The organism is Nonomuraea sp. NPDC049504, assembly GCF_040676845.1.
Taxonomy (GTDB): Bacteria; Actinomycetota; Actinomycetes; order Streptosporangiales; family Streptosporangiaceae; genus Nonomuraea; species Nonomuraea salmonea.
Map to the genome: position 1 here is coordinate 1 of NZ_JBFAPT010000043.1, position 53,958 is coordinate 53,958.

Consider the following 53,958-nt stretch of genomic DNA (forward strand, 5'->3'; position numbering starts at 1 on the left):
CTCAATGTCCAGGAGCCGAAAGTGCTCACCTGCCAGCGGCCACTATCCACTACGGAGTCTGCCGGATGGCTTACTCCCAGCACTCATTAGGAGCAGGGACTTCTTGAACCGCATGGTCTCTCCTTGTCCTGTTCCCCTGACAGGCACGATGTCCGGGCGACACGCGCCGGCCGGCGTATGCGTGTTCCGAGGACATGTGACAGGGGAGAAGAGGGCTGACACGAGGAGTATCTGCTCCGTCGCACTCCGTGTCCATATGAGACCTGTGTTCGAGTAGTCACGGATCACCGGCTCCGTTCCGCTGATCCCGGTGACGGGCCTATCGCCGCCGGTCGCATCGCCTTGTCCCAGGTGATGGGGAAGCCCCGGAGCCCCCGCGGTCTCCGGGGCTTCGCCCCCCAGGGAATGTCCCGGTTCCCTAGGTCTTCATGCCGCCCTCGGCAGCACCACCTCGGTGCGCAGATCAGGCGGCTCCTCGAGGTCGGGCCGCAGGGCGACCCAGGAGCGGCGGCCGTACAGGCGGTCCAGGCCGGGGGAGGCCGCGCCGGGCGTCACGTCCCTGCGCACGATCTCCACGATGAGGAACTGGCTGCGGGTGCGGTGCCGGTAGACGTTCACGCCCCGGGCCCAGCAGGCCGCGGCGATCTCCTCGGCGTACGCCTCGAACTCCTCGGCGCTGATGCCCGCCCTGACCATGATCAGGGCCTTCTCGCCGGCCGCCGTCGGCGTGATCCACAGCACCAGCGGGATCCGTCCCGCCCGGGTGTGCATGGTCGTCTCCATGCACACCCGGTGCAGGCGGTGGCGGGAGAACACGCACCAGAAGTGCGCGGCGACCCAGCTGCGGCCCCGCCTGGTGGCGGCCGGCACCGACACGGCGCTGGTCAGCAGGACGACCGGCACCCACTGGCCGTCTCTGGTCGCGCCCAGGAGCGCAAACACGAACAGCGTCGCGGCGGCGAGCAGCAGCAGCTCGGCCCTGGCCCGCCACAGTCTGACCAGCGGGCCGCCCCCGCGGGCGGCCGGGAGGTCCTCGTAGGCGGGGTAGATCTGGTTACGCGGGTTCCTCGCCATCAGGACACCTCCTCGGTCACCTTGCGTGGGAGGCGGAGCTGGTCGAAGCGCGGGTCGCGGTAGCGACGGGAGCCGAAGCCCGTCCTGGTGACCGTCCAGCCCATCCGGAACGCGAACTCGTCGGGCTCTACGCAGATCTCGTAATCCGCCGAGGCGACGAGGTCCTGAATCCAGGACTTGATTCGGCTGAGTCCCTTGGTACCTTGTGAGTACATAGAAGACCCCTTTCGCGGCATTTTAGAGGTGGCTTCTTGGCCGGTCCGACGGCTGATGACCGGTTTCGCCGCAGGGTGGCAGCCCTTAATGCGGCGTACTGGTGGTCAGCCTCGGCCCGGCTTTTTTCGTGCTCGAACGAGCGAATGCGCGCTACGCGCTTCAGGCGATGACGAAGTCCTTCCGGCAAGTGGCCTCCCTGGGGAAGATGTTCGTTTCCGGGACGGCGACGTTGCCGGGGATGCGCCCGCCGTGCGAGCGCGTGATCATGAGCGAGAGTCCCGATGCGTACGGCCGTGTCGTCATGTCCGGCCTCCTCACCTCTCGAGAACCCTCCTGGTTCTGATCGTCCCCCTCGCTCGGCGATGCTGCAATACCAGGAGCAAGGGAACATTTAATTTTCTTCGCTGGTTGCCCTGCAACTTGCACGGAAACTGTCGTCGTCGGGGTGCGAGGAGGAAGATCTATGCCCGGCTCCGGCGCACTTGCGAAGGTTGTCCTTGCCCCTACGCTCTCCCCGTGAAAGCCTTCTGGCAAGGCTGTGCGGCACTACACATGCAACTTGCAGTGTAAGATTGGGCGAACGGCCCAAAAAGCCGGGCTCCAAACGGTCCCTTCCGGCTACACCTTCATTCCCGAGAAGGAGTGTGGACGGTGCCATCGCAGCAGGGCAGTCCAACAGTACGGCGACTCCGGTTGGGCCAGGAGCTCCGCCTCCTCCGCGAGCGCCGCAAGCTCACCGGCGCCAGGGCGGCCAGAGACCTCGGCTGGAGCGCCAGCAAGGTCAGCCGCATCGAAGCCGCCAAGACCATGCCCAGCACCGACGACATCAAGGCCCTGGCCAAGCTGTACCGGCTCGAGGGTGACAAAGTTGATGAACTCTTCGGCCTGTTGCGTGATGCGGAGCAGCGAGGGTGGTGGGAAGATTACGAAGACGCCCTCCCTGAGGAGTACACGACATTCCTTGGGCTGGAGGCGGAGGCGACATTCCAGCGCGACTGGGAACCCCAGGTCGTGCCTGGCCTGCTACAGACCGAGGACTACGCCAGAGAAGTGATCCTGGCGACCCGGGGCATCGCCCGCATCACGCACAGCGGTGTCAGGAGCCGGGTCGAGGCCCGGCTCGACAGGCAGGAACGCGTGCTGCACAGGCCCGATCCCTGCGTGCTCACCGTGGTGCTCGACGAGTCGGCCCTGACGCGCCGCTTCGGTGAGCCCTCGGTCATGCGTGAGCAGATGGAGCATCTCCTGGAGATGTCCGTCCTGCCGCACGTGAGCGTCCATGTCCTGCCACTGGATGCACTTCATCCGGTTAACACGGGTGCGTTTATTCACCTGAAGTTTTCCGCTTTCGACGATGTTGTGTATCTGGAACAGTTGTATACTGCTCATTTCGTCGATGACCTCGAACGGGTAGCTGGATACGAAATGGCCTTCGACCACATCAAGTCGGAGGCCTTGGATGAGGACGAGTCGCGTGTTCTCATCCAGCGTAAAGCCATGCTCTGGCGTCGATAGCGACGACGGAAAAGCCTCAGAAAGGGGCAACGGTGCCCCTTTACGCATTTGGGGAGAAAATGTACAACCACCTAAAGACGGCAGCCTGGCGGAAGAGCACCTTCTGCAACGGCGCGGCGACGTGCGTCGAGGTTGCCCCTCTGGCCGACGGGAACGTCGCGCTGCGGGACAGCAAGGAGCAGGACGGTCCCGTCCTGGTCTTCACGCCGGAGGAGTGGGCCGCCTTCACCGCCGGGGTGCGCAGCGGCGAGTTCGACCTTGCCACGCCCGTAGGCAGGGGATAAGCGAACGGCCCTGGCACCCATCGGAGACGCAGGGCCGTTCGTGTGGAGGCATGGCAGTGCCTCCCGGCTTTCCGGCTCTCCCCACAGGTCGAGCAGAGAAGACGTGCTCATCATGGCACACCAGCCGCCAACTTGATCAACCTCCGGCGCGCCGTTTCCTGAACCGGCCCAGCCAGGAGATTCCCGCCACGGCGACCGCCGCCGCAGCAGCCACGAGCAGCGCGGCAGGCCGACCGGATCGGGCGGCGGGAACCACGGCATCGGAGGGCGGCGCGGGCCGTTCCTCCAGGCTCCGGCGGTAGGCCAGATCGAGCGCCGCCACGAACCGCACGGCCCGCCGGCTCTTCGCCACCGCCCGGCGGTGCTCACGAGTGCGCACCCAGAACCGCCGGCCGGTCTCCGTACTGAAGATGTCGGCCTGCGCGTATTTCACGAGGACCGGCTCCGGCATGTCGCCGACGTTGAAAAGCATCTCCCAGTAGGAAAGCACCAGATTGAGATAAAGGTGCGTCGCCGGATCGAGCCCGCTGTCCACCCTGCCCAAAGCATTGTGCAGCGCAGGATTTTCGATCTGCAGCTGCATGAGCTGGAAATGATGCGATCGAGAGGCGTCCTCACGCGCGAATCGCATTTCCCTGGCCTGCAGGAAAAGAGAGACCCCGATGGCCACGAGCGCGAAGGCGGACAACACCGCCGACGCGGCGCCGTACGTCTCGCCGACCGCGCTCAATTCCTGCCAGCGCGGGCTCGCGGGCACCAGGAGGTCCAGCAGGAGCGGTGAGAACAGCGTCGCGGCGGCGCACACCGCCGCGATCGTCAGGAGGAGGGGCATCAGCAGGCTCGGCGTGCGCCGGTTGCGGGGGGTCATGTGCCTCACCGTGCCATGCGAGCGGCCCGCGTCCGTGGAAGGACGCGGGTTCACCCGTCATGAGGGGATCGGCTTGGGGCGGCGTACGAGGAAGAGGGAGCTGAGGCCGGCCAGGACGGCGAGGGCGGCCATGGCGGCGGCCGTGGTCATGGAGGCCGTGGAAGAGGATGCGGTGTCCAGGGAGATGAACAGGGTGCCGATGGCGGCGACTCCGATGACCTGGCCGATCTGCATCACCGTCAGGAGGGCGCCGCTGGCGTCCGCCGCGTAGGCGCCGTCCACCTTTTCTGTGGCCATGTTCGTCACCGCGACCTGTACGCCGAGTCCCGCGCCGACGAGGGCGCCCATCAGGGCGTACAGGAAGCCGCCTCCCGCGGCGAGGCCGAGGCCGATGTACGCGGGGGCGGCCAGGACGTAGCCGAACGGGACCAGCGGGCGCTGCAGGCGCAGCGGCAGGCGAGGCCAGGCGAGGCCGACCAGGCCGAAGGCCAGCGCGCACGGCACCAGCATCATGCCGGAGGCGAGCGGCGTCATGTGCAGGTCGCCTTGCAGGTGCAGGGCGGAGGTGAACAGGAACGCGCCCCAGGTGGCGGGGCCGAACAGCAGGACGGCGAGACCGGGACGCATGCCCGGTGCGCGCAGCACCCTGGCGTCCACCAGCGGGCGCCCGCCGCGACCTGTCACCCAGCGCTCGACGCGGACGAACACCGCGAACATCACCACGCTCAGCCCCATCGAGATCCAGCCCCACAACGGCCAGCCCAGGTCGCGGCCGAGCACCAGCGGCACCACGAACAGCAGCACGGCCGCCGACAACGTCACCAGGCCCAAGGGGTCGAGCCCGCCACGGCCGCCGCCGTGGTCGGCGGGCAGCAGGCGGGCGCCGGCGACCAGCAGCAGCAACGCGATCGGCACCACCGCCAGGAACACGACCCGCCAGCCCAGGCCGAGGCCCAGCAGGATGCCGCCGAGCGCCTGACCGGCCACGATGCCGCCGCTGATCATCAGGGACCACAGGCCGATGGCCCGGCCACGGGCAGCGCCCTGGAAGTTGCGCTGGATCAAGGTCAGCACCTGCGGCATCATCATCGCGGCCCCGGCGCCTTGCAGCAGCCGGGCCGCCACCAGCCAGCCCGTCGTGGGCGCGAGGCCGGCGGCGAGCGTGGTCACGGTGAAGGCCGCCAATCCGCCCAGAAACGCTCGGCGGTAGCCGAACAGGTCGCCGATCCTGGCTCCGGTGATCAACAGGACGGCATAGACAATGGTGTAACCAGCAATGATCATCTGCAGCCCGGCGCCCGACGAGTGCAGGTCGGACTCGATGGTCGGGGTGGCCACGTTGACGATGTTGACGTTCAGGATGGCCAGGAACTGCCCCACGAGGATCGTCGCCAGGAGCAGCCCGCCGGCCTTGGGGCTCTCCTGTGAGGTGGTGCCCACAGGGGAGGGAACAGCGGTGGTTTGGGACATGATGAGAAGTCTGCCGCGTTCCCAGTACCAGTAACGAGAGCCCCTTTATCCTGGTATCAGGAGTAACTGGCTGAGCATCACTTTCGTCACGCATAGTGGATGCATGCAGGTGGTTGAGGCAAGACGTACGGATCTGTCAGCGTTCCTGCGCTCCCGGCGTGCGCGCATCACGCCAGAGATGGTCGATCTCCCGCCGGGACCTCGCAGGCGCACCCCCGGGCTGCGACGAGAAGAGGTCGCCCAGCTCGCCGGGGTCGGCGTCACCTGGTACACGTGGCTTGAGCAGGGGCGGCCGATCAACGCCAGCCCGCAGGTGCTCGACGCCATCGCCCGCACGCTGCGCATGGACGGCGCCGAGCGGCAGCACCTCTACCGGCTGGCCGGCCACGTGGCCGATCCGGTGCCGGCCGCGTCCGGGCAGGTGACGCCCGAGATGCAGATCATCCTCGACCGGCTCGGCGAGCTGCCCGCCGTCATCTCCAACGGCCGGTGCGACGCGCTGGCCTGGAACGACGCGTACGCGCGGCTCTTCCCCGAACTGGTCGCCGCGCCCGAGGGGGAGCGCAACCACCTCTGGCAGCTCTGCGTCGGGCCGCAGCCCTCGATGCTGCTGGTCGACCGCGACCAGGAGGTGGCGCGGCTGGTGGCCGTCTTCCGCGGCGCCTACAGCCGGCACTCCGACGACCCGTGCTGGCAGGACTTCCTGCGCCGGCTCAGCGAGGAGAGCGCCGAGTTCGCGCGGCTGTGGGCCCGGCAGGACGTGGCGGAGCCGGGGTCGCGGGTGAAGGCGTACAAGCACCCGGAGTACGGGCTGCTGCGCTTCAGCTCGACCGGTTTCACCGCGATGCCGGAGATCCGGATGGTCGTCTCCACGCCGATGGACGGCCCGACTCGTACGGCAATGTCCAAGCTCATGGGGTCTGCCCGGTAAACCGCCCTACATGGCATGCTCGATGGCTGAAAGTCAGGTTTCGAGCGGAAGTGGCGGCATATGAGACTCCCCCATGCCCTCCCGGTTCTCGCTGCGCTCGTATCGGTGGCCGCCTGTTCGGCCCTCCCCGGGCAGGAGCCGGAGCGGCAGCCGCAGCGCAAGGAAGTCCAGCGGCAGGCGGCGGAGGAGCCGACGAGCGAGCCCACCAAGAAGCCGAAGCCGAAGCGCCGGCCGTTCACCATCGCGTTCGGCGGCGACGTGCACTTCGAGGGGATCCTGCGCCCGCGCCTCGCCAACCCGCGCACCGCGCTCGACCCGATCGCGAGCGTGCTGCGCAAGGCCGACCTCGCGATGGTGAACCTGGAGACCGCCATCACGACGGGCGGGACGCCGGCGCCCGGCAAGCAGTACACGTTCAGGGCGCCGTCCAGCGCGCTCACCGCGCTCAAGGCGGCCGGGGTGGACGTCGCGTCCATGGCCAACAACCACGGCATGGACTACATGGAGAGCGGGCTCGCCGACTCGCTCAAGGCGGTCAAGCGCGCCAAGTTCCCCGTGGTGGGGATCGGGGCGGACGCGGCGCAGGCGTACCGGCCGTATCGCAGGACGGTGAACGGCAACCGCGTCGCGATCATCGGCGCCACGCAGGTGATGGACGCGGAGTTCATCCAGGCGTGGACGGCAACGTCCGGCAAGGGCGGCCTGGCCTCGGCCAAGAACGAGACCGCGCTGCTCAAGGCCGTCCGGCAGGCGCGCAAGAACTCCGACACCGTGATCGTCCACCTGCACTGGGGCACCGAGCTGCAGAAGTGCCCGAACGAGGCGCAGCGCTCGCTCGCGCCGAAGCTGGTCAAGGCGGGCGCCGACGTGGTGGTCGGCGGGCACGCGCACATCCTGCTCGGCTCGGGCTACCTGGACGACGCCTATGTCAACTACGGCATGGGCAACTTCGTCTTCTACAACTCCGACCCGGCCACCACCGGCAGGACCGGGGTGCTGACGCTGACCGTCAACGGCCGGCGGATCATCAAGGACACCTGGACGCCGGCCACCATCCAGGGGGGAGTGCCGGTGCCGATGACGGGCTCCGCCAGGACCCGCGCGGTGGCCGACTGGAAGGCGCTGCGCTCCTGCACGGGCCTGACCGCCCGGCCCGACCAGGAGTAGCCTGACGCCGCCCGGCGATCTATTGTTCTGGACAGATCGTCCAATAGGAGGCCGGGATGGGTCGGGTGCGGTCAGGTTTCGGTGGACGGCTGGTCGTGGTGACCGGCGCGGGTGCGGGGATCGGGCGGGCGACCGCGCGGGCGTTCGCGGCGCACGGGGGACGGGTCATCTGCGCGGATATCGACATCGGCGCGGCGAAGCAGACGGCCGACGCTATTGCGAAGGATATTCACGGTACGGCTTACGCCATGCGGGTGGACGTGGCGAATAGCGATCAGGTGGAAGACTTCGCGCGAAATATCATCGCCCAATATGCAGTACCGGACATTGTGGTGAACAATGCCGGGATCGCGGTCGTCGGGCCGTTCCTGGATCACACCGTCGCCGACTGGCGCAGGACCCTCGACGTCAATCTGTGGGGCGTCGTGCACGGCTGCCGCCTCTTCGGGGCCGCCATGGCCGATCGCGGTACGGGCGGGCACATCGTGAACGTGGCGTCGCTTGCGGCGTTCGTGCCGACGCGGCTGCTGCCTGCGTACACGGTGTCCAAGGCGGCGGTGAAGGCGCTCAGCGACTGCCTCAGGGCCGAGCTGGCCGGTCGGGGCATCGGGGTCAGCGTGGTCTGCCCCGGGTTCGTCTCGACGGGGATCGCGGGGCACGCCACGTACACCGATGAAGGGCTGCGCGGGGCTGCCGTACGGGCGCTGGCGCGGCGTGGGTACCCGCCCGAGCGGGTGGCGGCGTACATATTGCGGGCCTTCCATCGAAATCAAGCAGTCGTTCCCGTGAACATGGAGGGAAAAATCGGGTATGCCCTCTCGCGGATTTCGCCTCGCGCCCTGCGCGGGTTCGCCCGCTTGAGCGCTCCTTCGGGGATTCCGGAATTCGGCAGGTAACGATCGCCTCAACGGGAGAAGATGAATCCGTGTCTTCGCCGCAGCAAATGGACGACGTGTGCGTCCAGCCGAAAGCTCTCAGGCGGCAGCCCTCGCAGCGCCGCAGCGCCCGACGTGTCGAGCGGATGCTCGACGCGTGTGCCGAACTGCTCGACGAGCTCGGCTACGAAACCCTGTCGACCACCCGCATCGCCGAACGCGCCGGGGTGGCGATCGGATCGGTCTACCAGTTCTTCCCCGACAAGCGCGCCATCACCCAGGAGCTCACCCGGCGCAACGTCGAGGAGTTCGTCCGCCGAGTCGATCGCAGGTTCCTCGAAGAGGACTACCGCGGTTGGTGGGAGGCCGTCGACGCGATCATCGACATCTACGTCGACATGCACAGGACCGTCGCCGGCTTCAAGAGCCTCCACTTCGGCGACGCCGTCGATCTCAACCTGCTCGACTCCGACTCCGACAACAACGCGGTGATCGCCGGGCGGTTGCGCGGGTTGTTCCTCAAGGAGTTCGGGCTGGCCGACAGCCCGTCGCTCGACCTCGCCGTGCTCGTCGCGGTCGAGGCCGGTGACGCGGTGCTGAAGCTCGCCTTCCGCCGCGACCCCCAGGGCTCACCCGAGATCATCGACGCCGCCAAGCACCTCATCAGAGGATTCCTGTCCCGGCAGCTGAGATCCTGGTCGCCCCCGGTGGCGGCCGGTCAATAGCGGATCATCCCCGGGCGGGCAGGCAGGTCGGGCAGCCGGCGCTCGGCCTCCTCCTGCTCGGCCAGCGCCGTCGCGGGCACGTCCTGGAGGCGGGGCGGGGCCGGCGTGCTCTCGCACGCGCCCGGCAGGGCGGCAGGACGGGCCTCTCTGGCCTCGCGGATCTGCAGCCGGGTCTCCAGGGCCCGCAGGTTGCGTTCGGCCGCCTCGATGGACTCCAGACGGGCCGACAGATAGCCGGCCACACCTGGCCCGAGGGCCGACAACACCACGGCACAGGCCAGCGTGAAGGTCATCTGCTTGGACATGCCCATCACGGTCCCTCCGCTCGCGTGGCGGCTGAGTGCCTCCTATATGCCCTGTGACCTGGGCAGATACGCATTGCGTACACGGGATTGGACGAGACGTTACCGAATTTGCACGTGACCGGCGATGCGGATTGACCGGGCAAACAGCCGGGTGGCTCGGTAGTCTCGCGGTGTGGCGCATGTGACCCGTGAGCACCTTGATCGTCTGCTCGAGCAGGCCCTGCTGGCCGACGACCACGATTCGCTGGCCAGTCGGCTCTACGACGTCGCGCTCGACTATTCGTCCGGCGACGTCTCCAGGGCATCCATCCTGGTCCTCGCCGCCGAGGAATGGCGAGCGGCCGGACAGCCCGCCCGTGCGATGGAGTGTTTCCAGCGCGCGGTCGAGGACGGCGGAGACGCGGGCTTCGACGCGCGTGCCGGCATCGCCGACACGCTCTTCGAGCTCGACCGGCCAGACGAGGCCAGGGAGGTCATCGAGACGATACGCGCGGAAGGCAACGTCTCCACGGCGACCGCTCACACGATCGCCGAGACGCTCGTGGCCTACGGCGACCTGCAAGGGGGGCTCGAATGGGCCACCCAGGCCGCCCTCGGCTGCGATGAGAACGATCCGGAGCAGGTGGCGGTGCTGCGCACGCGCTACCGCATCAGGGTCGATCTCGGGCTGCCGGAAGACGAGCTCGACGAGCTCGTCTCCTGACGACCGCGCGTCCAGAGGAGCCCGCCGCACCGGCAGGGCTCCCTGACCCGTGCCCGCATCCGCCCGACTGACGCGCTTCCACATCTTCGCGCCCCTTCGCGTCTTCGCCCCTTCGCGTCTCCGCGTCTCCGCGTCTCCGCGTCTTCGCGCTTCCCCGCCTTCGCGTGGGTCGGGTGGGCCCCATGGGTCAGGTGGGTCGCGTGGCGCGCTGTGGTGTCCGGCTTGTGTGGTGGTGAGGGGCGGCCGGAGGGCCGGGTGGTCCCGGTCCCTCCGGCCTGGAGGCCGGGCGCGGCAGGCACGACCCACGCCCGGACAAGTGGCCCGGCGCTCTCCGCGGCCCCCGGCTTCGGCTCAGCCGCGCCGCCGCGCCGGCGACGCGGCTGAGGGCGCTGAGGGCGCCGAGGGCGCCCAAGGCGCCGGTCAGCTCAGGCCGGTCAGCTCAGGCCGGTCAGCTCAGGCCGGTCAGCTCAGGCCGGTCAGCTCAGGCCGGTCAGCTCAGGCCGGTCAGCTCAGGCCGGTCAGCTCAGGCCGGTCAGCCCAAGGGAAGAGGGAGGCCCTGGGTGAGGCCGGACAGGCTGCTGAAGCCGCTGACGATGGAGCCGCCGCCGGGCGCGAACTTCGTGCCCTGCAGAGCCTCGAACGCCTTCGGCAGCACCTCGCTGATGACCTGCGAGCCGACCTGGCGTACCGGCTCCTGGAGCTTCATCGGCGAGTCGAGGCCGGTGCCGGCGATGGTGCCCTGCGGGGGCGCGTTGCGCGCCTTCTTGTTCACGGGCGGCTTGCCCGCCAGCGGCACCTTGGGCAGCTCGGGCAGCGCCGGCACGCCGCGCATGGTGGTGACGTCCTTCATCGTGAGCGGCTCCGGCACCAGGGGAAGCAGCGCGGGCGAGCCCACCAGGGGCGGCATGCCCCACGTCGCCGCCACTCCGCCGAGGTCGCTCATGCCGAGTGCCTGCTTGCCGGTCGCCAGGCCGGTCAGGCCGAGCCGCCTGGCCGTGTCGCCGGCCGCCATGGCCAGCTTGGCCGTCTCCGACGCCACCACTCGGGTGGCGCCGATGCCGGGGTCGTCGAGCTGGATGCCCGTGTGGCCGCCGCATTGGGCCAGGGCGGGCGTCAGGAGCGCCCCTTCTGTGCGGGCGCACGTCCGGGCCGTCGCGGGAACCGCGCACAGCCAGCTGACGCCCACGGCCACCGCGGCCACCGCGATCGTGCCCCGGATCTTCTGGAATGACACCGCACGTCCCCCTCATCGATGTCGGTGCACTGACGAACGCACAACGTAGTCAGCGATCATGAGCGGGGGAGGCGGCTTGTCCGAAGAGTGGGGCGAACCTTACCGAACGCCGGGCCCGATGACCCTGGCATGACACGCCGAAGCCCGGAGATCTCGCGAGATCTCCGGGCTCGGAACCTCTGGAAGGCCGTCGTGCGCGGGGCCATGCCGGCCTGCTCGGCCTAGGTCAGGCGGCGCGCTGGATGAGGAGCTCGTCGTCGCCCAGCTCGACCTTGACCTCGTCGCCGTCCACGACCTCGCCCGACAGCACGGCCTTGGCGAGCTTGTCGCCGATGGCCGACTGCACCAGGCGGCGCAGCGGGCGGGCGCCGTAGAGCGGGTCGTAGCCGGTCAGGGCCAGCCACTCGCGGGCGGCGGGCGTGACCTCCAGCCGCAGCCGGCGGTCGGCCAGGCGTCGTGCCAGCCGCTCGACCTGGAGGTCGACGATCTGGGCCAGCTCCTCGGAGCCGAGCGCGTCGAACAGGATCACGTCGTCGAGCCGGTTGAGGAACTCCGGCTTGAACGAGCTGCGCACCGCCCCCATGACGGCCTCGCGCTTGGCGCCGTTCTCCAGGCTGGGATCGACCAGGAACTGCGAGCCGATGTTGGAGGTCAGGATGAGGATGGTGTTGCGGAAGTCGACCGTACGGCCCTGGCCGTCGGTCAGCCGCCCGTCGTCGAGCACCTGCAGCAGGATGTCGAACACCTCGGGATGCGCCTTCTCGACCTCGTCGAGCAGCACCACGGTGTACGGGCGCCGCCTGACGGCCTCGGTGAGCTGGCCGCCCTCCTCGTAGCCGACGTAGCCGGGAGGCGCGCCGACGAGCCTGGCCACGCTGTGCTTCTCGGAGTATTCGCTCATGTCGATGCGGGTCATCGCCCGCTCGTCGTCGAACAGGAACTCCGCGAGCGCCTTGGCCAGCTCGGTCTTGCCCACGCCCGTGGGGCCGAGGAACAGGAACGAGCCGGTGGGCCTGTCGGGGTCGGCGATGCCGGCCCTGCTGCGGCGTACGGCGTCGGAGACCGCCTGGACGGCCGGCCGCTGCCCGATGAGCCGCCTGCCCAGCTCCTCCTCCATGCGCAGCAGCTTGGTCGTCTCGGCCTCGAGAAGCCGCCCGGCGGGGATGCCGGTCCACGACGAGATCACTTCGGCGATGTCGTCGGCCCCGACCTCCTCCTTGACCATGGCGTTCTCCGGCGGCGCGGCCTCGGAGGCGGCCTTGAGCGCCTGTTCCAGCCGGGGCACCTCGGCGTACATCAGCCGCGACGCCGCCTCGAAGTCGCCGTCGCGCTGGGCCCGCTCGGCCGCGCCGCGCGCCTCGTCGAGTTGCTTCTTCAGCTCACCGACCTTGTTGAGCCCGGCCTTCTCGTGCTCCCAGCGGCCGACGAGGGCGTTGAGCTCCTCCTGGCGGTCGGCGAGCTCTTGACGCAGGCGTTCGAGCCGCTGGACGGAGGCCTCGTCGGTCTCCTTCGACAGCGCCAGCTCCTCCATCTTCAGCCGGTCGACGCTGCGCTGGAGCTGGTCGATCTCCACGGGACGCGAGTCGATCTCCATGCGCAGCCGCGAGGCGGCCTCGTCGACGAGGTCGATGGCCTTGTCGGGCAGGAAGCGGTTGGTGATGTAGCGGTCGGACAGCGCGGCGGCGGCGACCAGCGCGCTGTCGGCGATCTGGACCTGGTGGTGTGCCTCGTAGCGGCCCTTGAGCCCGCGCAGGATCGCGATGGTGTCCTCGACCGTGGGCTCGCCGACGTAGACCTGCTGGAAGCGGCGCTCCAGCGCCGGGTCCTTCTCGATGCGCTCGCGGTATTCGTCGAGCGTGGTCGCGCCGATCATGCGCAGCTCGCCGCGGGCCAGCATGGGCTTGAGCATGTTGCCGGCGTCCATGGCGCCCTCGCCGGCCCCCGCGCCGACGACGGTGTGCAGCTCGTCGATGAACGTCACGATCTGCCCGTCGCTCTCCTTGATCTCGGAGAGCACGGCCTTGAGCCGCTCCTCGAACTCGCCGCGGTATTTCGCGCCGGCCACCATGGCGCCCAGGTCGAGCGAGATGAGCCGCTTGTTGCGCAGCGACTCGGGCACGTCGCCGGCCACGATGCGCTGGGCCAGGCCCTCGACGACGGCGGTCTTGCCGACGCCGGGCTCGCCGATGAGCACCGGGTTGTTCTTGGTGCGGCGGCTGAGCACCTGGACGACGCGGCGGATCTCGGTGTCGCGGCCGATGACCGGGTCGAGCTTGCCGCCGCGGGCCTGCTCGGTCAGGTCGACGCCGTACTTCTCCAGGGCCTGGTAGGTGTCCTCGGGCGTCTCGCTGGTGACGCGGGCGTGGCCGCGTACCTTCTCGAAGGCGTCGAGCAGCGCCTGCGGGGTCGCGCCCTGCGACTTCAGCAGGTCGGCGGTCTGGCCCCCGTCGGCCGCCAGGCCGACCAGCAGGTGCTCGGTCGAGACGTAGAGGTCTTCGAGCCGGTTGGCGTGCTGGGCGGCGGTGTTCATGACGGTCAGCAGGTGGCGCGAGCTCGACGGCGCCCCCACCGTCGCGCCCTGCGCCTTCGGCAGTGCGGCGAGCTGCTCCTCGGTGCGCGAGCGCAGCACCCGCCAGTCGGCCCCCACGGCCTCCAGCAGCGGCACGGCCGTGCCCCCGGTCTGCGAGAGCAGCGTGCTGAGCAGGTGAGCGGGAGCGATCTCGGGGTTGCCCTCAGCGGCGGCACGCCGCATGGCACCCGAGAGCGCTTCCTGGCTCTTCTGGGTGAGCTTGTAGTCCATGGTTCTTACGCCCCCGGTGGCAGCTGGTAGCGGATCAGCGCCTTGACCATCCGCATCTCGGCGCGCAGGCGGTGCACTTCCTCGCGCAGCCGGAGAGCTTCGTTCTCGAGCTCGAGTATCCGCTTGATGCCCGCGAGGTTGATGCCCTCCTCCTGGGAGAGCCGCTGCACCTCGCGGAGCTGGATGATGTCTCTTGTGGAGTAGAGGCGGCCGCGCCCCGCCGTGCGGCCGGGGCTGACCAGGCCGAGCCGGTCATATTGCCGCAGGGTCTGCGGATGCAGCCCCGACAGCTGCGCGGCCACCGAGATCACGTAGACAGGGGTGTCGTCAGACAGGTCGAAATAGTTGCCGTCCATCCGCTCACTCGCTTCTGGCTCGCTGAATCAGCTCGGCGCGCGGGTCCTCACCCGCGGTCGCGGTGTTGAACTCGGTGAGGAGCTCGCGCGATTTGTCGTCGAGCGTCTTCGGCACGAGCACCTCGACAGTGGCGAGCAGGTCGCCTTTGGTGCCGTCTTTCCTCGTGACACCCCTGCCACGGACGCGGAACGTGCGCCCGTTGGGGGTGCCCGCGGGGATGCGCAGTGTGACCGGCATCCCCTTGAGGATCGGCACCTTGATCTCGGCGCCCAGGGCGGCCTCCGTGAACGTCACCGGCACGGTGATCGTCAGGTTGTCGCCCGACCGGCCGAAGACGGCGTGCGGCTTGACGTGGGTCTGGATGTAGAGGTCGCCCGCCGGGCCGCCGTTCTCGCCCGGCGCGCCCTTGCCCTTGAGCTTGACCCGCTGGCCGTCGGCCACGCCGGCGGGGATGCGCGCCTGGATGGTGCGGGTGCTCTTGGCCCGGCCGCTGCCCTCGCACACGGGGCAGGGGTCGTCGACCAGCAGCCCGCGGCCCTTGCAGTCGCGGCACGGCTCGGAGAAGGCGAAGCTGCCCAGGTTGCGGCTGGCCGCGCCGGTGCCTTCGCAGGTGGGGCAGACCCTGGGGGTCGTGCCCGCCTTGGCGCCGGTGCCGCTGCACGCGGTGCAGGCGGCTGAGCTGGTCAGCCGCAGCGAGACGGTGGTGCCCTCGACGGCTTCGGTGAACGTCAGCGTCACCTCGGACTCGATGTCCTGGCCACGCCGCGCCCTGGTGGTGCCGCCGGTGGTGCGGCCTCCGGCGCCGCCCCGGTTGAACAGCCCGCCGAACAGGTCGCCGAGCCGTTCGCCCGCGCTCCCGCCGGGGCCCTGCTGGCTGGTGCCGCCGAACAGGTCACCGAAGTCGAACGGGAAACCGCCACCGCCGCCGGGACGCTGGGCCCCCACCCCGGATCCGAACAGCGTGCGCGCCTCGTCGTACTCCTTGCGGCGCTTGGCGTCGGACAGGACGTCGTAAGCCTCGGAGACCTCTTTGAACTTGGTCTCTTTGGTGGCGTCGCCCTGGTTGGTGTCGGGGTGGTACTGCCTGGCCAGCTTCCGATACGCCTTTTTGATCTCTTCGGCGGTGGCGGTCTTGGGCACACCAAGGACGGCGTAGTAGTCCTTCTCCAGGTAGTCCTTGGTGCTCATCTACGGCCCTTCGTCCTTGTGGTCAGTTTTCTTCGTCGTCATCGGACGCCGCGGGAGCGTCCTCCGGCTCGGCGACGGCCACCCGCGCGGGGCGCAGCACCCGGTCACCCATCCGGTATCCAGGCTGCAGCACCTCGATCGCGGTCGGCTCGGTCACCTCCGTCGAGTAGCTGTGCATCAGCGCCTCGTGGACGGTCGGGTCGAACGGGTCGCCCTTCTGACCGTAGGCACTGAGGCCCAGCTTCGTCAGCACGGACTCCAGCGACTCGGCGACCTTGGCGAAACCGCCGGTCAGCTCGCCGTGTTCGCGGGCCCTGCCGATGTCGTCGAGGACGGGCAGGAGCTCCGTGAGCGCCCCGGCGACCGCCTGCTCGCGGACCGCCACGCGGTCGCGCTCGACCCTGCGGCGGTAGTTGGTGTACTCCGCCTGGAGACGCTGCAGGTCGGCCGTCCGCTCGGCGAGCTGGGCCGCCAGCTCGCCGTCCTGCGGCTCCAGCACGTCGCCGGGCGCCTCTTGTGGCTGCTCGGCAGGCGGCTGGTCCTTGACCTGGCCCGTCTCAGGGTCGATCTTGCGGTTGTCGCGGATCACCGGCTCTTCGTGCCCGTTGTCACGCGGCGGCATCACTGGTCCTTCTTCGGCTGGTCGTCGTCCACGATCTCGGCTTCGACCACGTCGTCGTCGGCCTTCTGGCCGTCCTGACCGGCCGAGGCGTCCTGCGGGGCGCCCTCGGGACCGGCCTGCTGGCCCTGGCCGGCGGCGTAGATGGCCGAGCCCATCTTCTGGCTCACGGTGGCGAGCTTCTCCGCCGAGGTGCGGATGACGTCGGTGTCGGTGCCCTCCAGAGCCTTCTTCAGCTCGGCGAGGGCGTCGTTGACCTCGGTCTTGATGTCGCCGGGGACCTTGTCGTCGTTCTCGCGGAGGAACTTCTCCGTCTGGTAGGCCAGACCGTCCGCGTTGTTGCGGACCTCGGCCTCCTCGCGGCGCTTCTTGTCCTCCTCGGCGTACGACTCGGCCTCGCGCATCATCCGCTCGATGTCGTCCTTCGGCAGCGCGGAGCCGCCGGTGATCGTCATCGTCTGCTCCTTGCCCGTGCCCAGGTCCTTGGCGGAGACGTTGACGATGCCGTTGGCGTCGATGTCGAAGGTGACCTCGATCTGCGGGATGCCGCGCGGCGCCGGCGCGATGCCGGTCAGCTCGAACGTGGCCAGCTTCTTGTTGTAGGAAGCGATCTCGCGCTCGCCCTGGTAGACCTGGATCTGCACCGACGGCTGGTTGTCCTCGGCCGTGGTGAAGACCTCGGAGCGCTTGGTCGGAATCGTCGTGTTGCGCTCGATGATCTTGGTGAAGATGCCGCCCTTGGTCTCGATGCCCAGCGACAGCGGGGTCACGTCGAGCAGCAGGACGTCCTTGACCTCACCCTTGAGCACGCCGGCCTGGAGCGCGGCGCCGATGGCCACGACCTCGTCGGGGTTGACGCCCTTGTTGGGCTCCTTGCCGCCGGTCAGCTCCTTGACCAGGTCGGAGACGGCGGGCATGCGGGTCGAGCCGCCGACCAGCACCACGTGGGCGATGTCGGAGACCTTGATGCCGGCGTCCTTGATGACCTGGTTGAACGGGCCCTTGGTGCGCTCGAGCAGGTCGGCCGTGAGCCGCTGGAACTCGGAGCGGGTCAGCTTCTCGTCGAGGTGCAGCGGGCCCTCGGAGGAAGCCGTGATGTAGGGCAGGTTGATGTTGGTCTCGGACTGGCTGGACAGCTCGATCTTGGCCTTCTCGGCCGCCTCGCGCAGGCGCTGGAGCGCCATCTTGTCCTTCGCCAGGTCGACGCCGTGGGCGTTCTGGAAGCGCTTGACGAGCTCGTCGACGATGCGCTGGTCCCAGTCGTCACCACCGAGGTGGTTGTCACCGGAGGTGGCCTTGACCTCGACGAAGCCGTGGCCGTCCTCCTGGCCGACGTCGAGCAGCGACACGTCGAAGGTGCCGCCACCGAGGTCGAAGACCAGGATCGTCTGGTCCTGCTCCTTGTCGAGCCCGTAGGCGAGGGCCGCGGCGGTCGGCTCGTTGATGATGCGGAGCACGTTGAGGCCCGCGATGGTGCCGGCCTCCTTGGTGGCCTGCCGCTGGGCGTCGTTGAAGTAGGCGGGGACGGTGATCACCGCGTCGGTGATCTTCTCGCCGAGGTAGGCCTCCGCGTCCTGCTTGAGCTTCTGCAGGACGAAGGCGCTGATCTGCTGCGGCGAGAACTTCTTGCCGTCGATCTCCTGGGACCAGTTGGTGCCCATCTCGCGCTTGACGGAACGGATCGTCCTGTCGACGTTGGTGACGGCCTGCCGCTTGGCGACCTCTCCGACGAGGACCTCGCCGTTCTTGGCGAAGGCGACCACGGACGGGGTGGTCCGCGAGCCCTGCGCGTTCGCGATGACGGTGGGCTCACCGCCCTCGAGGATCGAGACGACGGAGTTGGTCGTCCCAAGGTCGATACCTACCGCACGTGCCATGAGTACGTCCTTGTAGTCAAAGTTGAGTCGTTTGGACTCAACCTATGGATGGGTGTCGCCTTTGTCAAACGACTTGAGCCTACCTGACTCAACCCCCTGAGCGCGGATGCATTCCCCCTGACGAGCACGAACAGCGGAGCAGACGCACACCGGGGCCAACGAGACCGGGCCTGCCCGGGTTCCGGGTTCAGGGGCGACTCAGGGACATCTCAGGGACGAAAGAACGGGGCCCGGCGCGTGCCGGACCCCGTTCGGGAAGGATCTACTTCTTGGCGCCGTCGGCCAAGTCGCGCTTGCCGAGCGGCTTCTTGAGCTTGACCGTCGTGGTCTTCTCGACGGCCATCATGATGCAGGCCGTGTTCTTCGCCTTGGGGGCGGTGCCCTCGTACAGGGTGACGGTGACCTTCTTGGCGGTCTCCTTCACCTTGACCCGGTCGAGCACCGTGCACGGCTCCACCCCCGACCACCACGTGAGCTGGACCTTCCGGCCCTTGTCGACCGGCTTCGCCTTGGTCCAGCGGACCTTGCGCACGTTGATCGCGTCGCCCCGGGGCTTGACCACCTGGGGCTTCTTCGTGGGCGCCGTGGTCACCGGCTCCGACACGACCGGTGGCCTGCCGGGGGTCGTGGCGGCCACCCGCTGCTGCTCCGGCGACGGCGCGGCGGCGCAGCCCGTCGCGAGCGCGAGACATCCGGCCAGGAGAGTCGCTGTCATAGTCCGCATACCCCTAGGACGGATTCCGCTCCCCAGCGGTTCAAGCGGAGCGGTCCGAGTGATTAGTGTGGATCTCGTGCTCCGTCAGGCCATGCTCGCCCTCTCCAAGAGCCGGCGCGCCGAACGGCTCGTCACCACCTCGCCGCTGACCGCGGACGTGGTCGATCGCTATGTCGCGGACGACGTCGCCCGCGTGGTCGGCGCGCTGACCGGCGAGGGCTTGCTGGTCAGCGTCGACCACCTCGGCGAGGAGGTCACCGACGAGGCCGCGGCGGGGCAGGCCGTCGCCCACTACCTCGCGCTGCTCGACCTGCTGCCCGCGGGGGCCGACGTGTCGGTCAAGCTCACCGCGCTCGGGCTGCGGCTGTCGCAGCGGCTCGCGCTCGAACACGCCGGCGCCATCTGCGCCGCCGCCGCGCAGCGCGACCTCACGGTGACGCTCGACGCCGAGGAGCACGACACGATCGCCGGGCTGCACGCCGTGTACGCCGCGCTGCGCCGCGAGCATCCCGACGTGGGTGTGGTGGTGCAGTCGTACCTGCCCGACTCGCTCGACCGGTGCGAGAAGCTCGGCGGCGCCCGCGTACGGCTGTGCAAGGGGGCCTACACCGCGCCCGGCGCCTACACCAGGCCGGCCGACATCGACCGCTCCTACGTACGGTGCCTGAAAGTCCTCATGTCCGGCACCGGCTACCCCATGGTCGCCACCCACGACCCCAGGCTGATCCGCATCGCCGCCACGCTCGCCGAGCTGGCCGGCCGCGACGCGACCGGCTTCGAGTACCAGATGCTGTACGGCGTGCGCCCCGACGAGCAGCGCCGCCTGGCCGGGCTGGGCGCGCGGGTGCGCGTCTACGTGCCGTACGGCTCCGACTGGTACCCCTACCTCATGCGCCGCCTCGCCGAGCGGCCGAGGAACCTGACGTTCTTCCTGCGTTCGCTGCTGTCGCGGCGGTAGCCGATAGGCTGCGAGACCTGGATCCGCGTCCGTTCCGCACGAGGGGCTCCGAAGATGATCGCGATTCTGGGCACGGGCAAGATGGGCGAGGCCCTGCTGTCCGGGTTGTTGCGCGCCGGGTTCAAGCCGGGCGACATCCTGGCGACCACGCGCAGGGAGGAGCGGGCCCAGGCGCTGCGCGAGACGTACGGCGTGCGCGTCGTGTCCAACTCCGAGGCCGCCAAGGCCGCCGACACGCTCATCCTCGCCGTCAAGCCCCAGGACATGGGCACCCTGCTGGCCGAGATCGCCTCCTACGTGCCGGCGCAGACGCTGGTGATCAGCGCCGCGGCCGGCATCACCACGTCGTTCGTGGAGCAGCGGCTGGGGGTGGAGGTGCCGGTGGTGCGGGTGATGTCCAACACGCCGATCAAGTTCGACGAGGCGATGAGCGTGATCTCGGCGGGGGCGCACGCCGGCGAAGAGCACCTCCAGCTCGCCGAGGGGCTGCTGCGGCCGGTCGGCAAGGTGCTGCGCATCCCCGAGTCGCAGCAGGACGCCGCGACGGCGCTGTCCGGCAGCGGGCCCGCCTACTTCTTCTACCTGGTCGAGGCCATGGTCGACGCGGGCATCCTGCTGGGCATGCCGCGCGCGGCGGCCCTCGACATGGTCACCCAGTCGATCGTGGGGGCGGCGGTGATGCTGCGCGACTCGGGCGAGCACCCGGTCATCCTGCGCGAGGCCGTCACCTCGCCGGGCGGCACGACCATCGCGGCCATCGCGGAGCTGGAGCGCCACAGCGTACGCGCGGCCTTCCTCGCCGCCATCGAGGCCGCCCGCGACCGCGGCCGCGAACTCGCCTCCGGCTGACCTCCGGCGATCAGGTCACATCGACGGTCTCGTGCAGGTGCTGGCGGCGGTTGAAGGCGCCGGCGATGCGGGCGACGGCCGTGCGGGGCAGCAGGCGGGCGGGCCAGGTCATCATCCGGTTGACGGGGCGGCCCGGGTAGGAGACCGGGCGGCGCCTGGCGTAGTCGTCCAGCGTGCGGGCCGCGACGGCGGCCGGGGTGTCGGCCCGGGGGTCGATCGTGGCGGAGGTGCCGTCGAAGAAGCCGGTCGCGATCGCGCCGGGGTGCGCGGCCATGACGTGCACGCCGGTGCCGCGCAGCTCCTCGGCCAGTGCCTCGGTGAAGGAGAGCACGAACGCCTTGGTCGCGGCGTAGCTGGCCTGGTAGGGCATGGGCTGGAAGGCGGCGGTGGACGACACGTTGATGACGCCGCCCGAGCCGCGCGCGACCATCTCGGCCCCGATCGCGTGGGTCAGCGCGAGCAGGCCGCCGACGTTGAGGCTGACCGACCGCAGTTGCGGCCCCAGCGGGCGGTCGAGGAACGGGCCCGCGCTGCCGGCGCCGGCGTTGTTGAGCAGGAGGTCGACGGTCAGGCCGCGGTCGTGCAGTTCGCGCAGGATGCGGTCAGGGCCGTCGGGGGCGGCGAGGTCGCCGACGACCACCTCGGTGTCCTGCCTGCCGTGCCGCTCGTGGAGCTGCGCGGCGAGTTCGCGCAGGTCGCCCTCCGATCGCGCCAGCAGGATCACCCGGGCGCCCCGGCGGGCCAGCTCCATCGCGTACGCCCGCCCCAGCCCCTTGGACGCGCCGGTGACCAGCGCGGTGACGCCTCGATAGCCGTCGCTCATTCGCGCCTCCTTTGTTTCGAGTCTCGAAGTAAAGGTAGCACCATTACTTCGAGACTCGAAACGTCATAGGATGGCGGTCATGTCCGCACACGAGCTCACGGCAGTGGTCACGGCGACCTACGAGATCTGGATGCGGACCAACGCGCTGATCATGGATGCGCTGGCCGGGCACCGGTTGACGCCGGCGACGTTCCAGGCGCTGTGGGCCATCGATCCGGCCGAGCCGCCGCCGTCGATGAAGGTGATGGCGGAGCGGCTGCACTGCAACGCTCCCAACCTGACGTTCATCACCAACCAGCTCACCGAGCGAGGGCTGGTCGAGCGCGCCGTCGATCCGTACGATCGGCGCTCGCGCGTCCTGGTCCTGACCGACCGGGGACGTCAGATCCGCGAGGAGCTGCTTGAGACGACGCTGGAGAAGACTCCGCTGAAGGTGCTGACGGACGCGGAGTTGCGGCAGCTCATGGGGCTGCTGAGCCGCGTCGTCGAGGCTTAGGACGACCGGTCCTGCCGCCCCGGCCGGACGCGGGGGCGGCAGGTCACCGCAGGAACGGTGGTTCTACCACTTGCTGGAGCAGACCGAGATGCGCTTGGTCGAGAAGTTGCCGATCCTGAACGACTTGGTCTTCGGCGCGATCCGGCCGTTGGACAGGCGCTCCAGCTTGAAGGTGCCGGGCCGGCCGCGCCAGTAGCCCGTGCCGGTCGACTTGCGGGCGGAGGACGCGACGCCGGGGCCCTTGAGGGTGATCGTCACATCGCCCACCTTCGAGCAGTTCCAGGTCAGCTTCACCAGCGCGTACGGCGGGGTGGCCGAGGCAGAGGCAGGGGCGATGCCGACGGCCGCCATGGCGAGTCCCGTCGCGAGTGCGCCGGTGAGGACGGAACGCCGGAGAATGCGCAGCATAGTGATCCTTTCCCGTTGATCGCGGCCACCATAGCGGCATCGCAACGGGGGTGTCGTCCTGAAAACCGGCTCTGACCTTTTGGTTTTCACCGAAATAAGGCCGCTTACCTGCTCCTGTCGCGCTACGTGAGGATCCGGCGCCCAGCACCCGGAGCCCCAGGTTCGGCGTGCGCCGGTCGCGCCGGCGCGCAGGGCGGGCCGGATGGATCCGGCCGTCACCCTGCGCGCCGAGTGAGAGGTTCTAGGCGTCGCGCCGCCGCATCAGTACGGCCCCCGCCAGCACCGTCACGGCGATCCACCCGAGATAGACGCCGAACCCGCTCCACGCCCCCAGCGACTCGCTGGACTGCCCGAAGACCACCAGGGACCCGGCGTTGGTGGTGAAGTAGTCGGACACGGTCTGGCCCCACGCGCCCGGGAGCATGTTCGTGAGCTGCGGCAGCACCAGCATCAGCGCGACGGCCGACAGCAGCGCACCCGGCGTGTGCCGGACGAGCGTGCCCAGCCCCAGCCCGAACAGCCCGCACGCGGTCAGGTAGAGCGTGCTGCCGAGGCCCGCGCGTACGGCGTCGCCGATCTCCAGCCCGGCGGGCTGCGTGATGGCCACGCCGATGGCGAGCGCGGCGGCCGAGGAGACCGCGCTGACCACGAGCGCCGTCGCGGTGAACACGACCAGCTTGCCGGTCAGCAGCTTGTACCGCTGAGGCACGGCCATCAGCGACGTCCTGATGCCCCCCGTGCGGTATTCGCTGGAGATCACCAGCACGCCCAGCGTGGCCAGGGCGAGCGTGGCGAAGAGCGCACCGGCGAGGCTCATGGACAGCGCCTCCTCGGCCGGGATCGGCCCGCTGCCGCTGGCGGTGGCGGCGACACCCAGCAACGTGCCGAAGCCGGCCATGAGCAGGAAGGTGACGCCGAGCGTCCACATGGTGGAGCGCACCGAGCGGATCTTGGTCCACTCTGATCGCAGGATGTCGGTCATGACGAGTACTCCAGGCTGTCCTTGGTGAGCTCCATGTACGCGGCTTCGAGCGAGGGCTGCACGAACGTCAGCTCCTCCAGCGGCAGCCCCGCCCGCGCGGTGAGCGTGCCGATCTCGAGGGTGGTCATCGCGGTCACCCGCAGGTGGTCGGGGTGCAGCTCGCCCACCTTGACCAGCTCGGCGACCTCGGCCAGGCGGGGCGAGCGGACCCGGACGTAGCCCTGGGAGCTGCGCCCGATGAACTCCGGCACGCTGGTGTCGGCGATGAGCCGCCCCTTGCCGATCACGATGAGGTGGCCGGCGGTCTGCGCCATCTCGCTCATGAGGTGGCTGGAGACGAACACGGTCCGCCCCTCGGCGGCCAGCCGGCGCATGAAGGTGCGGATCCACAGGATGCCGTCGGGGTCGAGCCCGTTGACCGGCTCGTCGAACAGCAGGATCTCGGGATCGCCCAGCAGCGCCGCGGCGATGCCCAGGCGCTGCGCCATGCCGAGGGAGAACCCGCCGACGCGCCGCTTCGCCACGCCGCTCAGCCCGACGATCTCCAGGACCTCGTCGATGCGGCTCGCGGGGATGCCGTTGCTCTGGGCGATGGCCAGCAGGTGGTTGCGCGCGCTGCGCCCGCCGTGCACGGCCTTGGCGTCCAGCAGCGCGCCGACCTTGCGGAGGGGGTGCTTCAGCTCCGCGTACGGCTTGCCGTCCACGAGCACGGAGCCGCCGGAGGGGTGGTCGAGTCCGAGGATCATGCGCATGGTGGTCGACTTGCCCGCCCCGTTGGGGCCGAGGAAGCCGGTCACCCTGCCGGGCTCGACGTCGAACGACAGGTCGTCGACGGCCACGGTGCCGCCGTAACGCTTGCTCAGGTTGGTTGCCCGAATCGCGGTCATGACTCAAGCGTGCCGTCGCGCGCCCCCGATCACCTCCTGCCCGCGAACCGTTCGCACGGCGGCGTTCTGGGACCCTGGTCCTACTCTCCGGGTCGGACGAGACCCGCCTCGTACGCGGCGATCACCGCCTGCGCCCGGTCCCTGACGCCGATCTTGGCGAACAGGCTCGTCACGTGGTTCTTGACGGTCGAGGGGGAGACGGACAGCTCGGCGGCGATCTCGGTGTTGGAGCGGCCGCGGGCGATCAGCACGAGGATCTCCTGCTCGCGCACGGTCAGCCCGGCCAGCTCGGCGGGGGTGGATCGCGGCGGCGTGGTGCGGACGTACGTGCCGATCAGCCGGGTCAGCAGCCGGGGCGCGACGGCCGACTCGCCGCGGTGCACGACGCGGACGCCCTCGATCAGCTCCTCGGGGGAGACGTCCTTGGGCAGGAAGCCGTCGGCGCCCGCGCGCAGCGCCGCCACCACGTTCTCGTCCAGGTCGAACGTGCTCAGCGCGAGCACCCGCACCTGCGGCAGCTCGGCGGTGATCAGCTCGGTGGCGCGCACGCCGTCCATGCCGGGCATGTGCAGGTCCATGAGCACCACGTGGGGCCGCAGCCGCCGGCTCAGCTCCACCGCCTGCTCGCCGTCGGCCGCCTCGCCGACCACGCCGAGGTCGGGCTGGGCGTCCAGCATCAGCTTGAAGCCCCTGCGCACGAGTGCGTGGTCGTCGGCGAGCAGCACCCTGATCGCGGCCGTCATGCGCTCTCCAGCGGGATGCGGGCGTGCACGCGGAATCCTCCTTCTGGCCTGGGCCCCGTCGAGAGCCGGCCGCCGCACAGGGCCACCCGCTCCGCCATGCCGCCGAGCCCGAAGCCCGGCGGCGTGCCGTCGTTCTTGGCCACGCCGTCGTCGAGCACCTCGACCTCCACGGCCTCCGGATCATAGGTCAGCAGCACGCTGGCCCTGGCGCCGACGGCGTGCTTGCGGGTGTTCGTCAGCGCCTCCTGGACGATCCGGTAGACGGCGTGGTCCACGGCGGCGGGCAACTCGACGGGCTCGCCCGTCACGGTCAGGGTGGCCGGCAGGCCCGCCGACCCCGCCTCCTTGATGAGGGCGGGCAACCGGTCCGTGCCGACCCCCGTCGCCGCGTCCGCGCCCTCCCCGCCCTCGGCCCTCAGCACGTCGAGCAGCCGCCGCATCTCCGACATGGCCTGGCGGGCGGTCTGCTCGGCGCTCTCCAGCGCATCCCTGGTGACCAGCTGCTCGGGCGGCAGCGTGGCCCTGGCGCCGCCGACCAGCGCGTTGATCACGGTGATGTGGTGGGCCACCACGTCGTGCAGCTCCCTGGCGATGCGCCTGCGCTCGGCGCGTACGGCGGCGTCGGCGGCCTCGCGGGTGGTGCGCTCCCTCAGCTCGGTCCTGAGCCGGACGAACTGGCCGGTACCCACGAACACGCCGACCAGGAACAGGGCGCTCAGCCAGCTGTTGACGCCTGGCCTGTCCACCTCCATGGCGACGGCGTACACGGCGAAGGCGGCTCCGGTGGCGATCGCGGTCGGACGGCCTCCCGTGTAGCGGCCCAGGCTGTAGAGCGCGACGGCACTGTGCACGTTCGAGCTGGTCACCAGGCCGGTCGCGATCGAGACGGCGTCCACGACGACCACCGCGCCGGTCGTGAGGAGCGGCCGGTTGCGGCGCATGAGCAGGAACGGCGTGCTCACCAGGTACGCGACGGCGCTCGGCAGCATCTCCGTCATGCCCAGCACGCCCGTCACGAGGCTGATCAGTGCGGGCAGGCACAGCACGATCACCAGCGTGCGGTCGTACACCGTGGGCCGCCGGAAGAACCGCACGATGGTCATGAACGTCCGCGCTAAGCGCACGCTAAGACCCTAAATCACAAGATTCCGAGATCGGCGTGATCTTTCCGGCCGCCTGAGGCCGGGCTACAACCAGCGGTCTGCGCTGCGGTAACGTCGGCGCAAGGCGAGGGCACGCGGCAGAGGGGTTGGCATGAGCCGTTCGGCACGGGTGATCTGGGACGACGCTCTGACCACCTACGACTTCGGCCCGAGCCATCCGCTGGCCCCCGTGCGCGTCGAGCTCACCATGGCGCTGGCCCGCGAGATGGGCGTGCTCGACAAGGTCGAGCTGGCCGGCTGCGTCCCGGCGAGCGACGACGAGCTGGCGCTGGTCCACCACCGCGGCTACATCGAGGCCGTCAAGCGCGTCTCCGCCTCCGGCCTGCCCGACATGAGCGCCGGGCTCGGCACCACCGACAACCCGGCCTTCGCGGGCGTCCACGAGGCCAGCGCGCTCATCGCCGGCGCCTCGCTGGCCGCCGCCCGCTCGGTCTGGGAGGGCACCGCCGAGCACGCCGTCAACGTCGCGGGCGGGCTGCACCACGCGATGCCGGCCCTGGCGAGCGGCTTCTGCGTCTACAACGACCCCGCGCTGGCGATCGCGTGGCTGCTGGAGCAGGGAGTGGGGCGCGTCGCGTACGTGGACGTCGACGTCCATCACGGCGACGGCGTACAGACGGTCTTCTACGACGACCCCAGGGTGCTGACGATCAGCCTGCACGAGAGCCCGCGCACGCTGTTCCCCGGCACCGGCTTCCCGCACGAGACCGGCGCCGACGGCACGGCGGTCAACGTCGCGCTGCCCGCCGGCACCGGCGACGCGGGCTGGCTGCGGGCCTTCCACGCGGTGGTGCCGCCGCTGCTGCACGAGTTCGGGCCGGAGATCCTGGTGACCCAGCACGGCTGCGACAGCCACGCGCTCGACCCCCTCGCCAACCTGATGCTGAGCGTCGACGGCCAGCGGGCCGCCTACGAGGCCCTGCACCGCCTGGCCCACGAGACGGCGGGCGGGCGCTGGATCGCGACCGGCGGTGGCGGCTACGAGCTGGTGCAGGTGGTGCCGCGGGTGTGGACGCACCTGATGGCCGAGCTGGCCGGGCATCCGATCGATCCGGCCACGCCGACGCCCGAGGAGTGGCGCAGGTTCGTCCGCGAGCGTACGGGGGAGACACCACCCCTCACCATGACAGACGGCCGCCATCCGGAATTCAGCGACCTATCTGGTGGTTATGATCCTGCGGACCCCATTGACCGTGCGGTCATGGCGACCCGGCAAGCGGTGTTCCCCCTGCACGGCCTCGATCCGATGCCCTGACGAGGAATGAAGCAGTGCTGAGCCGCGACGAACTTAGAGATCACCTTGTTCACAGCCGCATCGCCGGCGATGTCGCGACCTCTCGCGAGAACAACCTCGACCACTACAGCTCGCTGGCCAACGGCGACCCCTACTACGCGCTCGGCCTGACCTTCGACCAGCCGTGGTCCTACCGCGACATCCTGGCCCTCATGGCCAAGTCCGCGGGCGTCGTCGCCGACCCCGACCACCGCTACGGCCAGGACACCATCGACCCTGACCTGACCATCGACGCGCTCGACGCGATGGCCGAGCGCATCGCCGCCGTGCTGGCGCGGCCCGAGCCCCGCATCCTGTTCGCCACCGGACACCCCACGGGCCTGCTCGCCGTGCACCTGCCGCTGGCCGCCTTCTGCGTGGCCCACGGCGCGCGGCTGCTGACCCCCGGGGAGGGCTGGTCGTACGCGGGCTCCGGCTTCGGCCGGCCGCGCAGGATCCGCTACCTCCAGGACGTCGCGATGCTCGACGACAGGGGCGCGCTGGTGCACACCCACGACGCGATCCCGATGCGCCACATGCTGGACGAGCTGGGCGGCGACCTGCCCGACCTGGTGATCGCCGACCACGGCTGGGCCGGAGCGGCGGGCGAGGCGGGCGTGCCGACGGTGGCCTTCGCCGACTGCAACGACCCCGGGCTGTTCCTCGGGGAGGCGGAGGGCAAGCTTGAGGTGGTCGTGCCACTTGACGACAACGTGCTACCCCGCTATTACTCTCCGTTGACGGAGCGGCTAGTCACAGAAGTCTCACGAGCCCTTTGAGTCGATAACGGCCCTCCCCATACCGTCTTTTCGCGCCTGCATTCCAAGGGGCTCGCTGTCCCTTTGCCAACTTTTGGCAGGGCTCCGGCGACTCTTATGTGTGGCAGCTTGGACAGCTCCAGCGTCCAGGCGAGGTGCTTGGCCAGGCGGTTGGCCAGCGATTTCGCTGGTTCGGCTGACAGGTGGCTCCGTCGGCTGGAAAAATAGGGGGTTTGCGCACTCGGAGTCCCGACTTACGCTGACGGCAGTACACGTGCGTGAGCAATGGCACCAGTGGGGATAACCCGGAAACACGTGCGGAAGAGGCGTCCGATGGGTGCAGGCGAAAGACCTCTCAGCGAGGTGAAGTTCCTGACCGTGGCAGAAGTGGCGACGGTCATGAGGGTGTCCAAGATGACGGTGTACCGGCTCGTCCACTCCGGCGAGCTGCCGGCCATCCGAGTCGGCCGCTCGTTCAGGGTGCCTGAGCAGGCGGTACACGATTATCTCCGGGAGGCCTACATCGAGGCAGGATGACGTAGCGACACGCCCGAACGTGTCGTGAGTGTGTCGCGGGAGAGGCCCGGCCGCCCGCTGGTACGGCCGGGCGCTCACCCCCCGAGGGGCGATCTACCGTGGATCGCCGGTAGTCTGTGAGCCGGTGTGCGCTCGCACTCCGATTCAAACGTGCTATCAGTACCTGGGGGTCCCGTGGGCTCTGTGATCAAGAAGCGCCGCAAGCGGATGGCTAAGAAGAAGCACCGTAAGCTGCTCAAGAAGACGCGCATCCAGCGGCGCAACAAGAAGTAACCGACGCAGCTGCGAGGCGCTGATGACCCACACCGTGCTTGTCACCGGGGTCTCGCGCCACATCGGCGCCCGGGTGGCGAGCGTTCTGGCGGCGGACCCGGACATCAGCCGTGTCATCGGAGTGGACACCGTGCCGCCCCCCTCGCTCACGCGAGACGGCGGCATCTCACTCGGCCGGACCGAGTTCGTCCGGGTGGATCTGCGCAGCCCCGACATCGCCCAGGTGATCGCGGCCGCGGACATCGACACCGTTGTGCACATGAGCCTGGTCAGCGCTCCCTCACGCAATGGGGGCAGGGCTGCCATGAAAGAGCACAACGTCATCGGCACCATGCAGTTGCTCGGTGCCTGCCAGCGGTCGGCGACCGTGCGGCGCGTGGTGGTGCGATCCACCACCGCCGTCTACGGCTCGTCTCCCCGCGATCCGGCGGTGTTCACCGAGGACCTGGAGCCGCATGACGGCCCCGTCCACGGCTATGCCAAGGACGCGGCCGAGGTCGAGGGCTACGTTCGCGGTTTCGCGCGGCGGCGTCCCGACGTCACCGTGTCGCTGCTGCGCTTCGCCAACTTCATGGGCCCAGGCGTCGACTCGCCGCTGACGCGTTACTTCACCCAGCCGGTGCTGCCGAGCGTGCTCGGCTTCGACCCGCGGCTGCAGTTCGTCCACGAGGACGACGCGGTCGAGGTGCTGCGCCGGATGGCGACCGAGGATCACCCCGGCACGTACAACGTGGCCGGGGCAGGCGTGTTGCTGCTGTCGCAGTGCGCGCGCCGGGCGGGGCGGCCCTCGCTGCCGCTGATCTCGCCCGCCTTCACCGTGCTCGGCGGTGCCGCGCGCCGGCTCGGCCTGGTCGAATACTCGCCCGAGCAGCTGCGGCTGATGAGCCACGGCCGCGCGGTCGACATCGCCCACCTGGAGGCCGAGCTGGGCTGGAAGCCCAAGTTCAGCACCGGTGCGGCGTTCGACGACTTCCTGCGCTCGCGCGGGCTGCGTCCGCTGGGAAGTTTCCGCGCATGAGCGTTCCGCGCCCAGCGCCAGATGAGGAAGGCCGGGTGATCCCCATCACCGCGGCGCCGTCGTACGACGAGCCCGACCCCGTGGCCAAGGCGCTCGCCTTCATCAGGCGGCGGGTCACCGGCGACTACGAGGTCGACGAGTTCGGCTACGACGCCGAGCTGACCGACAAGGTCGTGCTCGAGCTGCTCAGGCCGCTCTACCGCCACTGGTTCAGGGTCGAGACGCTCGAGCTGAAGAACATCCCCGACGACAGCGGCGCGCTCATCGTGGCCAACCACTCGGGCACGCTGCCCGTTGACGCGCTGATGCTGCAGGTGGCGCTGCACGACGAGGCGGCCAGGCCGCTGCGGCTGCTCGGCGCCGACCTGGTCTACCAGCTTCCGCTGCTCAGCCATCTGGCCCGCAAGACCGGCCACACGCTGGCCTGCCGCGAGGACGCCGACCGGCTGCTGCGCAAGGGCGAGCTGGTCGGGGTGTTCCCCGAGGGCTTCAAGGGCGTCGGCAAGCCCTTCTCCGAGCGCTACAAGTTGCAGCGCTTCGGCCGCGGCGGCTTCGTGGCCTCCGCGATCCGCGCGGGCGTGCCGATCGTGCCCACCGCGATCGTCGGCGCCGAGGAGATCTACCCCAAGATCGGCGACCTCAAGTCGCTGGCCCGGCTGCTGGGGCTGCCCTATCTGCCGATCACCCCGTTCTTCCCGCTGCTCGGGCCGCTCGGCCTGGTGCCGCTGCCGTCGAAGTGGATGATCGAGTTCGGGGAGCCGATCCGCACCGACGAGTACGACCCGTCGGCCGCCGACGACCCCATGCTGGTCTTCAACATCACCGACCACGTGCGCGAGGTCATCCAGCAGCTGCTCAACGAGCTGCGCCTGCGCAGGGGACACGCCTTTCCCCCGCTCCTCTGACGCCGCCGGCGCGACGATCCCTGAACCCTGACGGCGGGTTGTGGCAAGACATCCGTGACCCATTCCCCGCAGAAGGGCGGAGATGATCACGCAACCCGCCGTCAGGGGTGCGGACGCCGAACTCGTGAGCGCCTCGCTGACAGAACCCGAGGTGTTCGCCGAGCTCTTCGACCGCTACTCCGCGATGCTCTTCAGATACGCCTCCAGACGCCTCGGCCCCGAACCCGCCGAGGACCTCGTCGGCGAGACGTTCCTGGTCGCCTTCTCCCGCAGGAAGAGCTACGACCTGGCCTACCCGGACGCCAGGCCGTGGCTCTTCGGCATCCTCACCAAGCTCATCTCCCGCCACCACCGCACGGAGGCGGCCCGCTACCGTGCGCTCCTGCGCGCCCCCGTCGACCACGAGGTGGAGTCGCCCGCCGACCGGGTGGCGGCCGGGGTGTCCGCCCGTGCCGTCCGCGCGGAGCTGGCCGGCGCCCTGGCCGCGCTGCCCGCCAGGGACCGCGACGTGCTGCTGCTGATCGCCTGGGGCGACCTCACGTACGAGGAGGCCGCGCGAGCGCTCGGCATCCCTGTCGGAACCGTGCGCTCCCGCCTCAACAGGGGCAGGCGGAAGGTACGCACGGCGCTCGGCGACACCAACCCCCTGGAGGAGGAGTGACGATGGACGACCTGAAGCTGCTCCGCGACCTCGGGGCCGAGCTGGAGCACCAGCCACCCGCCACCCTGGTCCGCCACCGCACGGGCTTCCTGCGCGGCCGTCCCCGGCGCAGGTGGCCGACGGCCGCGCTGGTCGCCGCGGGCACGGCCGCCGTCGTGGCGGTGACGACGGCGTTCATCACCGGCTTCCCCGTGGCCGCGCCGTCCGCGGGCGGGCGGGTGGACATGAGCGGCGCCATGAACGTGCTGCTGATCGGCTCCGACACCCGGGACGGTCCTGGCAACGCGAAGTACGGGCCGCAGTCGCGGGGCTCGGGCCAGCGCTCCGACACCATCATCATCGTCCACCTGCCGGCCGACAGGGGCAGGGCCACCGTGGTCAGCGTCCCGCGCGACTCGATGGTGCGGGTTCCGTGCGGGTCGGCGCCGGATCGGGTCACCATGATCAATTCCGCGTACGACGACGGTGGCGCCACGTGCCTCAGGTCGACGCTGGAGAAGCTGACGGGGCTGCGCCTGGACCACACGGTCGAGGTGGACTTCGCCGGCTTCGAGACCATGGTGGACGCGCTCGGCGGCGTGCGGATCAAGGTGCCGAGGCCCGTGGACGACCGCGCCTCGAAGCTCAGGCTGCCCGCGGGCGAGCAACTGCTCGACGGCGAGAAGGCGCTCGGCTACGCCCGGCTGCGTCACTACGGCGACGGCTCGGACGTCGCGCGGATCAAGCGGCAGCAGGGGCTCGCGCGGGCCATGCTGGACAAGGCCCAGCGGCAGCTCGTCTCCGATCCCGCCGAGCTCAGAGTTTTCCTGTCGGCGGTGCGCGGGGCGGTGAAGACGGATCTCGGCGTCGAGGAGATGTACGAGCTGGCCACCCAGCTCGCCAGGACCACGATGACCACGGTGTCGGTGCCCTCGGAGCCCTATCCGCAGGACCCGAACCGGCTCCGGTGGAAGCAGCCGGAGGCGGCCAGGCTGTTCGGCACGCTGCAGTGAGTCAGCTGCAGTGAGTCAGCCTGGAGTGAGTCAGCCTGGAGTGAGTCGGCTGCGGTGATTCAGGGGCGGCCGCGGTAGAGGCGGCGCAGGGCGATGCCCGCCGCGACGCCGCCCGCGACCGCGCCCACGCCGGCCGCGAACGGCAGCGCCGTCATCGTGGCCTTGCGCCCGGTGCGGAAGTCCTTGACCGGCCAGTCGTGCTTGCGCGCGTATTCGCGCAGCTCGCTGTCGGGGTTGATGGCCACCGCGTTGCCGACCAGCGACAACATCGGCAGGTCGTTGGCCGAGTCGCTGTAGGCGGTGCAGAGGCTGAGGTCGAGGCCCTCCCTGCGGGCCAGGGCGCGCACCGCCTCGGCCTTGGCCGGGCCGTGGAGCAGGTCGCCGACCAGCCGGCCGGTGTAGACGCCGTTGCTGGTCTCGGCGACCGTGCCGAGCGCGCCGGTCAGGCCGAGCCGCTGGGCGATGACCCTGGCCAGCTCGATGGGGGTGGCGGTGACCAGCCAGACGCGCTGGCCGGCGTCGAGGTGGCTCTGGGCGAGCGCGCGGGTGCCGCCCCAGATGCGGTCTGCCATGACCTCGTCGTAGATCTCCTCGCCGAGGCGTACGACGTCGTCGACCTTGGCGCCCGCGACGAACGCCAGCGCGGTCTCCCTGGCCACCGCGATGTGCTCGGGGTTCTCGTTGCCGCGCAGCCGGAAGACGGCCTGCCCGACGGCGAACTTGACCAGGTCGGAGGTGGTGAACAGGCCGCGCGTGGCCAGTCCGCGGGCGAAGTGGTAGATCGACGCGCCGCGCATCATGGTGTTGTCGACGTCGAAGAAGGCCGCGGACTCGAGATCGGGCTGGGCAGGCGCGACGGTCACCGCCGCCTGTGCGGCCACCTCACCTGCGACCTCCGGCCGCACTTCCTGTCGTCGTCGCTTGAGCCGCCACATGGGCTTCAGCTTAGCTACCTACTCGGGGGCGGCCAGACCTTCGATGTAGCTGAGGTACCCCTCCGCCTGGGCCAGTTGATCCTCGTCGAGCTGCTGAAGCATCGGCTTGACGGCCTCCTTCTGGTCCCGCGCGAATTTCTTGATCTTCGGCGAGCGCGGCTCCGCGCGTTCGAGCCGGCTGATGCCCGCGCGGGTGGACTCCTCCATGTCCTTGAGCGTCTCGTCCACGAGCGGGCCGTCGACCGACGAGCCGAGGAGGGTGGCGACCTCCTTGGCGCGCGCCTTGGCCGAGTCGAGCTCGCGCGCGGCGCGTTCCGCGTCGTCGGACGTGAGGCGGACGAGCGTGGTCTCCGCGGCGCGCTTGAGGGGGTAGAGCGAGTCGCCGGGCACCGCGCGGTAGGTGGCGAAGGAGGACACCATGAGCGCGGCCACCAGGCCCACGGTGGCGAGCTGGGACAGCAGGGGCCGCCCTCTGGACCGGCGGCGGCGTCCGCGCCGGCCCAGGAGGCCGCCCAGGAGCGGCTGCGGCCTCCGGGTGGCCCGCTTCTCGGGCGCGTCGGGTTCGGCGGCGGTCAGGGCGCCCGACATCAGCTCGGCGCGCAGCCGTTCCTTGAACGCGGGCTCGGGCAGGCCGCCGAGCGGCAGCTCGCTCAGCTCGGTGAGGTGCACGAGCACGCGTACCCGCCGCTCGCGCGCGCCCCTCATGACGGCTCTCCCACCGACACGGTCATGACACCTGGTCTAACGAGGGGCCGATGACGGAGGTTACGCCAGGTCGTGCTTGAGAGCCCTGGCCAGCGCGCGGACGGCACGGAACTGCAGCGCTTTGATCGCTCCACTCTTCTTCCCCATGATCAGCGCGGTTTCCGCGAGCGAGAGGCCGTGCAGGAAGCGCAGGACGACGCATTCCTGTTGTTCGGGATTGAGATCTCGTACGGCACGCAGCACCCGATCGTTGATGATGGCCGTGACCACGGCGTTCTCGGGAATGTGGGAGCCGTCGAGCGGAACGTCGATCACCTCGCCCGTGGGGATCTCCAGCCGGTAGCGCCCCGACTTGAAATGGTCGGTCACCAGGTTTCTCGCGATCGTCACGAGCCAGGCTCCGAAGTCGCGCCCCTGCCAGGTGAAGTCGCCGATCCTGCGCAGCGCGCGCAGGAAGGTCTCGCTGGTGAGGTCCTCCGCCAGCGGGTGCGAGCCCACCCGGAAGTAGATGTAGCGGTAGACCAGGTCGACATAACGGTCGTAGAGCGTGCCAAAGGATTGCGTGCATCCGTTCTTGGCGTGCATCACCAGCGTACGGAGGTCGTCGGGCACGTCTTCGCGCACGGCGAGCTCGCCCGTCCGGGCAGGGCCGGCCACAGCTGGCGCCAGCAGCCCGGCGAACGGCGACGAGTCAGGCATCCGGTATCCCTAGGGGTAAGGGGTGCGGCGTGCTCGAACACTCTAGAAATCAACCGGAAAATCCACAATCCACGGAAGTCATGCATGACTAGGCGTAATCGGCCTATACCGTGGTGGACCGACCCGTTCCCTCTTCGGCTACCGGCTGGGAGGCATCGTCCGGCAGCATTGGAGTCACCATGGAGATCCTCGTTGCTGTCATAGCTCTCGCCGGTGCGATCCTGTCCGCGATCGCCGCGGCCGCCCTGATCCAACGCCTGCGCGACGAGCCTGAGGGATGGTTGGTCGCCTGGACCGTTGCAGTCGCCGGGCTCTGCCTGTCACTCGCCGTGATCGCACTCGGGTCCTTCATGGGCTTCGGCTCCGTCACGTTCCGGATCTACCAGGTGACGGGATCGATGCTGGCGCCCCTGTGGCTGGCCGTCGGGCTCGTGCAGCTGCTGGCCGAGAAGGTGCCGCCGAGGTTCCTCGCGTGGCTGCTCGGCATCGCCCTGACCGTCGTCGCCACCGTCATCATGGTCTGGGACCCGCTGAAGACCGACGACATGGGCAAGTCGCTGCCCACCGCCGCGGCCCACTGGAACATCGTCCCCGGCTACCTGCTCACCGGCGTGCACGCCGTCGCCGTGCTGATCATGCTGGCGATGCTGGTCGTGGCCGGGCTGCGCTGGCGCAACGGTGACGAGTACGACACCGACAACCTCCACGCCACCGTGGTCATCGTGCCGTCGGGGCTGGCGCTGGTGGGCGCGATGCGCTTCTCCGTGCCGGCCCTGTTCACCACCGCGCTGCTCGCCGTCGCGGGGGCGGCGGTCTGGTACACCGTGCTGCGGCCGCTGGCGCCGTACGAGGACGACGACGAGGACGACTTCGACGACCACGACGACCGCGACGAGCGGGCGGCGCGCCGCGACGAGCGGGCCCAGCGCCGCGAGGAGTTCGCCGCGCGCCGCGCCGATCGCGCGCTGGCCGGAGAGGACGGTCCCGACGAGCGCCCGATGTTCCGCGACGAGGTGCCGGGGCACCACGGCATGCCGGAGCCGGTGCCGGCCGCCGACCTGCCGCCGCAGCCGCCGCGCAGGTCGTCGGGGCTCGGCGACCTGGTGGCCGAATATCGTGCGGGCGACCGCGAGGTCGACTACGCCTCCCGCATGGCGCCGCCGTCGCCCGACGACGGCCCCTCCACCGGCTACATCATGAACGGCGCACCGCCCCAGCGCCCCGACTACAACCTGGCGCCGCCGGCGCCCGCCACCGGCGCGGTCTTCCCCGGCGCCGACCTGTTCTCGCCCGCCCAGCAGCAGGGCGGCTCGGGCAAGCTCTCGCCGACGATCTACGGCATGCTCACCGTCTTCACGCTCATGGACGGCGCGGGCGACGCCTTCGACCGGCTGGCCGAGGCCACGGTCGAGGCCGTGCGCAGGGGCGAGCCCGACACGCTCGTCTACGCCTGCCACTCCGTGAAGTCGGCCCCGCTGCAGCGCATCGTCTACGAGCTCTATCGCGACGAGGTGGCCTACCGCGACCACCTGCGCCAGCCGCACGTCGAGCGGTTCGTCAACGACCGTCAGGCGATGGTGCTGGCCACCAACGTGATCGAGCTCGACGTCAACGCCGCCAAGGTGGTGCCGCTGCCCACCGTCATGTACTGAGCCGTCACGTGCTGAGCCGTCACGTGCTGAGCCGTCACGTGCTGAGCCGTCACGTGCTGAGGGCCGCGCGCAGCCTCGCCTCATCGACCCGCCAGAAGTCGTGCTGCACGCCGTCGATCAGCGTGACCGGGATCATCTCCCAGTATTTCTCCTTGAGCTCGTCGGAGGAGTCGATGCTGACCTCCTCCCACGGGACGCCGAGCTCGCCCGCGACCCTGGCGATGATCTCGCGGGCGTCGTCACAGAGGTGACAGCCGGGTTTGCCGAGCAAGGTGATGCGGTGCATGACGCAACCGTACCCCTGCTGACTTTGTGCATCGGTTCACAAAGGGATTAACCTGAAAGACGGTCCCATTCCGATCACGCGGTCCCCAAGCCGCCCGTTCCCTGGAGCACCGGCACGTGAAGAGCCCGTCCCAGCCCCGTGACCGCGGCATCCCCGAGGCGACGGTCGCCAGGCTGCCGCTTTACCTCAGGGCGCTGCACGGGATGGCCGAGCGGGGCATCGCCACCGTCAGCTCGGAAGACCTGGCGGGCGCGGCAGGGGTCAACTCCGCCAAGCTCCGCAAGGACCTCTCGCACCTCGGCTCCTACGGCACCCGCGGCGTAGGCTATGAGGTCGAATACCTCGTCTATCAGATCTCCCGTGAGCTCGGTCTGACCCAAGACTGGGCCGTCGCGATCGTCGGAGTCGGCAACCTCGGGCGCGCGCTCGCCAACTACGGCGGTTTCGTCTCCCGGGGCTTCCGGGTCGCGGCGCTCATCGACGCCGACCCCGAAATCGTGGGCGACACCATCGCGGGGTTGAATGTTGAACACATCGACGAACTGGAAGCCGTGATCAAACGGCGTGGAGTCTCGATCGTGGTACTGGCGATACCGGCGGCAGCGGCGCAGCAGGTGTGCGATCGCGTGGTCGCCGTGGGCGTGACCAGCATCCTCAATTTCGCGCCGGTCGTACTCTCTGTGCCGGAAAGCGTCGATGTCCGTAAAGTCGACCTATCAATCGAACTGCAGATTCTCGCGTTCCACGAGCAACGCAAGGCTGGGGGGCCACTCATGGCGGTGGACGGTCAATGAGTGTTCTGGCTGTCGGGCTCAGCCACCGGACCGCACCGGTGGGCCTGCTCGAGCGCGTCTCCGTCAGCGGTGACGCCCTCGTCAAGCTCCTGCACGACGTTCAGCACGATCCGTGCGTGGCGGAGGCCATGGTGGTCTCGACCTGCAACAGGGTCGAGGTCTACGTCACGGTCGACCGCTTCCACGCGGCCGTCACGTCGATCAGCGAGCTGCTCGGCGTGCACTCGGGCGTCCCGGTGGACGAGCTCATCCCGCACCTCTACGTCCACTACGAGGAGCGGGCGGTCGAGCACCTGTTCTCCGTGGTGTGCGGCCTCGACTCCATGGTCGTCGGCGAGCAGCAGATACTCGGGCAGGTCCGTCAGGCGCTCAAGCTGGCCCAGCGCCAGGGCACGGTCGGCGCCACGCTCAACGACCTGGTGCAGCAGGCGCTGCGGGTGGGCAAGCGCGCCCACCACGACACCGGCATCGACAAGCACGGCGCCTCCCTCGTCACCGCCGGGCTCGCGCTGGCGGGCGAGCTGCCGGGGCGGCGGGCGCTGGTGATCGGCGCCGGCTCCATGAGCTCGCTGGCCGCCGCGACGCTGGCGCGCGCCGGGGTCACCGACATCGTCGTGGCCAACCGCACGTACGAGCGGGGCGCCAGGCTCGCCGCCACCGTCGGCGGCCGGGCGGTCGGATTCGCCGCCGTGCCGGAAGAGGTGGCCGCGGCCGACATCGTGATCACCTGCACCGGCGCGGGCCGGCACATCGTCACGCCGGATATGCTGGGCAAACCGGTGTTCCTGCTGGACCTGGCGCTGCCGCACGACATCGACCCGGCCGTGCGCGGAGTGCCGGGTGTCACGCTGGTCGACCTGGAGACCATCCAGGAGTCCGGCATCGGCTCCCGCGAGGGCGACGCGGTGCCCACCGTGCGCCGTCTGGTGGCCGAGGAGCTGCGCGCCTACCTCGACGCCGAGCGGGCCTCCAGGGTCACGCCGACCGTGGTGGCGCTGCGCAGCAAGGCGGCCGGCGTCGTCGAGTCGGAGCTGGGCCGCCTGCTGATGCGGGTGCCCGACCTCGACGAGCGGGCGCGCGACGAGGTCGCCATGACCGTCCAGCGGGTGGTGGACAAACTGCTCCACGAGCCGACTGTGCGTGTCAAGCAGCTCGCCACCTGCCCAGGAGGCGATCATTATGCGGAAGCCCTGCGCGAATTGTTCAACCTGGATCCGAAGATGCCCGAGGCCGTGAGGGAGGTGGAGCTGTGACGAGGCCCGCTCTGCGGCTCGGCACCCGGCGCAGCCTTCTCGCGACCACGCAGTCCCAGATGGTGGCCGACGCCTACACCGCGCGCACCGGAGGGCCCGTCGAGCTGGTCGGCATCACCACGTACGGCGACGTCACCAAGGCCCATCTGGCGCAGCTCGGCGGCACCGGCGTGTTCGTCAGCGCGCTGCGCGACGAGCTGCTCGACGGCGAGATCGACTTCGCCGTCCACTCGCTGAAGGACCTGCCGACCGCCCAGGACCCGCGCTTCACGCTGGCCGCGCTGCCGGCCCGCCACGACCACCGCGACGCCCTCGTCGGCCCGCACAAGTTCGCCGACCTCGCGCCCGGCGCCAGGGTCGGCACCGGCTCGCCGCGCCGCGTCGCCATGCTCAGCGCCCTGCGCCCCGACCTCGAATACGTGCCGATCCGCGGCAACGCCGACACGCGCATCGGCAAGGTCACCTCGGGCGAGCTCGACGCGATCGTGCTCGCCGCCGCCGGCCTCGGCAGGATCGGCAGGGACGCCGAGATCGCGCAGATCTTCGAGACCGACGAGCTGCTGCCCGCCCCGGGCCAGGGCGCGCTGGCCGTGGAGTGCCGCACCGACAGGACCGACATCGTCGAGGCCCTGTCCGTGCTCGACGACCCCGCCACCCGCTCGGCCGTGACCGCGGAACGCGCCCTGCTCAACGCCCTCGAAGCCGGATGCTCGGCTCCGGTGGGTGCTTTCGCGTTCGATGACGGGCACACTCTGAACCTGACCGCTGTTGTCGTCTCCATCGACGGCCGCGAAGCGGTCCGCAAGTCCGCCGCCGGCTCTCCTTCGGAGGCAGCGAACCTGGGCCGCCTCCTCGCGGCCGAGATGATCGCCGAAGGGGCCGACAGATTGATGGGGGAGCATTCCCATTGAGCTCCGATAGTCCAACCTCCGGTTTCGTCGCGTTCGTGGGCGCGGGTCCCGGCGATCCCAACCTGCTCACGCTCCGCGCCGCCGAGCTGCTCGGCAAGGCCGACGCGGTGGTGCTCGACGCCGAGACCCAGACCCCGCTGCTGCACCACTGCCGCGAGGGCGTCGAGGTCGCCGAGGGCGACTTCGTGCAGCGCGCCGCGCGCGGCCAGCTCGTGGTGCGCCTGTGCGCGGGCGACCCCATGCTGTTCTCCTCGATCAGCGAGGAGGTCGCGGCCTGTGTCGCCGCGGAGGTGGACTTCGAGATCGTGCCAGGCGTGCCGCCCGCGACCGCCGTGCTCACCTACGCCGGCATCCCGCCGGCGAGCGCCGTGCCCGAGTTCAGGGTCGTCGACGCCGCCCAGGAGCAGGACTGGTCCGTGCACGCCGGCTGCAAGGGCACGCTGGTCATCTACAACGGCGTCGCCGACGCGGTGCCCATCGGCAAGGCGCTGATCTCCGGCGGCAAGCCCGACACCACGCCCGTCGCGGTCAGCAGCGGCGGCACCACCACCGAGCAGTACACCGTGGTGTCCACGCTGGGCCAGCTGCAGGCCGACCTCAAGCACGCCGGGTTCACCGAGCCCGCGCTGATCGTGGTCGGCGAGGCCGTCGCGCAGCGCGACAAGCTGTCGTGGTTCGAGACCAAGCCGCTGTTCGGCTGGCGGGTGCTCGTCCCGCGCACGAAGGAGCAGTCGCGCAGCCTGTCCGAGCAGCTCGTGTCCTACGGCGCGGTGCCCGAGGAGGTGCCGACCATCTCGGTCGAGCCGCCGCGCACCCCGCAGCAGATGGACCGCGCGATCAAGGGCCTGGTCACGGGCCGCTACGAGTGGGTGGCCTTCACCAGCGCCAACGCCGTCAAGGCGGTGCGCGAGAAGTTCGAGGAGTACGGACTCGACGCCCGCGCCTTCGCCGGCCTCAAGGTCGCGGCGGTGGGCGAGGCGACCTCGCAGGCGCTGGTCGAGTTCGGGGTCAAGCCCGACCTGCTGCCGTCGGGCGAGCAGTCGTCGGAGGGGCTGGTGGCCGAGTGGCCGCCCTACGACTCCATGCTCGACCCGATCAACCGGGTGCTGCTGCCCAGGGCCGACATCTCCACCGACACGCTGGTGGCCGGGCTCACCGAGCTGGGCTGGGAGTGCGACGACGTCACCGCCTACCGCACGGTGCGCGCCGCGCCGCCGCCCGCGCCGATCCGCGAGGCCATCAAGGGCGGCGGCTTCGACGCCGTGCTCTTCACCTCGTCCTCGACCGTGCGCAACCTCGTGGGCATCGCCGGCAAGCCCCACAACGTCACCGTGATCGCGGTCATCGGGCCGCAGACGGCCAAGACGGCCGAGGAGTTCGGGCTCCGGGTCGACGTCATGGCCGACAAGCCATCCGCCTCCGCCTTGGCCGCCGCGGTGGCCGAGTTCGGGGCCAAGCAGCGCCAGGCGGCGCTGGCGGCCGGCGACACGCCGCGCCGTCCCTCACAGAACCGCCGTGGCGCGAGGAGGAGAGCCAGATGAGCGCGCAGTTCCCCGTCGCCCGCCCGCGCAGGCTCCGCAACAGCGCGGCGATGCGCCGGATGGTGTCGGGCACCAGGCTCGACCCGGCGGAGCTGATCCTGCCGATGTTCGCCAAGGAGGGCATCTCGGAGCCGCAGCCGGTGGCCTCGATGCCGGGCGTCTTCCAGCACACCCGCGACTCGCTGCGCAAGGCCGCCCGCGAGGCCGCCGAGGCCGGCGTGGGCGGCGTCATCCTGTTCGGCATCCCTGCGGTGAAGGACGCGCGCGGCTCGGCCGCCGACGACCCCGACGGCGTGCTCCAGGTGGCGCTGCGCGACGTGGTGTCGGAGGTCGGCGACGCGCTCGTGGTGATGGCCGACACCTGCCTCGACGAGTTCACCGACCACGGCCACTGCGGCATACTCACGCCGTCGGGCGAGGTCGACAACGACGCCACCCTTGAGCGGTACGCCTCCGTCGCCGTCGCCCAGGTCGAGGCCGGCTCCCAGATGGTGGCGCCGAGCGGCATGATGGACGGCCAGGTGGGCGCCATCAGGAGCGCGCTCGACCAGGCGGGCCACGCCGGCGTGCCGATCCTCTCCTACTCCGTCAAATACGCCTCCGCCTTCTACGGCCCGTTCCGTGACGCCGCCGAGTGCGCGCCGCAGTTCGGCGACCGCAGCACCCACCAGCAGGACCCCGCGGGGCCGCTGGAGGAGGCGCTGCGCGAGGTCAGGCTCGACCTGGCCGAGGGCGCCGACGCCGTCATGGTCAAGCCCGCGGGGGCCTACCTCGACGTCATCGGCCGCGTCCGCGCCGAGGTGGACGTGCCGGTGGCCGCCTACCAGGTCAGCGGCGAATACGCGATGATCGAGGCCGCCGCGGCCAACGGCTGGATCGACCGCGAGCGGACGATCAACGAGTCGCTGGTCGCGATCAAGCGCGCGGGGGCCGACATGATCCTCACGTACTGGGCGACGGAAGTGGCGCGCATGCTCTAACCAAGGGGTTTCCCGTCAACTGCTGGGACCTGTGGGTTAGAGTTGCATGAAAGTGCTGGTGTGTCCCGCGTGTGATGCAGGCGCAAGACCTTTGCTGCCCTGCGGGAGGCCGCCGACAGCGGCCCGCCTACCACCCGGATCCGGGACCTCCTCAGGCGCTGTGACTCGACGGGAGACACCATGGTGGGGGTACCACTGGCTCGGCGTACCAAAAAGCGGTCCCGGCCGACGCGCATCGAGACCGTGCTCGAATACGCCGCCCTGGGCTGGCCCGTGGTGCCCGGCGCCTTCCCGCTGCGTCAGGGGCCGCGTGCGTGCTCCTGTGACCGGCTCGGCTGTCCCGACCCCGGCGCCCATCCGCTCTCGCCCGCCTGGCACATGCAGGCCACGACCGACGCGGCCCAGCTCACGCGCTGGTGGCAGGCCGAGCCCGAGGCCAATGTGATCCTGCCCACGGGCCGCGTGTTCGACGTCTTCGACGTACCGCTCGCCGCCGGCCTGTCCGCGCTCACCCGCATCGACGCCGCCGGGGCACACCCGGGCCCGGTCGCCGCCAACGGCGACCGGGTCTTGTTTTATGTCGCCACCCGCGGCAACCCCGAGGACGAGGACGAGTGGTGGTCCTGCCACCTCGACTGCGACCCGGCCACCATCGACGACACGCCGGGGCTGCGCTGGCACTGCCGCGACAGCTACGTCCTCGCGCCGCCCTCGGCGATGCCGGGCGGGCAGGCCGTCTCCTGGCTGCGCCCGCCCGACGGCAGGCCGCTGCCCGACCCGCTGCGCATCCTGGAGTGGCTGGCCGACTGAGCCGCGTGCCCGCCCGGGGAACCGGCCGCACCTGCGGCTAACCTGGGTCGGGTGAGCCGTACACGTAACTCCGAAGACCTGTTCGCCCGCGCCCGCGACGTCGTCCCGGGAGGCGTCAACTCCCCGGTGCGCGCGTTCGGAGCGGTGGGTGGCACCCCGCGCTTCATGGTCTCCGGGCAGGGCCCCTACATCACCGACGCCGACGGCAACCGCTACGTCGACCTCATCTGCTCCTGGGGGCCGATGATCCTGGGCCACCGCCACCCGGCCGTCGTCGAGGCCGTCTCCGGCGCGGTGGCGGGCGGCTTCTCCTACGGCACGGCCACGCCGGGCGAGGTCGAGCTGGCCGAGGAGATCGTGGCGCGCATCGCGCCGGTCGAGAAGGTACGCCTGGTCAGCTCAGGCACCGAGGCGACGATGAGCGCCGTACGCCTGGCCAGGGGCTTCACCGGCCGGTCCAAGGTGATCAAGTTCGCCGGCTGCTACCACGGCCACGTCGACGCGCTGCTGGCCTCGGCGGGGTCGGGGGTGGCGACGTTCGGGCTGCCCGACACGCCGGGCGTCACGGGGGCGTCGGCGGCCGACACGATCGTGCTGCCGTACAACGACGTCGAGGCCGTCGAGGCGGCGTTCGCGGCGGCCGAGATCGCGTGTGTGATCACCGAGGCGTGCCCGGCGAACATGGGGGTCGTCCCGCCGCGCGACGGCTTCAACGCGCGCCTGCGCGAGCTGTGCACGGCCAACGGCGCGCTGCTCATCGTGGACGAGGTGCTGACCGGCTTCCGCGTCTCGCGCGCCGGCTGGTACGGCATCGACCCGGTCGACGCCGACCTGATGACCTTCGGCAAGGTCATGGGCGGCGGGCTGCCGGCGGCGGCGTTCGGCGGCCGGGCCGACGTCATGGCCCACCTGGCGCCCGAGGGGCCCGTCTACCAGGCGGGCACGCTGTCGGGCAACCCGCTGGCCTGCGCCGCGGGCCTGGCCACGCTGCGGAATCTGGACGACGAGGCGTACCGCCGGCTGGACGCCGCGGCCGCTCTGGTGGGCGACGCCGCCTCTGAGGCGTTGCGCGCGGCGGGGGTGCCGCACCGGCTGCAGCGGGCGGGCAGCCTGTTCTCGGTCTTCTTCACCGACGCCGAGGTGACGAACTTCGACGAGGCGCGGGGTCAGAACACCGCCGCGTACACGGCGTTCTTCCACAGCATGCTCGACCAGGGGGTCTATCTGCCGCCTTCGGCGTACGAGGCGTGGTTCCTGTCGGCCTCCCACGACGACGAGGCGCTGGGCCGCGTCACGGAGGCGCTCCCAGCGGCCGCGAAGGCGGCCGCCGCGATGCTGTGACGGGGGAGTAGGAGCGGATGGGGCGGTCCGGGTGGCCGCCCCTCGTCACGCGCGGGCTCAGCGGCTCGGCTTCTGGTAGCGGATGCGCTGGTCGCGGGCCTGCTCGGCGAGCACCTTGAGGTACGACACGGAGCCGGTCTGCTGCTTCTTCTGCTTCAGGATTCTCATGTAACTATTTTCATCCGCTACACAATGAACCACAAGCGAGACTTTCTACGCTAAACGGTTTAGAGTGGCTTACATGTTGGACCTGAACCGGCTCAAAGCCCTTCACGCCGTCCATGTCTACGGTTCGGTCGGAGCGGCGGCCGACGCCCTCATGGTCACCCCCTCGGCGGTCAGCCAGCAGATCGCCAAGCTGGAGCGCGAGACCGGCGCCAGGCTCATGGAGCGCTACGGCCGCGGCGTGCGGCTCACGGACGCGGCGGGGCTGCTCGCCGAGCACGCGGAGCGCATCCTCGCCCTGGTCGAGACCGCGGAGGCAGACTTCGAGGCGCTGCGCGGCGAGGTCGTCGGCCGGCTCAACGTCGGCGCCTTCCCCACCGCCTCCCGCGGCCTCATGCCCCACGCGCTCGTCTCGCTCAAGGGCCGCCATCCCGACCTGTGGGTGCAGCTCAGCGAGCGCGAGCCGGAGCGGGTGGCCCGCGAGGTGGCGAGGGGCGAGCTGGACCTCGGCGTCGTCCAGGACTGGCTGACCCGCCCGATGGCGCTGCCCGACGGCCTGTCCAAGGCCACGCTGCTCGACGACGTGGCCGACGTGGCCGTGCCCGCCGGCCATCCGCTGGCCGGCGAGCGCGAGATCGAGCTGGCCGCGCTGCACGGCGAGCAGTGGATCAGCGGGTCGCCGGGCACGGTCTGCCACGACTGGCTGGTGTTCACGCTGCGCAGCGCGTCGCTGGAGCCGGTGATCGCGTGCTGGGCCGACGAATACCCGACCCAGCTCGCGCTCGTGGCCGCCGGGCTCGGTTGCGCGATCGTGCCCAGGCTCGGGCGCGACTGCGTGCCGGACAGCGTACGGCTGGTGCCGCTGCTCCCGCGCCAGTCGCGGCGCATCTACGCGATCTGGCGCGCCGACGCCGCCCGCCGTCCCGCGATCAGGGCCATGGTGGACGCGCTGACGGAGACGAGCAAGACCCAGGAGAACGCCTGGGCCGTGCAGTGATCCGGCGTGGCCGTGTCGCAGCGGGCCCTCGCCTGGGCTTCGCGGGCGAGCGGATAGGCTGGGCGCACCATGGCTGAAACCACCGTCGTCCACCTGCTGCGCCACGGTGAGGTGCACAACCCCCAAGGCGTCCTCTACGGCAGGCTGCCCGGCTACCACCTGTCGGAGACGGGCCGGCTCATGGCCGAGACGGTCGCCAAGGCCGTCGGCGGCCGCGACATCGTCGCCCTCTACAGCTCGCCGCTGGAGCGCGCCATCGAGACGGCGACCCCGCTGGCGGACAAGCTGGGCCTGGAGATCGTCCAGGACGAGCGCCTGATCGAGGCGGGCAACCTGCTGGAGGGCCGCATGGTCGGGCAGGGCCTCGGCGTGCTGCGCAACCCGCGCAACTACCGCTATTTCTGGAACCCGCTGCGGCCGTCCTGGGGCGAGCCCTACCCGGTCATCGTCACGCGGATGAAGTCGATCATCGATGACGCCAGGGCGGCGGCGCGGGGCCACGAGGCGGTGCTGGTCAGCCACCAGCTGCCGATCTGGGCCATCCGCTCGGCCGCCGAGGGCCGCAGGCTCTGGCACGACCCGCGCCGCCGCCAGTGCGCGCTGGCCAGCCTCACCACCCTCACCTTCGACGGCGATCGGCTCGTCAGCATCGGCTACAGCGAGCCCGCCGGGTCGCTGCAGACGGGGCCGTCGATCCCCGGGGCCTGATGTCCGGGCCGCACGGGCACCCCGGTAGAGTTGCAAGCTCTACCGGTTGTAGTACAAGGAGATCTTCCTCCGTGCGCGCCAACTCCATCTCCCTCCTTCTCCTGGTCGCGCTGGTCGCGGGCTGCGCCGGCAACCAGGGCGGCCAGCCGCAGGCCGGCGACACCCGTTTCGTCGCGGGCGACGGGAAGATGCAGGTGTTCGAGGCGGGCGAGCGCAAACCCGCGCCGGCCGTCGAAGGCCCGACCCTCGACGGTGCCACCGCGTCCCTGGCCGCGCACAAGGGCAAGGTCGTCGTGCTCAACTTCTGGGCCTCGTGGTGTGGCCCCTGCCGGGCCGAGGCGCCCGTGCTCAAGGAGGTCTGGGCCAAGACCAAGGACTCCGGCGTGCAGTTCCTCGGCGTCGACTTCAAGGACCGCCAGGCCGACGCCAAGGCGTTCGAGCGCACCGAGCAGACCGGCTACCCGCACATCTTCGACCAGCCCGGCAAGGTCGCGCTGGCCTTCCAGGGCACCGTGCCGCCCGCCGCCATCCCGTCCACGCTGGTCATCGACAAGCAGGGCCGCATCGCGGCCAGGGCGCTCGGCGCGGTCAAGTACACCGACCTGATGAACACGGTGACCAAGGTGCGCGATGAGTGACGTCGTCGCCTCTGGCTCGCTGCTGCTGGCCGTGCCGATCGCGGTGCTGGCGGGGGTGGTGTCGTTCCTGTCGCCGTGCGTGCTGCCGCTGGTGCCCGGCTACCTGTCCTACGTGACGGGCATGAGCGCCGACCCCAAGCGGGGGCGGCTGGTGCTCGGCACCGCGCTGTTCGTGGCCGGGTTCGGGCTGGTGTTCGTGCTCAGCGGGGCGCTGTTCGGCGGCATCGGCTCGGTCGTGCTGGGCAACGCCGAGATCATCACGCGGGTGCTCGGCGTGCTCACCATCGTGCTCGGGCTGGCCTTCCTCGGCCTGCTGCCCGGCCTCATGCGCGACGTGCGCATCCACCGCATGCCGGCCGCGGGGCTCGCCGGCGCGCCGCTGCTCGGCGTGGTGTTCGGGCTGGGCTGGACCCCGTGCATAGGGCCCACGCTGGCCGTCGTGCTGACGCTCGGGCTCAACGAGGGCAGCGCGGGGCGTGGCGCGCTGCTGGCCGTTGCCTACGCGCTCGGCCTCGGCCTGCCCTTCATCGGCGCCGCGCTGGCCTACAGCCGCGCGCTGCGCACGTTCCGCGCCATCCGCAAGCACTCGCGCCTGATCACCCGGGTCGGCGGCGGCATGATGGTGGCCGTCGGCGTGCTGCTCGTGACCGGGCTCTGGGGAGAGATGATCGCGGCCATGCAAGGACTGATCGGCGCGTTCGAGCCGGTGATCTGATGAGCGTCAAGGAGCTGGAGAAGGAGCAGGCGCCCGAGCAGGCATCGTTCGGGCTGGTGGCCTGGCTGCGCTGGGCGTGGCGCACGCTCACCTCGATGCGGACGGCGCTGATCCTGCTCTTCCTGCTCGCGCTCGGCTCGGTGCCTGGCTCGCTGGTGCCGCAGCGCGGCGTCGAGCCCGACAAGGTCGCCAGACTGTACGAGCAGAGCCCCGCCCTCGCCGAGTGGTACGACAGGTTCCAGCTCTTCGAGGTCTTCACCTCCACCTGGTTCGCGGCCATCTACCTGCTGCTGTTCACCTCGCTGATCGGCTGCATCATCCCGCGCACCACGGTCTACCTGCGCGAGCTGCGCCGCAAGCCGCCCGCCGCGCCGAAGAACCTGTCCCGCCTGCCTCATCACGCCGTCTTCGAGAGCGACCTGGGCGTCGAGCGGGCCGCGGCCCGGCTGCGCAGGCAGCGCTTCCGCGTGGTCACCGGCGACGGCTGGGTGTCGGCGGAGAAGGGCTACCTGCGCGAGACGGGCAACCTGTTCTTCCACATCGCGCTGGTCGGCATCCTGCTCGCCATCGGCGCGGGCTCCCTGTACGGCTACCGCGGCAACGTGCTGGTCGTCGAGGGCGACGGGTTCGCCAACACCGTGGCCGCCTACGACCGGTTCATCCCCGGCAGCAGGGTCTCCGCCGAGTCGCTGGAGCCGTTCAGCTTCCAGCTCACCGACTTCAACGTGGCCTACCAGGTGACCGGCGACAAGCGCGGCCAGGCGCTCGACTACTCCGCGCACCTCAAGGTCAACGAGTCGCCGGCGGCGCCGCCCCGCGACTACGAGCTCAAGGTCAACGAGCCGCTGGAGATCGACGGCACGCAGACCTACCTCATCGGCAACGGCTACGCCCCCGTCTTCAGGGTCACCGACGGCAAGGGCCAGGTGGCCTTCGAGGGGCCTGTGCCCTGCCTGATCGAGGACAAGGGGTCCATGACCTCGGGCTGCGTGGTCAAGGCGCCCGACGCGCAGCCGTCGCAGCTGGGGTTCCTGCTGCGCTTCCTGCCCACCAGCGTGCCGCTGACCGACGGCACCCACGCCTCGGCCTTCCCCGGTGAGCTCAACCCCGAGGTGCAGATACTCGGCGCCTTCTCCGGCGACCTCGGCCTGCGCTCCGGTAAGCCGCAGTCGGTCTACGAGCTGGCGGAGCCCGAGGTGATGCGCAAGCTCAAGCCGGTGCTCATGGGCACCGACGCGCCCAAGCCGCTGGCCGTGGGGCAGTCGGTCGATCTGCCCGGCGGGCTCGGCAAGATCGAGTTCACCGGCGTCAAGCAGTGGATCACGCTGCAGATGGCGTACGACCCGGGGCGCTTCCCCGCGCTGCTGGCCGCCGCCACGGCGGTGGTCGCCATCGCGCTCTCGCTCATGATGCGCCGCCGCCGGGTGTTCGTCCGCGTCGCGCAGGGGCGGGTCGAGGTGGGCGGGCTGACCCGCACAGAGGGCTCCGCGGCGGGCTTCGCCGAGGAGTTCGCCGACATCGTGAAGGTTCTATCAGCAGGAGAGAAAGATGTCCGCTGAGCAACTCGCCGAGCTGAGCGACCTTTTCGTCGTCGCAGCCGTGCTGCTCTACGTCGTCGCCATGCTCGGCTTCGCCATCGAGCTGGCCTTCGGCCGGGCTCGGGGCGGGAAGGCCGCCGAGCGGCGGCAGGCCGAGGTCAGGCAGCCGGTCGCCGTGGGGGCGGGCGCCGCCGGCGCGGTCTCCGAGACCATCGGGAGCGACGCCGAGGCGGCCGTTTCCGGCGCTGAGACGCCCGCTGCGGGCGCGACGGCCGACGTCGCGGCACCCGTACCGGCCTCGCCCGCCGCCGCCCGTGCCGGGACGGTGGCGCTCGTGCTCGCCTGGATCGGCTGGGCCGCCAACCTCGCCGCCATCGTCACCCGCGGCCTGGCCGTCGACCGGTGGCCGTGGGGCAACATGTACGAGTTCGTGGTGGCCATCTGCTTCGCCGCCGTGACCGCGTTCCTCGTCACCCAGCTCCGCCACAACGTGCGCTTCATGGGCGCGTTCGTCATGGTCACCGCCGCGCTCGGGCTCGGGCTCGCGGTCAAGGTGTTCTACACCGCGGCCGGTCCCGTGGTGCCGGCGCTCGACTCGTACTGGATCGCGATCCACGTCACGGCCGCGATCATCGCGAGCGGCCTGTTCACGCTGGCCGGGGTCTCGGGCGTGCTCTACCTGCTGCGCGGCGACGGGGTGTCGCGCCTGCCCTCGCGCGAGGTGCTGGAGAAGGCGGCGCACCGGGCGATCATCTTCGCCTTCCCGGTGTGGACGTTCGCCGTCATCGCGGGCGCCCTGTGGGCGGACCGGGCGTGGGGCCGCTATTGGGGCTGGGACCCCAAGGAGGTCTGGTCGTTCATCACGTGGGTGGCCTACGCCGCCTACCTGCATGCCAAGGCGACGGCCGGCTGGCGGGGCAGGGCAGCGATGATCGTGCAGCTCGTGGCGTTCGGCTGCCTGCTGTTCAACCTGATCGGGGTCAACATCTTCATCGACGGGCTGCACAGCTACGCCGACGTGGACTGACCCCGAGCCTGAGCAGAGGGGCTCGCCGATCAGGCCACGTCGTCGCCGCGCATCCGCCGTTCGAGGTCGCGCAGGAACTCGGGGTCGTCGTCGGGCCCCTTCGGCGCGCCCGGGCCGGGGGTGACGGGACGGGCCGCGCGCGGCGCGCGCGGACGGCCGCGCGCCATCCACACCAGCCCGCCGAGCAGCGGGATGAGCACCACGACGAGGATCCAGAGTGCTTTTGGTACGTTCCTGACCTCGTCTTCCGGCGTGGTGACGACGTCGAACAGTGAGAAGAGCCAGAAGGCCAGCAGCGCCAGGCCGATAACAACACCTGCCATGCCCCGAACTGTAAGCCATGTTGAGACGTGATCGTGCTGCCTGATGTCCCATTTCGGGTGACTAGCGGAAGATCCGCGTCGTACCGTGGAAGCCGATGCGGCGGTGTCCACGGGGCTCCGAGGGGCGTTGATGAGAGGTGCGATGGCCTTTTCTCACGACAAGAGTCCCGGCGACCGAGGCCGGCATCGGCGCGGACGTTGGTGGCGGCGCGGGTCCTATCTGTTCTCCCGGCGCAGCGAGGCGCCTCCCGACGCCGACCGGTCGATCTGGCGTAACGCCCGCGAGCGGGCCCAGGACAGGCGCGCGCGGCGCAAGGAGCTGAAGGGTGCCGAGCGCGGCCGCGAGGCCCGTGGCGGCGAGCTGAGATCCGAGCGGCAGTCCTGGCCGGGCGCCGACGCCCCGCACGGCACGGCCTCCTGGGACGCCTTCGCGGTACGCGAACACGGCGAGCGGCTGCCCGCGGCCGTCGTCGTCGACCGCCCCCGCTACACCTGGTACGACTTCGAGCTGCCCGACCAGCCGCTCAGAGCCCGCCCCAACCGCCCCGACCAGCCCTCGCTGGGCGACGGCCTGCGGCACTGCGGCGCGCTGGAGAAGATCCTGCACCGCCAGTGGGACTCCAGGTACGGCCCGCCACCGGCCGAGGTGATCCGCGCGGTCGAGAGCCTGGCCAGACTGCCCGACCGGCTCAAGGAGCTGCTCGCCGAGGGCCTGGAGGGCATCTACGTCGGGCCGGGCGGCGTCCCCGACCTCGACGACATGGGCTACTTACGCGGGGCCCCGCTGCCGTCGGGGCGCGCGACCTGGGACATCTGTGCGGGCGCGTACGGCGACAAGAAGATCGTCGTCGGTGACCGGCCCTCGCCCACTCCCGATGTGATGATGCACGAGGTGGGCCACGCGATCGACGACGTGGACTCCGCGTACGGCGAATGGGTCTCCGACTCGGCGGAGTTCGTCCGGCTCTACGAGGCCGCGTCGCCGCTGCTGACCTCGACCTTCCACCGGCAGGGAGGCGGGCTCGGCCGCAAGGAGTTCTTCGCCGACGCCTTCGCCGCCATCGCCTCCCGCCAGCGTCCCGCCCTCGTGGACATGCTCGGTGGCGACACGCGGATGGCGCTCGACATCATGCTGTTCTTCAACCGGCGCTACGGAATCTAGGTGATCGGCGATGTACGTCATCCGGCTCGCGGACGGGACGTTGCGCGTACCGCAGAGCCTGACCAGTCCTGACGGGCGTCTGATCGGCAACGCGTACGTGGAGGTTCAGCCCGGTGATCCCGGCTACGAGCAGTGGCTGCCGGAGTCGCTGACCGAGGAGGAGGCGGAGCTGCGCCGCCGGCGCTGGGAGGAGGAGAACGACGACCTGGAGCGCGAGTTCCTGGCTTTCAAGGCGCGGCAGGAGGACGCCTGAGCACACCGCGGCGAAGGGGCGCCCGCGGGGGGTACGGACAGGCGCCAGCCACGGTCAGCGGTTGGCGCCGCCCCAGTGCTTCCCCAAACGGAAGTGTCGGCAGGAAAGCACGCGAACAGTGGGCTCCGCCAGCGGTGATCCTGGCGGGATGGACCACTTGTGTAGCGGTCCATCGTGCAGGATCACCGACTTGACGGAACGTCAGACGCGCGGGGACTCACCTGCTGGCCTGTCGGCCGTGAGAACGTCCTCGCCTCGGAGAAGGGCGTGGACTTCCGACTCGCGGAAGCGCCGGTGCCCTCCGGGGGTGCGGATACTGCTGATGCGGCCTGCCGCTGCCCAGCGTGTAACCGTCTTTGGGTCTACCCGGAAGAGGGCGGCAACCTCTCCTGGGGTCAGCAGACGCTCGCTGCTACTCTCCACCAATCTCTCCCCCTCGCATCCCGCTTCCTGCCAGCGGGCGGACAGGTAACCAGTGTGTCGAGCGAAGCCTGATTTATCCGTGGTTTTCTACAAAGATCACGGGTTGTTATCAGCTGACTGCCCGATTGTTATATGATAGAGCCTCTTTGGGGCTCTCGTGGGTGTTTCTTTACGAAACTCCCTAACTGGGAACAGTAGCAGTGCTCGCGTCCCGTGCGAAGAGCGAGCGCCGCACAGGTCCGAGTAACCTCGAAGCCGTGCATCCCGTTCTCGTTTACACCGCGTCGCGGATCGGCCTGTTTGCCGTGACCTTGCTTGTGCTCTGGCTGCTCGGCCTGACAAACCCGCTCGCGCTGATCATCGCCTCATTCGTGATCAGCGGCATAGCGAGCTACGTGCTGCTGTCGAAGCAGCGCGATGCCATGAGCGAACGCCTGAGCGCGAAGATCGACCACCCGAAGCCGCAGGACGACTAGGGCTGGGGGAACATGCCAATCCGGGCATGGTACTCCCGTCCGAGTCTCGTTGTGTCGCTACCCACAAGTAGTCCGGTGCTGTGGGCGTAAAACGCCTTCACACCGATGCCGCGCTCCCGCGTCGGATTCCAACTCAGGGCCTTTCCGGTACGCGGATGAATGGCCCCGATCCCCGGTCGTGACACCGCTCCAGGGCCGGCCGAGTCGCGGCCCCGCGGATTGTCCAGCCAGCGCTGGTGCCCGCCCACATAGACGGCGGCGCCGGTCACCGCGACCGAGTACAGCGAATCGCCGCCCGTGGCGTTGACCCAGGTGGGCTTGACGGCCGAGCCCTTCGCGTACGTCTCGAAGCGCGCTGCTGTGTCACATATCCCGCCCTTTGGCCCGCCTGTGGTGACGATCACGAAATAGCGGCCGTCGGGGGAGAAGTCGAGACCCCGTACATACGAGGGAAAGGCGGTGGCGCAGCGGCGCGCGTACGTGTCGGTGCGCCAGGCGGCGACCCGGGCGGCGGGGCGGCTGATGTCGATCAGCCCGACCTGGGGCCGCGCATGGCCGTCGAGCGTGGTGAACGTGCCGTCCACCAGCAGCCTGTCGCGGGTGACGGCCAGCGCGTGCACCTTCACCCGCGCCGTCAGCGGGTTGTCCGGCGTGATCGCGAAGCCCGGGTCGGCCGCGCCGGTGGCGGCGTCGAGCCTGGCCAGGGCGGTGCGCGGGCTGACGAAGTCGCCGCCCACATAGAGCTGGGAGCCCTGCCTGGCCAGCGTGCTCACCATGCCGCCGCCGATGCGCGGCTCGAAGCCGGGCACCAGGGCGCCGTCGGCGACCCGCAGCTTCGCCAGGCCACGGGCGCGCTGGTGGTCGACGCCGTGGAACTCGCCGCCGACGTAGACGGTGCCGCCGTCGCCGGGCGCGAGGCCGTACACGGGGCCCGCCACGCTGGGCGCGAAGTCCCGCAGGATCCGGCCGGTGTGCAG

60 protein-coding genes and 1 pseudogene (1 of these 61 only partly in view) are annotated in these 53,958 nt (G+C 70.2%); 35 read left to right on the forward strand and 26 right to left on the reverse strand.

The genetic code is table 11. From position 1 onward, the window contains the following. Positions 1–426: 426 nt before the first annotated feature. From AB0K28_RS46860 to AB0K28_RS46870, 3 genes are all read right to left on the reverse strand, one after another. Positions 427–1,074, reverse strand: coding sequence for a hypothetical protein (locus AB0K28_RS46860; protein WP_364383829.1), 648 nt, complete (start codon positions 1,072–1,074; stop codon positions 427–429). Next, positions 1,074–1,289: a hypothetical protein gene (locus AB0K28_RS46865; protein ID WP_345394216.1), complete on the reverse strand. Its 216-nt coding sequence runs from the start codon at positions 1,287–1,289 to the stop codon at positions 1,074–1,076. The genes AB0K28_RS46860 and AB0K28_RS46865 overlap by 1 nt, the downstream gene beginning before the upstream one ends. Before the next feature lie 160 nt (positions 1,290–1,449). Continuing rightward, positions 1,450–1,593, reverse strand: a complete 144-nt coding sequence (locus AB0K28_RS46870; protein WP_345394219.1) for a hypothetical protein — start codon at positions 1,591–1,593, stop codon at positions 1,450–1,452. A 348-nt stretch (positions 1,594–1,941) separates the two neighbouring features. Between AB0K28_RS46870 and AB0K28_RS46875 the strand changes: the two genes are divergently transcribed. Further along, entirely contained in the window at positions 1,942–2,805 is an 864-nt protein-coding gene (locus AB0K28_RS46875) for a helix-turn-helix transcriptional regulator (protein WP_364383833.1), read from the forward strand. A gap of 59 nt (positions 2,806–2,864) precedes the next feature. Continuing rightward, positions 2,865–3,089: a DUF397 domain-containing protein gene (locus AB0K28_RS46880; RefSeq protein ID WP_345394225.1), complete on the forward strand. Its 225-nt coding sequence runs from the start codon at positions 2,865–2,867 to the stop codon at positions 3,087–3,089. A gap of 136 nt (positions 3,090–3,225) precedes the next feature. Here AB0K28_RS46880 and AB0K28_RS46885 read toward each other — a convergent pair whose 3' ends face one another. Next, positions 3,226–3,957: a DUF6082 family protein gene (locus AB0K28_RS46885; protein ID WP_364383835.1), complete on the reverse strand. Its 732-nt coding sequence runs from the start codon at positions 3,955–3,957 to the stop codon at positions 3,226–3,228. A 57-nt stretch (positions 3,958–4,014) separates the two neighbouring features. After that, positions 4,015–5,427 (reverse strand): MFS transporter, encoded by a 1,413-nt coding sequence (locus AB0K28_RS46890; protein ID WP_364383838.1) that lies wholly within the window; start codon positions 5,425–5,427, stop codon positions 4,015–4,017. Between the two features lie 103 nt (positions 5,428–5,530). On the opposite strand from AB0K28_RS46890, the gene AB0K28_RS46895 reads away from it, so the two are divergent. The 4 genes from AB0K28_RS46895 (at position 5,531) to AB0K28_RS46910 (ending at position 9,125) form a co-directional block, all read left to right on the forward strand. Beyond that, positions 5,531–6,358: a helix-turn-helix transcriptional regulator gene (locus AB0K28_RS46895; RefSeq protein ID WP_364383841.1), complete on the forward strand. Its 828-nt coding sequence runs from the start codon at positions 5,531–5,533 to the stop codon at positions 6,356–6,358. Between the two features lie 105 nt (positions 6,359–6,463). Next, positions 6,464–7,525: a CapA family protein gene (locus AB0K28_RS46900; protein ID WP_364383844.1), complete on the forward strand. Its 1,062-nt coding sequence runs from the start codon at positions 6,464–6,466 to the stop codon at positions 7,523–7,525. A gap of 56 nt (positions 7,526–7,581) precedes the next feature. Then, positions 7,582–8,421: an SDR family NAD(P)-dependent oxidoreductase gene (locus AB0K28_RS46905; RefSeq protein WP_364383847.1), complete on the forward strand. Its 840-nt coding sequence runs from the start codon at positions 7,582–7,584 to the stop codon at positions 8,419–8,421. 125 nt (positions 8,422–8,546) lie between these two features. Beyond that, complete coding sequence (locus AB0K28_RS46910) at positions 8,547–9,125, forward strand: TetR/AcrR family transcriptional regulator (RefSeq protein ID WP_355415448.1); 579 nt, start codon at positions 8,547–8,549, stop codon at positions 9,123–9,125. Here AB0K28_RS46910 and AB0K28_RS46915 read toward each other — a convergent pair. Continuing rightward, positions 9,119–9,430, reverse strand: a complete 312-nt coding sequence (locus tag AB0K28_RS46915; RefSeq protein WP_364383850.1) for a hypothetical protein — start codon at positions 9,428–9,430, stop codon at positions 9,119–9,121. The two genes, AB0K28_RS46910 and AB0K28_RS46915, sit on opposite strands and share 7 nt — an antisense overlap. Positions 9,431–9,602: 172 nt before the next feature. Here AB0K28_RS46915 and AB0K28_RS46920 point away from each other — a divergent pair, with 172 nt between their 5' ends. Next, complete coding sequence (locus AB0K28_RS46920) at positions 9,603–10,133, forward strand: tetratricopeptide repeat protein (RefSeq protein ID WP_355415452.1); 531 nt, start codon at positions 9,603–9,605, stop codon at positions 10,131–10,133. Positions 10,134–10,665: 532 nt separating this feature from the next. On the opposite strand, the gene AB0K28_RS46925 is transcribed toward AB0K28_RS46920, so the two are convergent. From AB0K28_RS46925 to AB0K28_RS46955, 7 genes and pseudogenes are all read right to left on the reverse strand, one after another. Beyond that, positions 10,666–11,367, reverse strand: a complete 702-nt coding sequence (locus AB0K28_RS46925) for a hypothetical protein (protein ID WP_364383854.1) — start codon at positions 11,365–11,367, stop codon at positions 10,666–10,668. Positions 11,368–11,593: 226 nt separating this feature from the next. After that, the gene (clpB, locus tag AB0K28_RS46930; RefSeq protein WP_364383857.1) at positions 11,594–14,167 is read right to left on the reverse strand and encodes an ATP-dependent chaperone ClpB; all 2,574 of its coding nucleotides are present in this window, start codon (positions 14,165–14,167) and stop codon (positions 11,594–11,596) included. Positions 14,168–14,241: 74 nt separating this feature from the next. Then, positions 14,242–14,523: pseudogene (locus AB0K28_RS46935) on the reverse strand (helix-turn-helix transcriptional regulator); the annotation flags it as partial. Between the two features lie 4 nt (positions 14,524–14,527). Then, a complete protein-coding gene (gene dnaJ, locus AB0K28_RS46940) occupies positions 14,528–15,712 on the reverse strand; it encodes a molecular chaperone DnaJ (protein ID WP_364383860.1) in 1,185 nt (394 codons plus the stop codon). A 22-nt stretch (positions 15,713–15,734) separates the two neighbouring features. Continuing rightward, positions 15,735–16,334, reverse strand: a complete 600-nt coding sequence (gene grpE / locus AB0K28_RS46945) for a nucleotide exchange factor GrpE (RefSeq protein ID WP_364383863.1) — start codon at positions 16,332–16,334, stop codon at positions 15,735–15,737. Continuing rightward, on the reverse strand, positions 16,334–18,208 hold the full coding sequence (dnaK, locus tag AB0K28_RS46950) for a molecular chaperone DnaK (protein ID WP_345394253.1): 1,875 nt from the start codon (positions 18,206–18,208) through the stop codon (positions 16,334–16,336). Before dnaK ends, grpE begins: the two co-directional genes overlap by 1 nt. A gap of 262 nt (positions 18,209–18,470) precedes the next feature. Continuing rightward, positions 18,471–18,923: a hypothetical protein gene (locus AB0K28_RS46955; RefSeq protein WP_364383866.1), complete on the reverse strand. Its 453-nt coding sequence runs from the start codon at positions 18,921–18,923 to the stop codon at positions 18,471–18,473. A gap of 76 nt (positions 18,924–18,999) precedes the next feature. Here AB0K28_RS46955 and AB0K28_RS46960 point away from each other — a divergent pair, with 76 nt between their 5' ends. Further along, positions 19,000–19,881 (forward strand): proline dehydrogenase family protein, encoded by an 882-nt coding sequence (locus tag AB0K28_RS46960; protein ID WP_364383869.1) that lies wholly within the window; start codon positions 19,000–19,002, stop codon positions 19,879–19,881. 54 nt (positions 19,882–19,935) lie between these two features. Next, positions 19,936–20,730: a pyrroline-5-carboxylate reductase gene (gene proC / locus AB0K28_RS46965; RefSeq protein WP_364383872.1), complete on the forward strand. Its 795-nt coding sequence runs from the start codon at positions 19,936–19,938 to the stop codon at positions 20,728–20,730. 10 nt (positions 20,731–20,740) lie between these two features. Here the strand turns inward: proC and AB0K28_RS46970 are convergent, their stop codons facing one another. Beyond that, positions 20,741–21,553 carry an SDR family oxidoreductase gene (locus AB0K28_RS46970; RefSeq protein WP_364383875.1) on the reverse strand — a complete coding sequence of 271 codons (813 nt, stop codon included), beginning with the start codon at positions 21,551–21,553 and terminating at the stop codon, positions 20,741–20,743. A gap of 79 nt (positions 21,554–21,632) precedes the next feature. Between AB0K28_RS46970 and AB0K28_RS46975 the strand changes: the two genes are divergently transcribed. After that, positions 21,633–22,049 (forward strand): MarR family transcriptional regulator, encoded by a 417-nt coding sequence (locus AB0K28_RS46975; protein ID WP_364383878.1) that lies wholly within the window; start codon positions 21,633–21,635, stop codon positions 22,047–22,049. Between the two features lie 63 nt (positions 22,050–22,112). Here the strand turns inward: AB0K28_RS46975 and AB0K28_RS46980 are convergent, their stop codons facing one another. From AB0K28_RS46980 to AB0K28_RS47000, 5 genes are all read right to left on the reverse strand, one after another. Further along, positions 22,113–22,457 carry a hypothetical protein gene (locus AB0K28_RS46980; protein ID WP_345394271.1) on the reverse strand — a complete coding sequence of 115 codons (345 nt, stop codon included), beginning with the start codon at positions 22,455–22,457 and terminating at the stop codon, positions 22,113–22,115. 241 nt (positions 22,458–22,698) lie between these two features. Beyond that, the gene (locus AB0K28_RS46985; RefSeq protein ID WP_364383881.1) at positions 22,699–23,439 is read right to left on the reverse strand and encodes an ABC transporter permease subunit; all 741 of its coding nucleotides are present in this window, start codon (positions 23,437–23,439) and stop codon (positions 22,699–22,701) included. After that, positions 23,436–24,326, reverse strand: a complete 891-nt coding sequence (locus AB0K28_RS46990) for an ABC transporter ATP-binding protein (RefSeq protein ID WP_364383884.1) — start codon at positions 24,324–24,326, stop codon at positions 23,436–23,438. The genes AB0K28_RS46985 and AB0K28_RS46990 overlap by 4 nt, the downstream gene beginning before the upstream one ends. An 80-nt stretch (positions 24,327–24,406) precedes the next feature. Beyond that, positions 24,407–25,069 (reverse strand): response regulator transcription factor, encoded by a 663-nt coding sequence (locus AB0K28_RS46995; protein ID WP_355415472.1) that lies wholly within the window; start codon positions 25,067–25,069, stop codon positions 24,407–24,409. Beyond that, the gene (locus AB0K28_RS47000; RefSeq protein WP_364383888.1) at positions 25,066–26,193 is read right to left on the reverse strand and encodes a histidine kinase; all 1,128 of its coding nucleotides are present in this window, start codon (positions 26,191–26,193) and stop codon (positions 25,066–25,068) included. Before AB0K28_RS47000 ends, AB0K28_RS46995 begins: the two co-directional genes overlap by 4 nt. A 130-nt stretch (positions 26,194–26,323) precedes the next feature. On the opposite strand from AB0K28_RS47000, the gene AB0K28_RS47005 reads away from it, so the two are divergent. The 8 genes from AB0K28_RS47005 (at position 26,324) to AB0K28_RS47040 (ending at position 32,649) form a co-directional block, all read left to right on the forward strand. After that, complete coding sequence (locus AB0K28_RS47005; protein ID WP_364383891.1) at positions 26,324–27,487, forward strand: acetoin utilization protein AcuC; 1,164 nt, start codon at positions 26,324–26,326, stop codon at positions 27,485–27,487. Between the two features lie 14 nt (positions 27,488–27,501). After that, the gene (locus tag AB0K28_RS47010) at positions 27,502–28,284 is read left to right on the forward strand and encodes a phosphatase (RefSeq protein WP_345394283.1); all 783 of its coding nucleotides are present in this window, start codon (positions 27,502–27,504) and stop codon (positions 28,282–28,284) included. Positions 28,285–28,596: 312 nt separating this feature from the next. Then, complete coding sequence (locus tag AB0K28_RS47015) at positions 28,597–28,800, forward strand: helix-turn-helix domain-containing protein (RefSeq protein ID WP_026214222.1); 204 nt, start codon at positions 28,597–28,599, stop codon at positions 28,798–28,800. 174 nt (positions 28,801–28,974) lie between these two features. After that, positions 28,975–29,073 carry an AURKAIP1/COX24 domain-containing protein gene (locus AB0K28_RS47020; RefSeq protein WP_018654693.1) on the forward strand — a complete coding sequence of 33 codons (99 nt, stop codon included), beginning with the start codon at positions 28,975–28,977 and terminating at the stop codon, positions 29,071–29,073. 22 nt (positions 29,074–29,095) lie between these two features. Continuing rightward, positions 29,096–30,091, forward strand: coding sequence for an NAD-dependent epimerase/dehydratase family protein (locus tag AB0K28_RS47025; RefSeq protein ID WP_364383894.1), 996 nt, complete (start codon positions 29,096–29,098; stop codon positions 30,089–30,091). A gap of 35 nt (positions 30,092–30,126) precedes the next feature. Next, positions 30,127–30,996 carry a lysophospholipid acyltransferase family protein gene (locus AB0K28_RS47030; RefSeq protein WP_345394289.1) on the forward strand — a complete coding sequence of 290 codons (870 nt, stop codon included), beginning with the start codon at positions 30,127–30,129 and terminating at the stop codon, positions 30,994–30,996. An 82-nt stretch (positions 30,997–31,078) separates the two neighbouring features. Continuing rightward, complete coding sequence (locus tag AB0K28_RS47035) at positions 31,079–31,657, forward strand: RNA polymerase sigma factor (RefSeq protein WP_364383897.1); 579 nt, start codon at positions 31,079–31,081, stop codon at positions 31,655–31,657. Between the two features lie 2 nt (positions 31,658–31,659). Next, positions 31,660–32,649 carry an LCP family protein gene (locus tag AB0K28_RS47040; protein WP_364383900.1) on the forward strand — a complete coding sequence of 330 codons (990 nt, stop codon included), beginning with the start codon at positions 31,660–31,662 and terminating at the stop codon, positions 32,647–32,649. 59 nt (positions 32,650–32,708) lie between these two features. Here the strand turns inward: AB0K28_RS47040 and AB0K28_RS47045 are convergent, their stop codons facing one another. Genes AB0K28_RS47045 through AB0K28_RS47055 form a run of 3 tightly spaced genes read right to left on the reverse strand, consistent with a single transcriptional unit; the run spans position 32,709 to position 34,988 of the window. Continuing rightward, the gene (locus tag AB0K28_RS47045; protein WP_364383903.1) at positions 32,709–33,584 is read right to left on the reverse strand and encodes an HAD-IB family hydrolase; all 876 of its coding nucleotides are present in this window, start codon (positions 33,582–33,584) and stop codon (positions 32,709–32,711) included. An 18-nt stretch (positions 33,585–33,602) separates the two neighbouring features. After that, positions 33,603–34,289 (reverse strand): DUF5667 domain-containing protein, encoded by a 687-nt coding sequence (locus AB0K28_RS47050; RefSeq protein ID WP_345394292.1) that lies wholly within the window; start codon positions 34,287–34,289, stop codon positions 33,603–33,605. 60 nt (positions 34,290–34,349) lie between these two features. Next, a complete protein-coding gene (locus AB0K28_RS47055; RefSeq protein ID WP_355415491.1) occupies positions 34,350–34,988 on the reverse strand; it encodes a sigma-70 family RNA polymerase sigma factor in 639 nt (212 codons plus the stop codon). A gap of 179 nt (positions 34,989–35,167) precedes the next feature. On the opposite strand from AB0K28_RS47055, the gene AB0K28_RS47060 reads away from it, so the two are divergent. Beyond that, positions 35,168–36,640, forward strand: coding sequence for an antibiotic biosynthesis monooxygenase (locus AB0K28_RS47060; protein ID WP_364383908.1), 1,473 nt, complete (start codon positions 35,168–35,170; stop codon positions 36,638–36,640). A gap of 49 nt (positions 36,641–36,689) precedes the next feature. On the opposite strand, the gene AB0K28_RS47065 is transcribed toward AB0K28_RS47060, so the two are convergent. Beyond that, positions 36,690–36,926 (reverse strand): glutaredoxin family protein, encoded by a 237-nt coding sequence (locus tag AB0K28_RS47065; RefSeq protein ID WP_345394304.1) that lies wholly within the window; start codon positions 36,924–36,926, stop codon positions 36,690–36,692. 116 nt (positions 36,927–37,042) lie between these two features. Between AB0K28_RS47065 and AB0K28_RS47070 the strand changes: the two genes are divergently transcribed. From AB0K28_RS47070 to ccsB, 13 genes are all read left to right on the forward strand, one after another. Next, positions 37,043–37,720: a redox-sensing transcriptional repressor Rex gene (locus tag AB0K28_RS47070; RefSeq protein WP_355415497.1), complete on the forward strand. Its 678-nt coding sequence runs from the start codon at positions 37,043–37,045 to the stop codon at positions 37,718–37,720. Beyond that, the gene (locus tag AB0K28_RS47075) at positions 37,717–38,973 is read left to right on the forward strand and encodes a glutamyl-tRNA reductase (RefSeq protein ID WP_345394310.1); all 1,257 of its coding nucleotides are present in this window, start codon (positions 37,717–37,719) and stop codon (positions 38,971–38,973) included. The genes AB0K28_RS47070 and AB0K28_RS47075 overlap by 4 nt, the downstream gene beginning before the upstream one ends. Further along, entirely contained in the window at positions 38,970–39,884 is a 915-nt protein-coding gene (gene hemC / locus AB0K28_RS47080; RefSeq protein ID WP_345394313.1) for a hydroxymethylbilane synthase, read from the forward strand. The genes AB0K28_RS47075 and hemC overlap by 4 nt, the downstream gene beginning before the upstream one ends. Positions 39,885–39,919: 35 nt before the next feature. Continuing rightward, positions 39,920–41,425 carry a bifunctional uroporphyrinogen-III C-methyltransferase/uroporphyrinogen-III synthase gene (locus tag AB0K28_RS47085; RefSeq protein WP_364383913.1) on the forward strand — a complete coding sequence of 502 codons (1,506 nt, stop codon included), beginning with the start codon at positions 39,920–39,922 and terminating at the stop codon, positions 41,423–41,425. Further along, on the forward strand, positions 41,422–42,405 hold the full coding sequence (gene hemB, locus AB0K28_RS47090; protein WP_364383916.1) for a porphobilinogen synthase: 984 nt from the start codon (positions 41,422–41,424) through the stop codon (positions 42,403–42,405). Before AB0K28_RS47085 ends, hemB begins: the two co-directional genes overlap by 4 nt. Before the next feature lie 180 nt (positions 42,406–42,585). Further along, a complete protein-coding gene (locus AB0K28_RS47095) occupies positions 42,586–43,215 on the forward strand; it encodes a bifunctional DNA primase/polymerase (protein WP_364383919.1) in 630 nt (209 codons plus the stop codon). A 51-nt stretch (positions 43,216–43,266) separates the two neighbouring features. Then, on the forward strand, positions 43,267–44,556 hold the full coding sequence (hemL, locus tag AB0K28_RS47100) for a glutamate-1-semialdehyde 2,1-aminomutase (protein WP_364383922.1): 1,290 nt from the start codon (positions 43,267–43,269) through the stop codon (positions 44,554–44,556). 241 nt (positions 44,557–44,797) lie between these two features. Further along, on the forward strand, positions 44,798–45,718 hold the full coding sequence (locus AB0K28_RS47105; protein ID WP_364383925.1) for a LysR family transcriptional regulator: 921 nt from the start codon (positions 44,798–44,800) through the stop codon (positions 45,716–45,718). Between the two features lie 69 nt (positions 45,719–45,787). Further along, positions 45,788–46,426, forward strand: a complete 639-nt coding sequence (locus tag AB0K28_RS47110) for a histidine phosphatase family protein (RefSeq protein ID WP_345394322.1) — start codon at positions 45,788–45,790, stop codon at positions 46,424–46,426. 71 nt (positions 46,427–46,497) lie between these two features. Beyond that, complete coding sequence (locus tag AB0K28_RS47115; RefSeq protein ID WP_345394325.1) at positions 46,498–47,064, forward strand: TlpA disulfide reductase family protein; 567 nt, start codon at positions 46,498–46,500, stop codon at positions 47,062–47,064. Then, positions 47,057–47,779, forward strand: coding sequence for a cytochrome c biogenesis protein CcdA (locus AB0K28_RS47120; protein WP_355415516.1), 723 nt, complete (start codon positions 47,057–47,059; stop codon positions 47,777–47,779). Before AB0K28_RS47115 ends, AB0K28_RS47120 begins: the two co-directional genes overlap by 8 nt. Continuing rightward, a complete protein-coding gene (locus tag AB0K28_RS47125) occupies positions 47,779–49,338 on the forward strand; it encodes a cytochrome c biogenesis protein ResB (RefSeq protein ID WP_364383930.1) in 1,560 nt (519 codons plus the stop codon). The genes AB0K28_RS47120 and AB0K28_RS47125 overlap by 1 nt, the downstream gene beginning before the upstream one ends. Beyond that, positions 49,328–50,344: a c-type cytochrome biogenesis protein CcsB gene (gene ccsB / locus AB0K28_RS47130; RefSeq protein WP_364383933.1), complete on the forward strand. Its 1,017-nt coding sequence runs from the start codon at positions 49,328–49,330 to the stop codon at positions 50,342–50,344. Before AB0K28_RS47125 ends, ccsB begins: the two co-directional genes overlap by 11 nt. Before the next feature lie 29 nt (positions 50,345–50,373). On the opposite strand, the gene AB0K28_RS47135 is transcribed toward ccsB, so the two are convergent. Continuing rightward, positions 50,374–50,667, reverse strand: coding sequence for a PLD nuclease N-terminal domain-containing protein (locus tag AB0K28_RS47135; RefSeq protein WP_345394334.1), 294 nt, complete (start codon positions 50,665–50,667; stop codon positions 50,374–50,376). Between the two features lie 142 nt (positions 50,668–50,809). Here AB0K28_RS47135 and AB0K28_RS47140 point away from each other — a divergent pair, with 142 nt between their 5' ends. Both AB0K28_RS47140 and AB0K28_RS47145 read left to right on the forward strand, forming a co-directional pair. Next, complete coding sequence (locus AB0K28_RS47140) at positions 50,810–51,829, forward strand: hypothetical protein (protein WP_364383936.1); 1,020 nt, start codon at positions 50,810–50,812, stop codon at positions 51,827–51,829. 10 nt (positions 51,830–51,839) lie between these two features. Next, on the forward strand, positions 51,840–52,082 hold the full coding sequence (locus tag AB0K28_RS47145) for a hypothetical protein (protein WP_364383939.1): 243 nt from the start codon (positions 51,840–51,842) through the stop codon (positions 52,080–52,082). A 201-nt stretch (positions 52,083–52,283) separates the two neighbouring features. On the opposite strand, the gene AB0K28_RS47150 is transcribed toward AB0K28_RS47145, so the two are convergent. After that, positions 52,284–52,505: a BldC family transcriptional regulator gene (locus tag AB0K28_RS47150; RefSeq protein ID WP_026214226.1), complete on the reverse strand. Its 222-nt coding sequence runs from the start codon at positions 52,503–52,505 to the stop codon at positions 52,284–52,286. A 257-nt stretch (positions 52,506–52,762) separates the two neighbouring features. Between AB0K28_RS47150 and AB0K28_RS47155 the strand changes: the two genes are divergently transcribed. Beyond that, on the forward strand, positions 52,763–52,981 hold the full coding sequence (locus tag AB0K28_RS47155; protein ID WP_345394343.1) for a DUF4229 domain-containing protein: 219 nt from the start codon (positions 52,763–52,765) through the stop codon (positions 52,979–52,981). Here AB0K28_RS47155 and AB0K28_RS47160 read toward each other — a convergent pair. Further along, positions 52,978–53,958, reverse strand: partial view of a hypothetical protein gene (locus AB0K28_RS47160; protein ID WP_364383942.1) — the 3' portion only. 225 nt of this gene lie beyond the right edge of the window; only the last 981 of its 1,206 coding nucleotides appear in the window; the start codon falls outside the window, past its right edge — the gene reads right to left on this strand; its stop codon occupies positions 52,978–52,980. The two genes, AB0K28_RS47155 and AB0K28_RS47160, sit on opposite strands and share 4 nt — an antisense overlap.

What these genes read in the sequence shown, in the direction of transcription:
- AB0K28_RS46860 (WP_364383829.1), bottom strand. Translation starts at nt 1,074, where the DNA reads ATGGCGAGGAACCCGCGTAACCAGATCTACCCCGCCTACGAGGACCTC.
- AB0K28_RS46865 (WP_345394216.1), bottom strand. Translation starts at nt 1,289, where the DNA reads ATGTACTCACAAGGTACCAAGGGACTCAGCCGAATCAAGTCCTGGATT.
- AB0K28_RS46870 (WP_345394219.1), bottom strand. Translation starts at nt 1,593, where the DNA reads ATGACGACACGGCCGTACGCATCGGGACTCTCGCTCATGATCACGCGC.
- AB0K28_RS46880 (WP_345394225.1), top strand. Translation starts at nt 2,865, where the DNA reads ATGTACAACCACCTAAAGACGGCAGCCTGGCGGAAGAGCACCTTCTGC.
- AB0K28_RS46885 (WP_364383835.1), bottom strand. Translation starts at nt 3,957, where the DNA reads ATGACCCCCCGCAACCGGCGCACGCCGAGCCTGCTGATGCCCCTCCTC.
- AB0K28_RS46890 (WP_364383838.1), bottom strand. Translation starts at nt 5,427, where the DNA reads ATGTCCCAAACCACCGCTGTTCCCTCCCCTGTGGGCACCACCTCACAG.
- AB0K28_RS46895 (WP_364383841.1), top strand. Translation starts at nt 5,531, where the DNA reads ATGCAGGTGGTTGAGGCAAGACGTACGGATCTGTCAGCGTTCCTGCGC.
- AB0K28_RS46905 (WP_364383847.1), top strand. Translation starts at nt 7,582, where the DNA reads ATGGGTCGGGTGCGGTCAGGTTTCGGTGGACGGCTGGTCGTGGTGACC.
- AB0K28_RS46910 (WP_355415448.1), top strand. Translation starts at nt 8,547, where the DNA reads ATGCTCGACGCGTGTGCCGAACTGCTCGACGAGCTCGGCTACGAAACC.
- AB0K28_RS46915 (WP_364383850.1), bottom strand. Translation starts at nt 9,430, where the DNA reads ATGTCCAAGCAGATGACCTTCACGCTGGCCTGTGCCGTGGTGTTGTCG.
- clpB (WP_364383857.1), bottom strand. Translation starts at nt 14,167, where the DNA reads ATGGACTACAAGCTCACCCAGAAGAGCCAGGAAGCGCTCTCGGGTGCC.
- dnaJ (WP_364383860.1), bottom strand. Translation starts at nt 15,712, where the DNA reads ATGAGCACCAAGGACTACCTGGAGAAGGACTACTACGCCGTCCTTGGT.
- grpE (WP_364383863.1), bottom strand. Translation starts at nt 16,334, where the DNA reads ATGCCGCCGCGTGACAACGGGCACGAAGAGCCGGTGATCCGCGACAAC.
- dnaK (WP_345394253.1), bottom strand. Translation starts at nt 18,208, where the DNA reads ATGGCACGTGCGGTAGGTATCGACCTTGGGACGACCAACTCCGTCGTC.
- AB0K28_RS46955 (WP_364383866.1), bottom strand. Translation starts at nt 18,923, where the DNA reads ATGACAGCGACTCTCCTGGCCGGATGTCTCGCGCTCGCGACGGGCTGC.
- proC (WP_364383872.1), top strand. Translation starts at nt 19,936, where the DNA reads ATGATCGCGATTCTGGGCACGGGCAAGATGGGCGAGGCCCTGCTGTCC.
- AB0K28_RS46970 (WP_364383875.1), bottom strand. Translation starts at nt 21,553, where the DNA reads ATGAGCGACGGCTATCGAGGCGTCACCGCGCTGGTCACCGGCGCGTCC.
- AB0K28_RS46975 (WP_364383878.1), top strand. Translation starts at nt 21,633, where the DNA reads ATGTCCGCACACGAGCTCACGGCAGTGGTCACGGCGACCTACGAGATC.
- AB0K28_RS46980 (WP_345394271.1), bottom strand. Translation starts at nt 22,457, where the DNA reads ATGCTGCGCATTCTCCGGCGTTCCGTCCTCACCGGCGCACTCGCGACG.
- AB0K28_RS46985 (WP_364383881.1), bottom strand. Translation starts at nt 23,439, where the DNA reads ATGACCGACATCCTGCGATCAGAGTGGACCAAGATCCGCTCGGTGCGC.
- AB0K28_RS46990 (WP_364383884.1), bottom strand. Translation starts at nt 24,326, where the DNA reads ATGACCGCGATTCGGGCAACCAACCTGAGCAAGCGTTACGGCGGCACC.
- AB0K28_RS46995 (WP_355415472.1), bottom strand. Translation starts at nt 25,069, where the DNA reads ATGACGGCCGCGATCAGGGTGCTGCTCGCCGACGACCACGCACTCGTG.
- AB0K28_RS47005 (WP_364383891.1), top strand. Translation starts at nt 26,324, where the DNA reads ATGAGCCGTTCGGCACGGGTGATCTGGGACGACGCTCTGACCACCTAC.
- AB0K28_RS47015 (WP_026214222.1), top strand. Translation starts at nt 28,597, where the DNA reads ATGGGTGCAGGCGAAAGACCTCTCAGCGAGGTGAAGTTCCTGACCGTG.
- AB0K28_RS47025 (WP_364383894.1), top strand. Translation starts at nt 29,096, where the DNA reads ATGACCCACACCGTGCTTGTCACCGGGGTCTCGCGCCACATCGGCGCC.
- AB0K28_RS47035 (WP_364383897.1), top strand. Translation starts at nt 31,079, where the DNA reads ATGATCACGCAACCCGCCGTCAGGGGTGCGGACGCCGAACTCGTGAGC.
- AB0K28_RS47040 (WP_364383900.1), top strand. Translation starts at nt 31,660, where the DNA reads ATGGACGACCTGAAGCTGCTCCGCGACCTCGGGGCCGAGCTGGAGCAC.
- AB0K28_RS47045 (WP_364383903.1), bottom strand. Translation starts at nt 33,584, where the DNA reads ATGTGGCGGCTCAAGCGACGACGACAGGAAGTGCGGCCGGAGGTCGCA.
- AB0K28_RS47050 (WP_345394292.1), bottom strand. Translation starts at nt 34,289, where the DNA reads ATGAGGGGCGCGCGCGAGCGGCGGGTACGCGTGCTCGTGCACCTCACC.
- AB0K28_RS47055 (WP_355415491.1), bottom strand. Translation starts at nt 34,988, where the DNA reads ATGCCTGACTCGTCGCCGTTCGCCGGGCTGCTGGCGCCAGCTGTGGCC.
- AB0K28_RS47060 (WP_364383908.1), top strand. Translation starts at nt 35,168, where the DNA reads ATGGAGATCCTCGTTGCTGTCATAGCTCTCGCCGGTGCGATCCTGTCC.
- AB0K28_RS47065 (WP_345394304.1), bottom strand. Translation starts at nt 36,926, where the DNA reads ATGCACCGCATCACCTTGCTCGGCAAACCCGGCTGTCACCTCTGTGAC.
- AB0K28_RS47075 (WP_345394310.1), top strand. Translation starts at nt 37,717, where the DNA reads ATGAGTGTTCTGGCTGTCGGGCTCAGCCACCGGACCGCACCGGTGGGC.
- hemB (WP_364383916.1), top strand. Translation starts at nt 41,422, where the DNA reads ATGAGCGCGCAGTTCCCCGTCGCCCGCCCGCGCAGGCTCCGCAACAGC.
- AB0K28_RS47095 (WP_364383919.1), top strand. Translation starts at nt 42,586, where the DNA reads ATGGTGGGGGTACCACTGGCTCGGCGTACCAAAAAGCGGTCCCGGCCG.
- AB0K28_RS47105 (WP_364383925.1), top strand. Translation starts at nt 44,798, where the DNA reads ATGTTGGACCTGAACCGGCTCAAAGCCCTTCACGCCGTCCATGTCTAC.
- AB0K28_RS47110 (WP_345394322.1), top strand. Translation starts at nt 45,788, where the DNA reads ATGGCTGAAACCACCGTCGTCCACCTGCTGCGCCACGGTGAGGTGCAC.
- AB0K28_RS47120 (WP_355415516.1), top strand. Translation starts at nt 47,057, where the DNA reads ATGAGTGACGTCGTCGCCTCTGGCTCGCTGCTGCTGGCCGTGCCGATC.
- AB0K28_RS47125 (WP_364383930.1), top strand. Translation starts at nt 47,779, where the DNA reads ATGAGCGTCAAGGAGCTGGAGAAGGAGCAGGCGCCCGAGCAGGCATCG.
- ccsB (WP_364383933.1), top strand. Translation starts at nt 49,328, where the DNA reads ATGTCCGCTGAGCAACTCGCCGAGCTGAGCGACCTTTTCGTCGTCGCA.
- AB0K28_RS47135 (WP_345394334.1), bottom strand. Translation starts at nt 50,667, where the DNA reads ATGGCAGGTGTTGTTATCGGCCTGGCGCTGCTGGCCTTCTGGCTCTTC.
- AB0K28_RS47140 (WP_364383936.1), top strand. Translation starts at nt 50,810, where the DNA reads ATGGCCTTTTCTCACGACAAGAGTCCCGGCGACCGAGGCCGGCATCGG.
- AB0K28_RS47145 (WP_364383939.1), top strand. Translation starts at nt 51,840, where the DNA reads ATGTACGTCATCCGGCTCGCGGACGGGACGTTGCGCGTACCGCAGAGC.